At 70.9% G+C, this 57,671-nt stretch carries 19 protein-coding genes (1 of these 19 running past the window's edge); 6 read left to right on the forward strand and 13 right to left on the reverse strand.

All coding sequences use genetic code 11. The features are described from left to right. Together G4D85_RS43005 and G4D85_RS43010 are read right to left on the reverse strand one after the other, a co-directional pair. Positions 1-35,854, reverse strand: a 35,854-nt coding sequence (locus tag G4D85_RS43005; RefSeq protein WP_164020098.1) for a non-ribosomal peptide synthase/polyketide synthase, incomplete at its 3' end; no start/stop codon positions are given. Between the two features lie 152 nt (positions 35,855-36,006). Then, positions 36,007-38,325 carry a TIGR02266 family protein gene (locus tag G4D85_RS43010; protein WP_164020099.1) on the reverse strand — a complete coding sequence of 773 codons (2,319 nt, stop codon included), beginning with the start codon at positions 38,323-38,325 and terminating at the stop codon, positions 36,007-36,009. Positions 38,326-38,501: 176 nt separating this feature from the next. Between G4D85_RS43010 and guaB the strand changes: the two genes are divergently transcribed. Continuing rightward, entirely contained in the window at positions 38,502-39,959 is a 1,458-nt protein-coding gene (gene guaB / locus G4D85_RS43015) for an IMP dehydrogenase (protein ID WP_164020100.1), read from the forward strand. 66 nt (positions 39,960-40,025) lie between these two features. On the opposite strand, the gene G4D85_RS43020 is transcribed toward guaB, so the two are convergent. Further along, the gene (locus G4D85_RS43020) at positions 40,026-40,664 is read right to left on the reverse strand and encodes a hypothetical protein (protein WP_164020101.1); all 639 of its coding nucleotides are present in this window, start codon (positions 40,662-40,664) and stop codon (positions 40,026-40,028) included. 83 nt (positions 40,665-40,747) lie between these two features. Between G4D85_RS43020 and guaA the strand changes: the two genes are divergently transcribed. Beyond that, on the forward strand, positions 40,748-42,301 hold the full coding sequence (gene guaA / locus G4D85_RS43025; RefSeq protein ID WP_164020102.1) for a glutamine-hydrolyzing GMP synthase: 1,554 nt from the start codon (positions 40,748-40,750) through the stop codon (positions 42,299-42,301). A gap of 189 nt (positions 42,302-42,490) precedes the next feature. On the opposite strand, the gene G4D85_RS43030 is transcribed toward guaA, so the two are convergent. Next, positions 42,491-44,587, reverse strand: a complete 2,097-nt coding sequence (locus G4D85_RS43030; RefSeq protein ID WP_164020103.1) for a S46 family peptidase — start codon at positions 44,585-44,587, stop codon at positions 42,491-42,493. Positions 44,588-44,906: 319 nt separating this feature from the next. Further along, a complete protein-coding gene (locus tag G4D85_RS43035; RefSeq protein ID WP_164020104.1) occupies positions 44,907-45,569 on the reverse strand; it encodes a glutathione S-transferase family protein in 663 nt (220 codons plus the stop codon). A gap of 92 nt (positions 45,570-45,661) precedes the next feature. Here G4D85_RS43035 and G4D85_RS43040 point away from each other — a divergent pair, with 92 nt between their 5' ends. Continuing rightward, entirely contained in the window at positions 45,662-46,162 is a 501-nt protein-coding gene (locus tag G4D85_RS43040; protein ID WP_164020105.1) for a winged helix-turn-helix transcriptional regulator, read from the forward strand. 65 nt (positions 46,163-46,227) lie between these two features. Here the strand turns inward: G4D85_RS43040 and G4D85_RS43045 are convergent, their stop codons facing one another. After that, positions 46,228-48,645 (reverse strand): ABC transporter permease, encoded by a 2,418-nt coding sequence (locus tag G4D85_RS43045; protein WP_164020106.1) that lies wholly within the window; start codon positions 48,643-48,645, stop codon positions 46,228-46,230. A gap of 361 nt (positions 48,646-49,006) precedes the next feature. Here G4D85_RS43045 and G4D85_RS43050 point away from each other — a divergent pair, with 361 nt between their 5' ends. After that, the gene (locus G4D85_RS43050) at positions 49,007-49,549 is read left to right on the forward strand and encodes a hypothetical protein (RefSeq protein ID WP_164020107.1); all 543 of its coding nucleotides are present in this window, start codon (positions 49,007-49,009) and stop codon (positions 49,547-49,549) included. A 195-nt stretch (positions 49,550-49,744) separates the two neighbouring features. Here G4D85_RS43050 and G4D85_RS43055 read toward each other — a convergent pair whose 3' ends face one another. Further along, positions 49,745-50,563, reverse strand: coding sequence for a DUF3014 domain-containing protein (locus G4D85_RS43055; RefSeq protein ID WP_164020108.1), 819 nt, complete (start codon positions 50,561-50,563; stop codon positions 49,745-49,747). Positions 50,564-50,809: 246 nt separating this feature from the next. Between G4D85_RS43055 and G4D85_RS43060 the strand changes: the two genes are divergently transcribed. Both G4D85_RS43060 and G4D85_RS43065 read left to right on the forward strand, forming a co-directional pair. Beyond that, positions 50,810-51,217 carry a hypothetical protein gene (locus G4D85_RS43060; protein WP_164020109.1) on the forward strand — a complete coding sequence of 136 codons (408 nt, stop codon included), beginning with the start codon at positions 50,810-50,812 and terminating at the stop codon, positions 51,215-51,217. 138 nt (positions 51,218-51,355) lie between these two features. After that, a complete protein-coding gene (locus tag G4D85_RS43065) occupies positions 51,356-52,726 on the forward strand; it encodes an amidase (RefSeq protein ID WP_240359842.1) in 1,371 nt (456 codons plus the stop codon). Positions 52,727-52,757: 31 nt separating this feature from the next. On the opposite strand, the gene G4D85_RS43070 is transcribed toward G4D85_RS43065, so the two are convergent. The 6 genes from G4D85_RS43070 to era all read right to left on the reverse strand — a co-directional run. Continuing rightward, positions 52,758-53,639, reverse strand: a complete 882-nt coding sequence (locus G4D85_RS43070; RefSeq protein ID WP_164020110.1) for a ribonuclease H-like domain-containing protein — start codon at positions 53,637-53,639, stop codon at positions 52,758-52,760. After that, the gene (locus G4D85_RS43075) at positions 53,639-54,067 is read right to left on the reverse strand and encodes a (deoxy)nucleoside triphosphate pyrophosphohydrolase (RefSeq protein WP_164020111.1); all 429 of its coding nucleotides are present in this window, start codon (positions 54,065-54,067) and stop codon (positions 53,639-53,641) included. Before G4D85_RS43075 ends, G4D85_RS43070 begins: the two co-directional genes overlap by 1 nt. Continuing rightward, a complete protein-coding gene (locus G4D85_RS43080; RefSeq protein ID WP_476705376.1) occupies positions 54,064-55,212 on the reverse strand; it encodes an outer membrane protein assembly factor BamB family protein in 1,149 nt (382 codons plus the stop codon). Before G4D85_RS43080 ends, G4D85_RS43075 begins: the two co-directional genes overlap by 4 nt. A 25-nt stretch (positions 55,213-55,237) precedes the next feature. Then, positions 55,238-56,041 carry a tetratricopeptide repeat protein gene (locus G4D85_RS43085; protein ID WP_164020113.1) on the reverse strand — a complete coding sequence of 268 codons (804 nt, stop codon included), beginning with the start codon at positions 56,039-56,041 and terminating at the stop codon, positions 55,238-55,240. A 105-nt stretch (positions 56,042-56,146) separates the two neighbouring features. After that, complete coding sequence (der, locus tag G4D85_RS43090) at positions 56,147-57,526, reverse strand: ribosome biogenesis GTPase Der (protein ID WP_164020114.1); 1,380 nt, start codon at positions 57,524-57,526, stop codon at positions 56,147-56,149. Position 57,527: 1 nt separating this feature from the next. Then, on the reverse strand, positions 57,528-57,671 hold the end of the coding sequence (era, locus tag G4D85_RS43095) for a GTPase Era (protein WP_164020115.1). It continues 801 nt past the right edge of the window; the window shows 144 of its 945 coding nt (coding positions 802-945); the start codon falls outside the window, past its right edge — the gene reads right to left on this strand; its stop codon occupies positions 57,528-57,530.

Consider the following 57,671-nt stretch of genomic DNA (forward strand, 5'->3'; position numbering starts at 1 on the left):
AGAAGTTGTCGCGGCGGCCCACCCGGGGCACGCGCAGCAAGTCCCGCCACAGCTCCGCCAGTTGCTCCTCCATCGGCGTCGCGGGCGGCTCGTGCGCCTGCTCCGAGTCGAGTGCGGCCTCCGGCGCTGGGAAGGCCTTGCGGTCCACCTTGCCGTTCGGCGTCAGGGGCAGGGTGGACAGGGCCACGAAGGCCGCGGGCAGCATGTACGGAGGCAGGTGCCGCCGCACGTGGGCGCGAAGCTCCGCGACGTCCAGGGCAGGGGAGTCGACGCCCTCGCCATGGGCCGGCACCACGTACGCGACCAGGCGCTTGTCGCCGGGCACGTCCTCGCGCACCAGCACCACCGCATCCCGGACCGAATCATGCGTCCGGAGCGCGGCCTCGATTTCACCCGGCTCGATGCGGATGCCGCGCACCTTGACCTGGGTGTCCGCGCGGCCCAGGTACTCCAGCGTGCCGTCGAGCCTCCAGCGCGCCCGGTCTCCGGTGCGGTACAGCCGCGCGCCCTCACCAAACGGGTCGGGCACGAAGCGCTCCGCCGTCAGGTCCGGACGCCCGTGGTAGCCGCGCGCCACGCCCTCGCCGCCCACGTACAGCTCTCCGATGATGCCCGTTGGCACCGGCTGGAGGTCCGCGTCCAGCACGTACAGCCGCACGTTCGGCAGCGGCCGGCCGATGGAGACCTCGCGTCCGTCCGGCATGGGCTCGGACGCGCACGCCAGGTCCATCGAGGTGGCCACCGCCGTCACCTCCGTGAGCCCGTACGTGTTCAGCAGCGGCACCGTGGCCCCCAGGTGCTGGCGCCACTGCGCCACGCGCTCGGGGACCGCGCGCTCACCGCCGATGACCACCCACTTCAGGCCCGCGGGGAGCCGCGACTTGCCCGCGTCCAGGCTCGCCGTGACTTCGTGCCAGAAGGCCGTGGGCAGGTTGAGCTGCGTGACGCCCGCTGCCTCGACCCTGGCGAGGAACGCGTCTGGCACGTCCAGCAACTCCGGCGTGCGCAGCACCAGCGTGCCGCCGCGCGTGAGGCACGGGTAGATCTCCTCCGCGCTGGTGTCCCAGCTGATGGAGGCGAACTGGAGCACCCGGTCTCCCGGCTCCACCGGGAAGGTGCGCCACGCCGCGCGGGTGAAGTTCACCAGCGAGCCGTGCTGCACCACCACGCCCTTGGGACGCCCTGTCGAGCCCGACGTGTAGAGCACGTACGCCGCCGCCTCGGGCGGAACGTGGACTCTCGTGAAGGGGACGTGCCCCGCCTCCGGCACCGCGTCCACGTCCACCCAGACGCGCCCCGGCGCTTCGCCCAGCTTCTGGCGGAACGCGCCGCGCGCCACCACCACGCTCGCGCCGCTGTCCTCCAGCATGAAGGCCAGCCGCTCCTCGGGGTACTCCGCGTCCAGTGGCACGTACGCGCCGCCCGCCTTCAGCACGCCGAGCAGCGCGGTCATCAGCTCCACCGAGCGCTCCACGCACACGGCCACCCGCGTCTCCAGCCCCACACCGAGCTCCCGCAGCCGCCGCGCCAGCGCCTCGGCCCGCGCGTCCAGCTCCCGGTACGTGACGGACTGACTGCCCGCCGTGACGGCCAGGGCGTCCGGCGTCCTGGCCACCTGGGCCTCGAACAGCGCGTGGATGCTCGTGTCGCGGGGCACGTCCTCGTGCGCTCCGTTCCACTCGACCAGCAGCCGGTGCCGCTCCTCGGGGGCGAGGAGGGACAGGTCGTTGAGCCGGGCCTCCGGCCGTTCGACGATGCCCTGGAGGAGCTTCTGGAAGTGCTCGAAGAGGCGCTCCGCCGTCGAAGGCTCGAACAGGACGGTGCTGTAGTTGAGCGTTCCCGCGAAGCCCTCTCCGGTGCGGAAGAGGTCCAGGCTCAGCTCGAACAGGGCGAGCCCGCTGTCCTCGACCTCCGCCGGGCGCACGGCCAGCTCGGGCAGTCGCAGCTCGGGCATGGGCGCGTTCTGCAGGGCGAACATCACCTGGAACAGGGGCGTACGGCTCGCATCTCTCGCGGGCTGCAGCTCCTCCACCAGTCGCTCGAAGGGCACGTCCTGGTGGTCGAAAGCCCCCAGCGTGGAGGCTCGCACTTGAGCCAGCAGCTCACGGAACGTCATGCCCGGTGAGAAACGGGCGCGGAGCACCAGCGTGTTGACGAAGAAGCCGATGAGGCGCTCCGTCTCCGGCTGCCGCCGGTTCGCGATGGGCGAGCCGACGGAGAGGTCGTCCTGCCCCGAGTACCGGTGCAGCAGCGTCTGGAAGGCGGCCAGCAGCAGGATGAAGGGCGTGACGCTCTCGCGGCGTGCCAGCTCCTCCACGGCCTGCGTGAGCGCGAGCGGCAGGTGCACCTGTCGCGTCGCGCCCTGGTGCGAGAAGACGGCCGGGCGAGGCCTGTCGGTGGGCAGCTCCAGCGCGTGGGAGGCGCCCGCGAGCTGCTGCTTCCACCAGTCCAGCTTTGCCTGCAGGGTGTCGCCCTGGAGCCACTGGCGCTGCCACACGGCGTAGTCCGCGTACTGCACGGGCAGCTCCGGCAGCGGCGAAGGATGTCCGCTTCGGAAGGCCTCGTAGAGCAGCGTCAAGTCCCGCACCAGCACGCCCATGGACCAGCCGTCCGTGACGATGTGGTGCAGGTGGAGGACCAGCACGTGCTCCCGCGCGCCCAGCTTCAGCAGCAGGACGCGGAGCAGCGGTCCCCGCTGCAGGTCGAACGGGCGGCGGGACTCCTCCGTCGCCAGGTGCACGGCCTCTGCCTTGCGCGCCGCCGCGTCCTGGAGGGTCGACAGGTCCACGCGCCGGATGGGCACGGAGCCTGGCGCGTGGAGCTGCTGAACGGCCTGGCCTTCCTCCTGGCCGAAGCTGGTGCGCAGTGACTCGTGCCGGCGCACCAGCGCGTCGAAGCTCCGCTGGAGCGCGGCCTCGTCCAGCGCGCCCTCCAGGGTCAGCGCGAGCGGGACGTTGTAGACGGCGCTGCCCGGCTCCAGCTGGTCGATGAACCACAGCCGCTGCTGCGCGAAGGAGAGCGGAAGGGCTTCCGTGCGCGGCACGCGCGCCAGTGTCGGTGCCTGCGTGTGGGCGGCCGAGCCCAGGTGCTCCGCGAGCCCCGCCACGGTGGGCGAGGAGAACAGCCGCGTCAGCGGAAGCTCCACGTTCAGCGCCGCGCGGATGCGCGCCACCACCTGGGTGGCCAGGAGCGAGTGGCCGCCCAGCTCGAAGAAGTTGTCGTGGATGCCCACCGTGTCCCGGCGCAGCACCTCCGCCCAGATGGAGACGAGCCGCGCCTCCAGCGCATTGCGTGGCGGCACGTTCTGCGTGGAGGCGGAAGGAGCCTCGGGTGCGGGCAGGGCCGCGCGGTCCACCTTGCCGTGCGACGTCAGCGGCAGGGCCGCGAGCGCCACGAAGGCCGAGGGCACCATGTACTCGGGCAGGTGTCTGCCCAGGTGCTCTCTCAGGCTGGCGGTGTCCACGTCCACGGGGGCGACGTAGGCGACCAGGCGCTTGTCGCCGGGCACATCCTCGCGAACCAGCACCGTGGCCTCGGTGACGCTGGCGTGCTCGCGCAGCGTGACTTCAATCTCGCCGGTCTCGATGCGGAAGCCCCGCACCTTCACCTGGAAGTCGATGCGGCCGAGGAAGCGCAGCGTGCCATCCGCGTTCCAGCTCACCCGGTCTCCGGAGCGGTACAGCCGCGCTCCCGGAGTGGAGGAGAACGGATGGGGCACGAAGCGCTCGGCGGTGAGCGCGGGCCGGCCGAGGTAGCCCCGGGCCAGGCCGTCGCCGCCGATGTACAGCTCTCCGGGCAGGCCCACCGGCACGGGACGCAGGGCCTCGTCCAGCACGTAGACCTGGGTGTTGGAGATGGGCGTGCCGATGGAGACGGACGTGCCCACCGCGTCACCGGGCGACAGCCGGTGCGTGGTGGTCAGGGTGGTGACCTCCGTGGGGCCGTAGCCGTTGACGAGGGTGGCTCCGGAGGCCAGCCGCTCACGCGCCCGCGAGGCGGGCATCACATCGCCACCCACCACGAGCTGTGTCACTCGGGCCAGCGCCTCTGGCTGGTGCTGCTGCATCAGGTCGAAGAGGGCGGTGGCGAGGACCATCCACGTCACCCGATGCTCGGTGATGAGCCGCGCCAGCTCCGCCACGTCGGGCGCGTGCGGCGGGTAGACGACCAGTCGCGCGCCGTGCAGCAGCGCGCCCCAGATGTCCAGGGTGGACGGGTCGAAGGTCAGGGGGATGACCTGGAGGACGACCACCTCGGGCCCGAAGTGCCAGTGGTGCTGACCGAACAGCAGGCGCAGCACGCCCCGGTGCGGCACGGCCACGCCCTTGGGCGTTCCCGTGGAGCCCGACGTATACGTGACGTAGGCGAGCTGGTCCGTCGCCACCGGCACGGTGACGGGCTGGAATGACTGCCGTGAGATCGCCTCCCATCCGGAGTCGACGCACACCACGGGCCGCGAGCCCGCCGGCAGCGCGGAGGCGACGGAGTCCACCGCCAGGACCGCCGAGACTCCGGCGTCCTCGAGCACGAAGCCCAGTCGCCGCGAGGGCCAGGTGGAGTCGAGCGGGACGTAGCAGCCACCCGCCTTGAGGATGCCCAGCAGCGCCACGAAGAGGTCCAGACCGCGCGGAATGCACACGCCGATGCGCGGCTCGCTGCCCAGCCCCAGTGAGACCAGATACCGGGCGAGCTGGTTGGAGCGTGCCTCCAGCTCGGCGTAGGTGAGGGTGCGGCCGTCGAACTCGACGGCCACGGCCGCTGGCGTCCGCCGGGCCTGGACGGTGAAGCACTGGTGCACGGTAGCGTCGGCCGGGTAGTCGGCCCGGGTGTCGTTCCAGGCCTCCAGCAGTTGCTGGCGCTCCGTCTCGGTGGACAGCGGCAGGCTGGCCAGGGGCAGGTCCGGCGAGGCGACGGCGGCTTCGAGGAGCACGCGCAGGTGCTCCGCCATGCGGGCCAGCGTGGACGCTTCGAACAGCGAGGTGGCGTAGTTGAAGCCACCCCGATAGCCGTCCCCGGCGCGGTGCAGCGTCAGCTCCAGGTCGAACCGATTCACTCCGGTATCGGCCTCCAGCGGACGGAGTGACAGCCCCGGCAAGGATAGCTCGGGCAGCGGCGCGTTCTGGAGCGCGAAGACGACCTGGAAGAGCGGCGTACGGCTCGGGTCTCTCGCCGGCTGCAGGGCCTCCACCAGTCTTTCAAAGGGCAGGTCCTGGTGCTCGAAGGCGCCGAGCGTGGTGCCTCGCACCCGGGCCAGCAGGTCTCGGAAGGTGTCCCGTCCGCCCACGCGCGTGCGCAGGACGAGCGTGTTCGCGAAGAAGCCGATCAGCCCCTCACTGTCCGAGTGACGTCGCCCGGCGATGGGCGAGCCCACCGAGACATCGTCCTGGCCCGAGTAGCGGTGGAGCAGCTCCTGGAAGGCCGCGAGCAGCACCATGAAGGGCGTGGCACCCTCGCGCCGCGCCAGCGCATCCACCGCGTCACTCAGCTCACGCGGCAGGTGCAGCGGCAGGGGCGCGCCCTGGAAGGACTGCTGCGGCGGGCGCGGCTTGTCCGTGGGCAGGTCCAGGTACGGCTGAGCGCCCGAGAGCTGCTCGCGCCAGTAGCCGAGCTGAGCGTCCAGCACCGCTCCCTGGAGCCAGCTCCGCTGCCAGACGGAGTAGTCGGCGTACTGCACGGGCAGCTCGGCCAGCGGAGACGGCTGCCCCTCGCGGAAAGCCGCGTAGAGGGCGGACATCTCCCGCACCAGCACGCCCGTGGACCAGCCGTCGGAGATGATGTGGTGCAGGTTCAGCACCAGGACGTGCTCGGCCGCCCCCAGCTTCAGCAGGAGCGCTCGCACCAGCGGCCCGTGCTCCAGGTCGAACAGGTGCCGGGCCTCTTCCGTGGCCAGCCGCCGGGCCTCGGCCTCGCGCAGCACCGTGTCGGACAGGTGCGTGAGGTCCAGGACCTGAAGCGGCATGGGGAACGGGGGATGGATGACCTGGAATGGCTCACCCGCCTCCGAGCGGAAGGTGGTGCGCAGCGCCTCGTGGCGTCGAACCAGCTCGTCGAAGCCGCGCTGGAGCGCGCCCAGGTCCAGGGCCCCCTCCAACGTCAGGAGGATGGGGATGTTGTACGCACTGCCCGCCGTGCCGAGCTGGCCGATGAACCACAGCCGCTGCTGCGCGAAGGACAAGGGCAGCGCCGCGGCACGGTCCGCGCGAGTCAGCGGCGGCACCACGCTCGCGGAGCCAGGGGCCTGCTGGCGCGAGTCGAGCCGCGCTGCGAGGGCCGCCACGGTGGGCGCCTCGAAGAGGGCACGCAGGGGCAATTCCAGCCCGAAGGTGGTCCGCAGGCGGGCCACCAGCTGCGTGGCCAGCAGGGAGTGGCCGCCCAGCTCGAAGAAGCTGTCGTTGACGCCCACGCGCCCGCCGCCGAGGAGCTGGGCGAAGAGGTCCGCCACCGCCTGCTCCATGGGCGTGCTCGGCGCGACGTACCGGCCGCGCTGCGCCACCGCGACATCGGGCGCGGGAAGGGCCTTGCGGTCCAGCTTGTCGTTCGCCGTCAGGGGCAGCACGCCCAGGTGGACGACGGCGGAGGGGACCATGTACTCGGGCAGCCGCTGCTGCACCCAGGCGCGCAGCTCCGTCGAGTCGAGCGGGCCCGCGTCGCCGGTGACGTAGGCCACCAGGCGCTTGTCGCCCGGAGTGTCCTGCCGCACCACCGCCACCGCCTCGCGCACGCCCGGGTGGGCGAGCAGCGCGGCTTCGACTTCCGCCAGCTCAATCCGGTAGCCGCGCACCTTCACCTGGTTGTCGATGCGGCCCAGGAACTCCAGCACCCCGTCCGGCCGCCAGCGCGACTTGTCGCCGGTGCGGTAGAGCCGCTCGCCCGGGGTGGAGCTGAAGGGGTTGGGGATGAAGCGCTCGGCGGTGAGGTCCGGGCGCGCGAGGTAGCCGCGCGCGAGGCCGTCGCCGCCGATGAACAGCTCTCCCGGAATGCCCACGGGCACCGGTTGGAGGTGCCCGTCCAGCACGTACACCTGGGTGTTGGCGATGGGCGTGCCGATGGGGATGGCGGAGCCCACCTGGGCGGCGTCCGTCATCCGGTACGTGGAGGTGAAGAGGGTGGACTCGGTGGGGCCGTAGCAGGCCGTCACCGGAATGAGCATTCCTTCCACCACCCGGCGCACGTGGGGGGCGCTCACCACGTCACCACCCGTGAGGAGCTGACGCACGCCGCGCAGGCTCTCGGGCTTGAGGTCCACCACCTGCGAGAAGAGGCCCGCCGTGAGGTGGAGCGTGGTGACGCCATGGCGCGTCAGCACCGTGCTCAACAGCTCCAAATCACTGGGCGACTGGGGCGGGAAGACCACGAGCCTGCCGCCGAAGAGCAGCGGGCCCCAGAGCTCCAGCGTGGAGGCGTCGAAGGAGACGGGGGCGATGAGGAGGAAGGTCTCCTCCGGTCCCAGATGGGCGTAGCGGGCGCCGTGCAGCAGGCGCATGACGCCGCGGTGCTCAATCGCGACTCCCTTGGGCCGGCCCGTACTACCGGACGTGAAGTCCACGTAGGCCAGGTGGCGCGAGGTGACACCGGACACGGGCCGCGAGCGCGGCAGCGCGGCCAGGGGCAGCTCCTCCACGAAGAGGCACGGCACGGACTCCGCGACGGGAAGCCTGGCGCGCAAGGCCTGCGAGGTGAGGAGCAACCGGGGAGGGGCGTCCTCCAGCATGTGCTCCAGCCGCTGCGCCGGGTACGAGGAGTCCAGCGGCAGGTACGCGCCACCGGCCTTGAGGATGGCGAGGAGGGAGACGATGAGCTCGACGGAACGCTCCAGGCACACGGCCACCAGCGCATCCGGGCCCACGCCGTGCAGGCGCAGCAGGTGCGCGAGCTGGTTGGCGCGCGTGTCGAGCTGCGCGTAGGTGAGGCGCTGCTCCCCGAACTCCAGGGCCACCGCGTCCGGGCGCAGGGTGGCCTGCTGCTCGAAGAGGTGGTGGATGCACGCCTCGCGCGGGTAGTCCGACGCGGTGGCGTTCCACTCCACCAGCACCTGCTCACGCTCGGCGTCCGTGAGCAGCGGCAGGTGCGGAAGCGGCAAGTCGGGCGAGGCCACCACGGCACGGGCCAGCACGGTGAGGTGCTCGGCCAGTCGCTCCACGGTGGCCCGGTCGAACAGGCTGGTGGAGTACTCGAAGCGGACGGTCATCCCCGCGCGGTGCTCCCACACCTCCAGGCCCAGGTCGAACTTGGCGGAGTTGGCCGGCACCACCACCTGACTCAACTGGAGCGACTGCGGCGAAGTCGTGGGCTCCGGCGTGTTGAGGACGTTGAGGATGACCTGGAACACCGGCGTGCGGCTCAGGTCGCGCGGCACCTGGATGAGCTCCATCAGCCGCTCGAAGGGCGCGTCCTGGCGGGTATAGGCACCCAGCGCCTGCTGCTTCACGCGGCCCAGCAGCTCCCGGAACGACGGGGTGCCGGAGATCCGCGTGCGGAAGGCGAGGGTGTTGAGGAAGCAGCCGATGAGCCCCTCCACCTCCGGACGCGTGCGGCCGGCGATGGGCGTTCCAATCGCGAAGTCGTCCTGGCCCGAGTAGCGCCCGAGCAACAGCTGGTAGAGCGCCATCATCACCATGAAGGACGTGGCGCCCTCACGGCGGCCGAGCGCGAGCAGCGGGTCGGACAGCTCGCGGGGCCACTCGAAGCCGTAGAGGTCACCCGCGTACGACTGCACCGCCGGACGGGGCCGGTCCGTGGGCAGGTCCAGCGCCGGCACGCCGGTGAGCTGGTCCTTCCACCAGTGGAGCTGCTCCTCCAGCACCGCGCCCTCCAGGTACTGGCGCTGCCAGACGGCATAGTCCGCGTACTGCACGGGCAGCGGCGGCAGGGGCGACGGCAGGCCCGCGCCGTAGCAGGCGTAGAGGACCGTCAGCTCGTGCGCGAGCACCATGTTGCACCACGCATCGGAGACGGCGTGGTGGAGGATGAGGCTGAGCACGTGCTCCTCGGCGCCCAGGCGCAACAACCGCGCGCGCACCACGGGGCCCTTCTCCAGGTCGAAGGGGAGGGCGGCGTGCTCCTGGCACCGGCGCACCATCTCCGCCTCGCGCTCCTCGGGCGTGGCGCCGGGCACATCTTCCATCGGCATCGGCAGGCTGCCGCCGGGGTGGATGAGCTGCACCGCGGTGCCGCTGTCCGCGAGCGTGTACGTCGTGCGCAGCACTTCATGCCGGCGAACCAGCTCGTCCAGTGCAGCCTGGAGGGCCGCCACGTTCAGCGCCCCGCCGAGGCGGAAGTTGGACGCGTTGTTGTAGGCCACGCTGGCCGGTTCGAGCTGCTGGAGGTACCAGAGTCGCTGCTGCGCGAAGGACAGCGGCAGCGGGCGGTCCCTCGGCGCGCGGGGGATGGGCGGCGGGGTGCCCTGCACGGTGGCCGGCGCGGGCGACTTCGGAGCGGGCTGCTTCGGCGCGGGGGCCTTCGACGGCGCCGGTGCGGGCGACTTCGCGGCGGGCAGGCTCACGGACTCCACGCGGCCGTCGGCACGGAGGCGCACATGACGACCCGTCCGGTAGAGATGCCGGGACGCGCCCGTGGGGTGGGGCACCAGCCGGCGCCGCTCCTCCTCGGCTGCGCGCCAGAAGCCCCGGGGCAGGCCCGCGCCTTCCAGCGCCAGCTCACCGACGACACCCGTGGGGACGGGCAGGCCCGCCTCGTCCAGCACCCAGCTCTGAAGCCCCGAGGGCACCCGCTCTCCCGGAGCCTTGGGCAGCAGCGCTCCCTCCACCACGCCACCCGCGAGCAGCACCTCCACGCCCGCGGCACCGTGCAGGGCCGTGGCCAGCTCCGCCGAGGCCCCTTCCAGCACCAGGGCTCCCACGGGGGCCAGCGACTCGCGGGCCTGGGGCAGCTCCGACAGCGTGCGGGCCAGTCGCGCCGACGTATGCAGGAGGACGGCTCCGGACTGGCGCGCCAGGTCCAGCAGCTCGCCCACGCCCTGGCTGCCCTCGACCCGCACCTGCTCCTGGCGGACGACCGCCTCGGCCTCCATTCGCTCACGCAGCGTGGCGAGCTGGCGCAGGCCGTCCAGCACCACCTGCGTCTCCACGCCGAAGTCGATGAGGCAGGCCACCTCGTCCACGTCCGCGTCGCGCATGGCGCGCATCCGCTCCAGCCCGCTCTCCACCGTGCCAATGAGCCCAGTGACCTTCGCGTAGTTCTCGAAGGAGTGCTCCAGGATGGTGTTGATGTCCTCCTCGGAGACCTTGTCGATTTCCCCCTGGTACCCCTGCGCCGCGAGCAGGCTGGCGACGATGTCCGCCGAGCCCCGGAAGTAGCTCAGCAGCGGCTTGCGCACCGTGCGCAGCACCTCCTCCTGGTCGTCGCCGATGAAGGTGTGGACCATGCAGGTGATGTGGCCTCGGCCGGGGTGGCCATTGCGGCGCCACGCCTCGCGGTACAGCGCCACCTTCGGCTTCAGCTCCTCCAGCGAGTGGGCCAGCAGGCCCGTGAGCACGCCCGCGCCCAGCTCGCCCGCCATCCGGAAGGTCTCCGGGTTGGACGTGGCCGTGAGCCACACCGGCAGCTCCTTCTGCACCGGCTTCGGGCGCAGGGCGACCTCCACGGTGACGCCTCCGCCACCCGGACGCCGCTGCTTCTCGCCGCGCCAGATGGCGCGCAGCGACTCCAGGTTTCGCAGCAGGACGTTGCGCCGGTCCTCGTAGTTGCCCGGGTTGAAGGTGAAGTCCTGCACGTGCCAGCCCGTGGCCACCGACAGGCCCACGCGGCCGTTGGAGAGGTTGTCCACCACGGACCACTGCTCGGCGATGAGCAGCGGGTCATGCAGCGGCAGCACCACACTGCCCGAGCGCAGGCGCAGGTTGCGGGTGACGGTGGACAGGGCCGCAGCCACGACGGCGGGCTGTGGGTAGAGGCCACCGAAGGAGTGGAAGTGCCGCTCCGGCGTCCACACGGCGGAGAAGCCGTGGGCGTCCGCGAACTTCGCGCCCTCCACCAGCAGCTCGTACTTGGGGCCGGACAGCGTGTCCTCATCGTTGGCGAAGTAGATGAGGCTCAGGTCCATGGCCTGGGTGCGCGGGCCACCGCCGCTCAGCCGCACCAACTGCGCCGTGAGCTGCTCGGAGGGGAACGTCACGCGCAGGCCGCGCGAGAGCGCCCACAGCGACTCCAGCTCGGCACGATCCGCCGTGGCCTCCGCGGCCGCCAGCCAGGTGCTGCCCTCGGCGGGACGTAGCCGCGCGTCCAGTGCCTCGACCAGCTCCGTCAGCGCCGCGTGGTCGAGCGCCCAGGCGGGCTTCCCGGCTCCGGTGGGCAGCAGCCAGGCCAGCGTCCCGGCGCCCACCGTGGCCTGAAGAGGCACGGGCGGCAGGGCGCCCTCCAGCAGGTCCTCCACGTACAGCGTGCGCGCGGCGTCCAGGCGGGAGGAGGTGACGACTCCGCGCCCGGTGACGAGCACCGGCGAGACAGCGCCCTCCGGTGCATAGACGGCGAGTCCGCCCAGGTCCGAGGGACCGAGCGTCACCGCGGCGCCACCCGCCTCCAGCACGCCCCAGAGGACGGCCAGCTTCGCGGGCGAGGGCACGAGACACACCGCGACCGGGTCTCCCGGACGCACGCCCACGGCTCGCAGTCGCGCGGCCACCTGACCCGCGCGGGCGGACAGCTCCGCCCACGTCCAGGTCTGTCCACCCTGCACGGTGGCAATGGACTCCGGGCCACGACGCGCGCGCTCGGCGAGCAGCGCGGGGACGGCAGCGGACACGGAGGCGGGGAGGGGAAGGGGCCAGGCACGCCGCTCGGCCTCGGTGACCAGGGGCAGGCGCGACACGCGCTCATCCGGCCGGGCCAGCGCGGCGGCCAGCATGGCCTGGAGGTGCTCCACCAGGCGTCGCGCGGTCGGCTCGTCGTAGAGCTCGGTGGCGTACTCCAGCGCACCGTGGATGCGGCCGCTCTCCTCGGAGAGCACCAGCGTCAGCTCGGAGAGGGTGGCGCCCCACTGCACGGGGGCGTTGGGGACCTCCACCAGCGAGCCGCGCACGCCGGTCAGCTCCAGCGCCGCCGCGCCCCCTCCGACGCTGGAGTGGTACACGAAGACGGTGTCCGTCATCCGGCCCCGGCCGATGTCCTTGCCGGGGATGAGCTCCTCCACCAGGTGCTCGAACGGCATGTCCGGACGGGACTGCGCGTCGGCGACTTCGTGCTTCACGCGGGCGAGCAGCTCGCGGAACGTCGGGTCCCCGGCGAAGCTGGTGCGGAACGCCGCCGAGTGCGCCACGTAGCCGATGAGCGGCAGCAGCTCCGGACGGGTGCGGTTGGCGATGGGCGTGCCGACGACGACTTCCGTCTGCCCGCTGTAGCGGTGCAGCAGCGTCTGCCACGCGGCCAGCACCGTCATGTACGAGGTGAAGCCCTCGCGCTTGCCGAACGCCCCCACCTCCCGGGCGAGCGCGGACGGGAAGTCCACAATCATGCGCACCGAGGTGAGCGGGCAGCTCGCGGGCCGGGGCCGGTCCGTGGGCATGTCCAGCCTGCGCGGCATGCCGGCGAGGCGGTTGCGCCACCACTGCTCCTGGTCCGGCATCAGGTGCTCGGCGATGGTGCGCCGCTGCCAGGCGCCGAAGTCCGCGTACTGCACGGGCAGAGCAGGCAACGGAGACGACCGCCCCTGGCGGAAGGCGCCGTAGAGCTGGCCCAGCTCGTGGACGAAGATGGCCACGGACAGCGTGTCGCAGACCACGTGGTGGATGCTGCCCACGAGAATGTGCAGCTGGGCGTCCAGCTTCAGCAACAGGGTCCGGATGACGGGGCCCTTCACCAGGTCGAATGGGCGAGCGGACTCCTCTCGCGCGATGCGCATGGCCTCCGCCTCGCGCTGATCGGCGGAGCCGGTCAGCTCCAGGACCTCCAACGGAATGGCCACGTGCGCGTGGAAGCGCTGCACGGGACGGCCCTCCACCACGTCGTAGGTGGTGCGCAGCGCTTCGTGGCGGTTGACGATCTCCTGGACGCTCCGCTGGAGCGTGTCCACGTCCACGAAGCCTTCGAGCTTGAGGACGAAGGGAATGGTGTACGCGGAGAGCCCGGGCAGGTGCTGCTCCAGACGCCAGACGCGCTCCTGGACGAAGGACAGGGGAAGCTCCTGGGTGCGCGGCAGCGGCACCAGGGGCAGCTCGCGGCTCTGCTCCACGGACGGGGCCTGACGCAGCAGCGGCTCGATGCGCTCGGCGATGCCAGCCACCGTGGGAGCCTCGAAGAGGGCAGCCAGCGGGAGCTGCACGCCGAAGGCCTCACGCATCTGGTTGAGGAGCTGAGCGGCCATCAGCGAGTTGCCGCCGATCTCCAGGAAGTTGTCGTCGCGTCCGACGAACTCCAGGCCGAGGCGCTCCCGCCAGAGGGCCGCCAGGCGCTCCTCGGTGTCACCGCGTGGGGCATCCTCGCGGACAGGGACGGCGGGGGCCGAGTCGGGCACGGCGTGCGCGGGCGCCTGGATTGAAGCCACCAGGGGCTGCGCCGTGGCCGGTGCACGAACGGGCGCGTGTACGGGTGTGCTCACGGCCGGCGCCGTGAACGGGGCAGGGGCCGGTATCACCGCGGGTGGAACGAGCCCAGGCGCCGCGACCTGACCGGAGGGCGTGGCGGCCACACGCGACGTCGCGACCAGGGGTGACGTGAACATGGAGGCCTGAGCCGGTGTGTCCGTGGTGCCCTGAACCGCTGCCGGCTGCGCGAACACCGGAGCAGAAGCCTGGCCGGATGGAGAGACCACCATGCTCCCCTGAGCCACGACCCGGGCGGGACCCTGAGTCACCGGATCCAGTGCTTCCGGCACCGCGACGTGCGTTCCGTTCCCATTCGCCTGAGCCTGCGCGGGCTTTGCTTCCACCCAGCAGCGCTTCTCCTGGAACGGGTACGTGGGCAGGTGCAGCCGTCGGCGCTGCTCATGCGCGTAGAAGGCGGACCAGTCCACCTCCACGCCCAGCGTCCACAGCTCCCCCACGGCCTGCAGCAGGCCCGCCTGCTCCGTCGTGGAGCCGCCGCGCCGCAGCGAAGCCAGCGCCTTCACCCGCTCACGGTCCTGCCCCAGGCACGAGCGCACCAGCGGGGTGAGGTCCTGTCCGGGTCCGACTTCCAGCACCACGGCGCAGCCCTCTTCCAGCAGGGCCCCCACGGCTTCGCTGAAGCGCACGGGCTGGCGCATCTGGTCCGCCCAGTAGCGCGGCTCGGCCAGCGCGCCCGGCTTCGCCCACGTGCCGGTGACACTGGACGCGTAGCGCAGCGTGGGCTCCGAGCGATTCAGCGACGCCACCACGCGCTCCAGCTCGGGCATCAGCGGCGCCACGTCCGCGGAGTGGAACGCGTGCGGCGCGGGCATGCGCACCGCGCCCACGTCCCGGCGCTTCAGGTCCTCCTGGAGCCGCTCCACCTCGTCCACGGGACCGGCGACGACGCACCGGTCCGGCGCGTTGAGCGCGGCCAGCTCCAGCCGCCCGGACAGCAGCGGCAGCACCTGCGCCTCGGACATCGCCACCGCAAGCATGGCCCCCGGCGGCATGCGGTGCATCAACTCGCCGCGAGCCACCGCCAGCTTCAGCGCGTCCTCCAGCGGCAGCACTCCGGCCACGCACGCGGCGGCGTACTCACCGAAGCTGTGGCCCATCACCGCGTGCGGCTCGAGGCCCCAGTCCATCCACATCCGCGCCAGCGAGCACTCCACCGTGAACAGCGCCGGCAGGGCCACGCGAGTGTCCGCCAGCAGCGCGGCCGTCTCCGCGTCCCGCTGGCCGGGCTCGGCTTTCAGCAAGGTGCCCACCCGGGCACGCAGCGACTCCTCCAGCAGCGCGAGGCACGCGTCCACGTGCGCGCGGAAGGCGGGCTCGGCCGCATACAGCTCGCGCCCCATGCCCACCTGCTGGGCGCCCTGGCCCGGGAAGACGAGGGCCACGCGACGTCCTCGTGCCGCCTCGCCCTTCACCTTCACCGCCGTGTACGGCTTGCGAAGCTGCTTCGCGAGGTCCGCCGCGTCCGTCGCGACGACAGCCCGCCGGTGCTCGAAGACCTTGCGGCCCACGGCATGCGTGAAGGCCACGTCCGCGAGTGACAGGTCCTCGGCGCTGGCCTCCGCGTGCGTGGCGAGCTGCCGGGACGCTGCCTCCAGCGCCTCGGGCGAGCGCGCCGACAACGTGACGAGCTGGTGGGTCCGCGTGGTGGAGCCACTGTGAGACATGGGGGACTCCTCGAGCACGGCGTGGGCGTTGGTACCGCCAATCCCGAAGGAGCTGACCGCCGCGCGACGCGGCGCCTCGCCCCTCGGCCACGGCCGCAGGGATGTGTTGACGAAGAAGGGACCGGAAGCGAAGTCGATCTGCGGATTGGGGCGCTCGAAGTGCAGGCTCGGAGCAATCTCTCCGTGGTGCAGCGACAGCGCGACCTTGATGAGTCCCGCGAGGCCCGCCACCGTATCCAGGTGGCCCACGTTGGTCTTCAGCGAGGCCAGCGCAATGGTGCCCCGGTGCTCCGCCCCCAGTCCGTAGGCGCGCTGGAGCGCGGCGACCTCGATGGGGTCTCCAATCGGAGTCGCGGTGCCATGCGTCTCCACGTAGCCGATGTCCTTCGGCTCCACGCCGGCCCGCGCCAGCGCCTGCGTGACGACGGCGGACTGGCCTTGCACGCTCGGCGCGGTGAAGCCGGACTTGTGCCGGCCGTCGTTGTTGGTCGCCGTGGCCCGGATGACGGCGTAGATGGAGTCGCCGTCGCGCTCCGCGTCCTCCAGCCGCTTGAGCACCACGGACGCCACGCCGTTGCCGGCGATGGTGCCCTTGGCCTTCTCATCGAACGCGCGGCAGTGCCCGTCCGGGGAGAAGATCAGCCCCTCCTGGTACACGTAGCCCGTGCGCTGCGGCACGGTGATGCGCGTCGCGCCCGCCAGCGCCACGTCGGACAGCCCCGCCAGCAGGTTCTGGCAGGCGAGGTGGACGGCCACCAGGCCCGTGGAGCACGCCGTGTACACGAGCGTGCTCTCCCCGGTGAGTCCCAGCTTGTAGGACGTCTTCGTGGCGAGGCTCTCGTGCGTGGCGGTGCCGTAGACCTCGAAGATGGCCGCGCCATCCAGCGGCACCGTCGCTCGCACCGCGTCCATGTAGCCGGAGTCCGTGGCGCCCGCGTACAGCGAGATGGCCCCGGGGAAGCGGTCCGGGTCGAGGCCGGCGTCCTCCAGCGCCGACCAGGCGCACTGGAGGAACAGCCGCTGTTGCGGGTCCATCCACTGCGCCTCGCGCAGGGACATGTCGAAGAAGGCGTGGTCGAACCGGTCGACGCCTTCGAGCAGGCCGCCCGCGGCGACGAAGTTCGGGTGCTGCCACAGCTCCAGGCCCTCCGGCAGGCCGGGCATGTGCTCCAGCTCCTCGGCGGAGAATCGGGAGATGGACTCGATGCCCTCGCGCAGGTTGCGCCAGAACTCGCTCACGGAGTCCGCGCCGGGGAAGCGGCCCGCCATGCCGATGATGGCAACCGCCCCCGAGCCCGCCGGGGACGGAGCGGTGGCGCGCGGACGGTGGCCGGGCGCGGGCTCCTGGGCCTGGGGGGCCTGGCCCGCCTCGCGCTCCAGGCGGCGGGCGAGCTCATGGATGGTGGGGTGCTCGAACAGCCACACCACGGGCAGCTCGCGCTTCAGCTCGTCGCGCAGGCGCGCGGCGATGCGGACGACGGACAGCGACGTGCCGCCAAGCTCCTCGAACAGATGGTCGAACACGCCGACACGGTCGGTGCCCAGCTCGCGGGCATAGAGGGCCGCGAGCTGTTGCTCCAGCGGATTGGCGGGCTCCACGAAGCGCCCCTGCCGGCCGGTGGACGCGGCGTCCGGCGCGGGCAGCGCCTTGCGGTCCACCTTGCCGCTGGGATTCAGCGGCAGCGCGGGCAGCGCCACGAAGATGGACGGCACCATGTACTCGGGCAGCCGCTGGCGCAGCTCGGCGCGCAGGATGGCGGTGTCCAGCGACTGGCCCTCGCGGGGCATGGCGTAGGCCACCAGCCGCTTGTCGCCGGGCACGTCCTCACGGACCACCACGACAGCCTGGTGGACGGCCGGGAGGGCACCCAGGGCGGCTTCCACCTCGGGCAGCTCGATGCGGAAGCCCCGCACCTTCACCTGGTGGTCGCCGCGGCCGAGGAACTCCAGCGCTCCGTCGGGACGCCAGCGCACGAGGTCCCCCGTGCGGTAGAGGCGCTCGCCGGGCGTGCCGGAGAACGGGTCCGGGATGAAGCGCTCGGCGGTGAGGTCCGGACGCGAGACGTAGCCCCGGGCCAGTCTGTCCCCGCCGAGGAACAGCTCGCCCGGGACCCCCACGGGCACCAGTCGCAGGTGCGCGTCCAGCACGTACACGCGGGTGTTGGCGAGCGGCGCGCCGATGGCAACGGAGGTGCCCACCTGCTCGGGCCGCTCCATCGTGAAGGAAGTGGCGATGACCGAGGCCTCGGTGGGGCCGTAGCCATTGGTGACGGGGACGCGCACCGACTCCAGCACGCCGCGCGCGTGTGGCACGGAGAGGACGTCTCCGCCCGAGTGGATGACCCTCAGCCGGCCGAGGATGTCCGGACGGTGCTCCGCGAGCTGGGAGAACAGGCCGGGCGACATGTGCATGAAGGTGACGCCATGGCGCTCCACCACCTGGCCCAGGGTGTCCAGGTCGCTGGGGACCGCCTTCGCAGGGAGGATGACGAGCCGGCTGCCATGCAGCAGCGGAATCCACATCTCCATGACCGAGCCGTCGAAGGAGATGGGCGCCAGGAGGAGGCCCGTCTCCCGCATGCCGAACCCGGCATAGGGCTCACCGTGCACCAGGCTCAGGATGCCCTGGTGCTTGACGGCAACGCCCTTGGGCCGGCCGGTGCTGCCGGACGTGAAGATGACGTAGGCCACGTCACGAGGCCCGATGTCCGACACGGGAGGTGTCGCGGGCTGGGACTCCAACGACAGCTCCTCCGCGAAGAGGCAGGGGAGCGAAGCGTCCGGCAGGTGGAGCTGCTCGCGCAGGGCGCGCGAGGTGAGCAGCAGTCGGGGCGCGGCATCCTCCTGCATGCAGGCCAGGCGCTGCGCGGGGTACGCCGCATCCAGCGGAACGTAGGCGCCCCCGGCCTTGAGGATGCCCAGCAGCGAGACGATGAGGTCGCAGCCTCGCTCCAGGCTCACGGCCACGAGTGAGTCCCGGCCCACGCCGTGCGAGCGCAGCAGGTGCGCCAGCCGGTTGGCCCGGGCTTCGAGCTGCCCGTAGGTGACGCGTTGCTCGCCGCACTCCAGGGCGATGGCGTCCGGGCGCAGCGCGGCGTGCCTGGAGAACGCCTCGGGGATGGTGATGGCGGGGTACGGGCGGGTGGTGTCGTTCCACCCGACGACGAGCTGCTGGTGCTCCCCGGCGGTGAGGAGGGGCAGGGTGGCCAGGGGCCGGTCCGGCGTGGCGACGGCGGCCTCCAGCAGGGTACGCAGGTGGCCGGCGAGGCGGGCGACGGTGGAGTGCTCGAACAGGTCGGTGCTGTACTCGATGACGCCGCGCAGCCCGTCGGGCGCCTCGGCGAGCATGAGGCCCAGGTCGAACCGTGCGGTGGCGTTGTCCACCTCCAGCGGGCGCAGCGTGAGGCCCGGCACCCGCAGCTCCCCGGCGGGCGCGTTCTGCAGCGCGAAGATGACCTGCACCAGCGGGTTGCGGCTCAAGTCGCGCGGGACGTTCAGCTCCTCGACGAGCTTCTCGAAGGGCAGGTCCTGGTGCTCGAACGCGGCCAGGGTGGTGTCACGCACCTGTCCCAGCAACGCGCGGAACGAGTCCCCCGGACGCACGCGGGCGCGCAGCACCAGCGTGTTCACGAAGAAGCCGACCAGCCCCTCCAGCTCGCCATGGCGGCGGCCGGCGATGGGCGAGCCGACGAGCAGCTCCTCCTGCCGGCTGTAGCGCGACAGCAGCACTTGCCATGCGGCCAGCAGCGCCATGAAGGGCGTGGTGCCCTCCTGGCGCGCGAGCGACAGCAGGCTCACGACCAGCTCGCGGGGCAGGTGCACGGGCAGGAGCGCCCCGCGAGGAGTGCGGATGGCGGGCCGGGCCTTGTCGGTGGGCAGCTCCAGTACCTGCGGTGCCCCCGCGAGCTGCGCCTTCCACCAGTCCACCTCGCGCGCCAGCACGTCGCCCTGGAGCCACTGGCGTTGCCACGCGGCGAAGTCCGCGTACTGCACCGGCAGCGACGGCAGCATGGGTGCCTTGCCGGAGGCGAAGGCCTCGTAGCCCGCGACGACCTCGCGGACCATGACGCCGATGGACCACCCGTCCGAGACGATGTGGTGCATGACGAGCAGCAGCACATGGTGCTCCGCGTCCAGCCGCAGGAGCCTCGTGCGCAGCAGCGGACCGGCGCCCAGCGCGAAGGGCCGGCTGGCCTCCTCGGTGGCGAGCCGGAGCGCCTCGGCCTCGCGAGTCTCCGCGGGCGTGGCCTCCAGGTCGGTGACAGGCAGCGCCCAGGCGGTGTGCGGGTGGAGGACCTGGACGGGCTGGCCCTCCTTCATCGCGAACGTCGCCCGCAGGGACTCGTGGCGGGCGACCAGGTGCTCCAGGGCGCGGCGGAGCGCCTCGGTGTCCAGCGTGCCCTCCAACCGGAGCGCGCCCACCATGTTGTAGTTGCTGCTCCCGGGCTGGAGCTGGTCGAGCACCCACAGCCGTTGCTGCGCGAAGGACAGCGGCAGCTCGCCGTCGCGAGGGACGGGCCGCAGCGGCGGAGTCTTCGGCTCGGTGGTGCGGACGAGGAACTGCTCCTCCACGAACTCCGTGACGCGAGCCACGGTGGGAGCGCCGAAGAGGGCACGCAGCGGCAGCTCCACCTGGAAGGTGGACCGCAGGCGGGAGATGAGCTGCGTCGCCAGCAGCGAGTGGCCGCCCAGGGCGAAGAAGTCGTCGTGCAGGCCCACGCGCTCCACGTGCAGCACTTCGCGGAAGAGGGCCGCGACGCGCTGCTGGAACGGAGTGAGGCGCTCGGGGACGGCGGGGGCCGCCGTCGTGGCCGAGGAGGCGTCCGGCGCGGGCAGGGCCTTGCGGTCCAGCTTGCCGCCCGGCGTCAGCGGGAAGGAGGCCAGCGCGACGAAGGCGGAGGGCACCAGGTGCGCGGGCAGCCGCTCCGACAGGAAGGACTTCAGGGTGGCGGCGTCCGGGGCGGACGTGCCGGTGACGTAGGCCACCAGTCGCTTGTCGCCGGGCACGTCCTCGCGCACCAGCACCAACGCCTCGCGCACGGCGGGGTGGGCCCGCAGGGCGGACTCCACCTCGCCGGGCTCGATGCGGAAGCCACGGACCTTCACCTGCGCGTCCACGCGGCCGGCGAAGTCGAGCGTCCCATCCGACAGCCAGCGCGCGCGGTCGCCCGTGCGGTACAGCCGCGCTCCGGGCACGCCACTGAACGGGTCCGGAGTGAAGCGCTCGGCGGTGAGCGTGGGGTGGCCAGGGTAGCCACGGCCCAGGCCTTCGCCGCCGATGAACAGCTCACCGGGCACGCCCGTGGGAACGGGCTCGCCGCGCACGTCGAGCACGTACACGCGCACCCGCGCGAGCGGCCGACCGATGGGCAGCGACACGGCCTCTGCCGCCAGTCCAGCGGTCGGGTGGAAGGTGGCGGCGACCGTGGCCTCGGTGGGGCCGTAGAGGTTCACCACCTGCCCGCGAGGTCCAGCGGCGAGCACGGCCCGCACGGCGCGCGGGTCTGCCTTGTCGCCTCCGAAGAAGACGTTGCGCAGCGAGGCCAGGGCCTCGGGCTGCTCGCGGGCGACCTCGTTGAAGAGGGCCGTGGTGAGGAGCACCGTGGTGGCGCCCACCTCGCGCAGCTTCCTCGCGAGCTGGGGTGGGGACAGCGTGACGTCACGCGGGATGATGACCAGGCGCGCGCCGTTGAGCAGCGCGCCCCAGACCTCGAACGTCGCCGCATCGAACGACGGGGTGGACACCTGGGCGAGGCAGTCGTCCGGCGTCAGGCGCACGTAGTTCGTGTCCCGGACGAGGTGGACGATGGAGCCGTGCTCCACGCCGGCACCCTTGGGAGTGCCGGTGGAACCCGACGTGTAGAGGAGATACGCGAGCTGCCCCGGCGAGACGGACACGCCCGTCAGCGCCTCGGCGGACTGGCGGGCAATCTCCACCCACCCGGAGTCCAGACACACCGTGGGCCGCCCGTGCTCAGGCAGGGACGGAAGGACGGGCTGCTGCGTCACCACCGCGGCCACACCCGCGTCCTGGAGCATGAAGGCCAGCCGCTGACGGGGATAGCCCGGGTCGATCGGCACGTAGCAGCCGCCCGCCTTGAGGATGCCGAGCAGCCCCACGAGCAGGTCCGGCCCACGCTCCACGCACAGGCCCACGCGCGCCTCGGGCTTCAACCCGAGCGACAGCAGGTGCCTCGCGAGCTGGTTCGAGCGCGCGTCCAGCTCCCCGTAGGTGAGGGTGCGGCCCTCATGCTCCACGGCCACCGCGCCCGGCGCACGCCGGACATGGGAAGCGAAGAGGGACGGAATGGACTCCGCCACGAGGCTTCCCGTGTGGGTCTCGTTCCAGGCCACCAACACCTGTTGCCGCTCGGCCGCGTCCATCAGCGGCAGGCGGCTGACGCGGACCTGGGCGTCGCGGACCACGGCCTCCAGCAGGACGCGGAAGTGCCGGGCCAGTCGCTCGGCGGTGGCCGGGGAGAAGAGGTCCAGGCTGTATTCGAGCGCCCCCTCCAGCGCGCCTCCACGCTCCATCAGCGAGAGGCTCAGGTCGAACCGGGCGGTGTCGGTGACGCTCCGCAGGATGTCGACCTGGATGCCCGGCAGCGACGGCGGCTGCATGGGCGCGTTCTGCAGGGCGAACATCACCTGGAAGAGCGGCGCGCGGCCCTCGGTGCGCTCACCGCCGAGCGCCTCCACCAGCCTGTCAAAGGGAACGTCCTGGTGGACGTAGGCGGCGAGCGCGGACTCGCGGACGCGGTCCACCAGCTCCGCGAAGGTCGGGTCTCCCTCCAGGCGCGTGCGCAGCACCAGGGTGTTGACGAAGAAGCCGATGAGCGGCTCCAGCTCTGCCCGGGTGCGGTGGGCAATGGGACTGCCGATGGCGAAGTCGTCCTGGCCGGAGTAGCGCGACAGGAGCGTCTCGTACGCGGCCAGCATCACCATGAAGAGGGTGGCGCCCTGCTCACGGCCCACCTTCTCGAGCGCGTGGACCAGCTCCTCCGTCAGGGTGAAGAAGTGGCTGGCACCGCGCAGCGTCCGTATGGCCGGGCGGCCCGACTCGGTGGGCAGCTCCAGCGCGGGGACTCCCTGGAGGCGCGACTTGAGGGACTCGACCTGGGCCTGGAGTCCCTCGGACTGGACCCACCGGCGCTGCCACGTGGCGAAGTCCGCGTACTGCACCGGCAGCTCCGGCAGCGACGCGGGCTGGCCCTCCTGCCGCGCGGCGTAGAGGGCCGCGACCTCTTGCACCAGCACGCCCATGGACCAGCCGTCCGAGACGATGTGATGCATGCAGAGCAACAGCACGTGCTCCGCTTCACCCGTGCGCACCAGCACCGTGCGCAGAAGCGGACCGGTGGTGAGGTCGAACGGGTGATGCGCCTCCTCGGCCATGCGCCTGGCAAGGGCGGCGTCACGGGCGGGCGTGTCCAGGGCGCTCAGGTCTTCCACCGGCAGGGCCCACCGCGCGGGGGCCGGGTGGACGCGCTGCACGGGCTGGTCGTCCCGAGTGGCGAAGGTGGTGCGCAGCATCTCGTGGCGGCGGACCACCTCGGCGAAGGTGCTCCGCAGGGCCTCCACGTCCAGCGGGCCGGAGAGCTTCAGGGCGACGGGCACGTTGTAGACGGCCTGACCCGGCTGGAGCTGCTCCAGGAACCACAGGCGCTGCTGCGAGAAGGACAGCGGCAGGGCTTCCTCGCGAGCCACGGGCAGCAGCGGCGGCATGTCCGTGCGCGACGAGCGCAGCAACAGCTCCTCGCAGTGCTTCGCGAGCTGGGCGACGGTGGGCGCCTCGAACAACGTACGCAGGGGCAGCTCCACACCGAGCTGCGCTCGGACTCGCGTCACCAGCTGCGTGGCCAGCAGCGAGTGTCCACCCAGCTCGAAGAAGTCGTCATGCGGGCCCACGCGCTCCATGCGCAGGACCTCGCCAAACAGGCTCACGAGCTGCTGCTGGAGGAGCGGCAGGGAGCCCGTCTCCGGGACTTCCTCACGCGTGGCTTCCGGCGCCGGGAGCGCGCGGCGGTCCACCTTGCCGTTGGGCGACAGGGGCAGGAACTCCAGCGCGACGAACGCGGAGGGCACCATGTACTCCGGCAGGTTCCGGCGCAGGTGCTCGCGCAGCGCGCCCGTGTCCACGTCTCCGGGCGTCACATAGGCCACCAGCCGCTTGTCGCCGGGTACGTCTTCGCGCACCACGACGGTGGCCTCGGCCACGGCGGAGTGCTGGCGCAGCGCGGACTCGACTTCTCCCAGCTCGATGCGGAAGCCGCGCACCTTCACCTGGAAGTCCACGCGGCCCAGGAACTGGAGCGTCCCATCCGCGAGCCACCGCACCCGGTCTCCGGAGCGGTACAGCCGCTCGCCCGAAGTGGAGGCGAAGGGGTGGGGGACGAAGCGCTCGGCGGTGAGCGCGGGCTGGCCCAGGTAGCCGCGGGCCAGGCCGTCGCCGCCGATGAACAGCTCACCGGGAACGCCCACGGGCACGGGCCGCAGCGCCTCGTCCAGCACGTACACCTGGGTGTTCGCGATGGGCCGACCGATGGACACGGAAGCGCCTGGCTCGTCACCGGGAGACAGGCGGTGCGTCGCGGTGAAGGTGGTGCCCTCGGTGGGGCCGTAGCCGTTGATGAGGGAGCGGCCCTGCGCCAGCCGCTCGCGCACGCGGGGCACGGGCAGCACGTCACCGCCCGCGAGGAGCCTGGGCACGCCGGCCAGGGCCTCGGGCTGGTGCTGCTGCAGCTGCTCGAACAGGGCGGCGGTCAGCCAGAGCACCGATACCCGGTGGCGGGTGAGCGCCTGCCCCAGCTCGGCCAGGTCCGGAGTCCCCCGTGGGAAGAGCACGAGCCGCGCGCCGTGCAGCAGCGCGCCCCAGATTTCGAAGGTGGAGGCATCGAAGGCCAGCGGCGCGAGCTGGAGGACGACCTCGTCGGGCCCCAGGTTCACGAAGCGCGAGCCGATGAGCAGACGCACCACGCCCTTGTGAGGAATGGCCACGCCCTTGGGCGTCCCCGTGGAGCCGGACGTGTAGGTGACGTACGCGAGGTGGTCCGAGCCCAAGGCCACGTCCACCGGGTGCTTCGGCTGGCGGGCAATCGCGTCCCACCCGGAGTCCAGGCACACCAGGGGTTGAGAGCCCGCGGGCAGCTCGTCCTCCAGGGACGCCTGCGTGAGCACCGTGGCCACGCCCGAGTCCTCGAACATGAACGCGAGGCGCTGGGACGGGTACGACGGGTCGAGCGGGACGTAGCAGCCGCCCGCCTTGAGGATGCCCAGCAGGGCCACCGGCAGCTCCAGGCTCCGGTGCAGGCACACGCCCACGCGAGACTCCACGCCCAGGCCCAGCGAGCGCAGGTGGTGCGCGAGCTGGTTGGAGCGCTCGTCGAGCTGCGCGTAGGTAAGGGTGCGGCCCTCGTGTTCCACGGCCACGGCCTGCGGCGTGCGGCGGGCCTGGGTGGCGAAGAGGGAGTGAATCGTCGCGCCGGCCGGGTACTCCGCCCGGGTGTCGTTCCAGGCGACCAGGACCTGGTGCCGCTCGTGCGCGTCCATGAGCGGGAGCTGGCCGAGGCGCTGCTCGGAGGCGCCCTGCGCCACCGCGTTCAGCAGCACGACCAGGTGTTCCACCAGGCGCCGGGCCGTGTCTGGCGCGAAGAGGTCCAGGTTGTATTCGAGCTGACCCTCCAGCACTCCGCCGCGCTCCATCATCGCGAGCGTCAGGTCGTACCGGGACGTCTCCGTGGCGAGCGGCAGCACCTCCACCTGGAGCCCCGGCAGCGAGGGCGCTTGCAGCTCCGTGTTGAGGAGGACGAACAGGGCCTGGAACACCGGCGTGCGGGACAGGTCCCGCTCCCCGCCGAGCGCCTCCACGAGCCGGTCGAAGGGCACGTCCTGGTGCGCGAAGGCGCCCAGCACCTCCTCACGGACGCGCCGCACGAGCTCCGAGAACGTCGGCTCCCCGTCGAGCCGGCAGCGCAGCGCCACGGGGTTGACGAAGAAGCCGATGAGGTCTTCCAGCTCCGGCCGGTCACGGTGGCCCACCGACGTACCGACGCAGAAGTCCCGCTGTCCGGAGTAGCGGGCCAGCAGTGCCTGCCAGCCGGCCATCAGCACCATGAACAGCGTCGCGTTCTGGGACTGGCCCACCTTCACAAGCGAGGCGGCCAGCGCGGCCGGAAGGCTGAAGGAGTGCGTGGCCCCTCGCAGACTTCGCGTCGCGGGACGCGCGTGGTCCGCGGGCAGCTCCAGCACTGGAGCGCCCTGGAGCCGTGAGCGCCACCACTCCAGGTGCGAGGCCAGCGCCGCACCATCCAGCGCGTGGCGCTCCCAGGCCGCGTAGTCGGCGTACTGCACCGACAGCGCGGGCAGCTTCGCCTCACGGTGCTCGGCCAGGGCCGCGTACAGCTCGGCGACCTCGCGCACCAGCACGCCCATGGACCAGCCGTCCGACACGAGGTGGTGCATGCACAGCACCAGCACGTGCTCGTCCGTACCCGAGCGCAGCAGCACCGAGCGCAGCAGCGGGCCCTGCTCCAGGTCGAAGGCGCGGTGGGCCTCTTCACCCATGCGCCGCTGCACGGCGGCCTCGCGCGCCGCGGGCTCCAGCGGGCTCAGGTCCTCCACGGGCAGGAGCCACCCGCCGTGGCCTTCCCGCGTGCTCACTCCGTCGGCGGGCAGAGTCCCAGCGGTCGGTGTCGGATGGATGACCTGCATGGGCCGGCCATCGCGCGAGGAGAAGGTGGTGCGCAGTGCCTCGTGGCGGCGGACGACCTCGGCGAAGGCGCGGCGCAGCACCTCCACGTCCAGGTCTCCGTGCAGGCGCAGCGCCGCCGGCATGTGGAAGGCGGCCTGTCCCGGCTGGAGCTGCTCCAGGAACCACAGGCGCTGCTGCGCTGAGGAGACCTCCAGCGCGTCCTCACCCTCGGGCGAGCGGGGCAGGCGCACCAGGGCCGGCAGCGAGTGCGAGGCCCCGGCCGCGTCGAGGCGCTCCGCGAGGCGGGCCACGGTGGGGGCCTCGAAGAACGCGCGCAGGGGCAATTCCACGCCGAGCCGCGCGCGCAGCCGCGTCACCACCTGCGTGGCCAGCAGCGAGTGCCCGCCCAGGAGGAAGAAGTCGTCGTGCCGCCCCACGCGCTCCACCCGGAGCACCTCGCGGAACAGCGCGGCGACCTGTTGCTCACGGGGAGACCGGGGCTCTTCGAAGCCCGTCGACACGTGGGCGGCGGCCGGTATCGGGAGCGCCTTGCGGTCCACCTTCCCGTGGGATGACAGGGGCAGCGCCGCGAGGACCACGAAGGCGGACGGCACCATGTACTCGGGCAGGTGCTCACGCAGCGACTCACGCAGGCTCGCGGTGTCCACGTCCCCTGGCGTCACGTAGGCCACCAGTCGCTTGTCGCCGGGCACGTCCTCTCGGACCACGACGGCGGCATCGCTCACGGTGGAGTGCGCGCGCAGGGCGGCCTCGACTTCGCCCAGCTCGATGCGGAAGCCGCGGACCTTCACCTGGAAGTCCACGCGACCGAGGAACTCCAGCGTGCTGTCCTGGCACCAGCGCACCCTGTCTCCGGAGCGGTACAGCCGCGCGCCCGGAGTCGCGGAGAACGGGTGGGGCAGGAACCGCTCGGCGGTGAGTGCAGGACGGCCCAGGTAGCCACGGGCCAGACCGTCGCCGCTGATGAACAGCTCGCCCGGTACGCCGACGGGCACGGGGCGCAGGGCCGCGTCCAGCACGTACACCTGGGTGTTCGCGATGGGCCTGCCGATGGACACGGAGTTGCCCACCGCGTCACCGGGCGACAGCCGGAGGGCGGTGGTGATGGTGGTGCTCTCCGTCGGGCCGTAGGCGTTGACGACGGAGCCTCCGGCGGCCAGCCGCTCGCGGACTCGCGAGGCGGGCATCACGTCTCCGCCGGCCACCACCTGGGCCACCCGCGCCAGCGCCTCGGGCTGGTGCTGCTGCATCAGGTCGAAGAGGGCTGTGGACGTGAAGAGGGCCGTCACCCCGTGCTCGGTAATGAGTCGCGCCAGCTCCGCGACGTCGGGCGTGTGCGGCGGGTAGAGGACCAGCCGCGAACCGTGCAGCAGTCCGCCCCAGACCTCCAGGATGTGAGGGTCGAAGGTCAGCGGGGTGACCTGGAGGATGACCTCATCCGGGCCAAAGCGCGCGAAGCGGGTCCCGAACAGCAGGCGCAGGACGCCCCGGTGTGGCACGGCCACGCCCTTGGGCGTTCCCGTGGAGCCCGAGGTGTACGTCACGTATGCAAGGCTGTCCGCGACGGCCGGCGTATGCACCGCGCTCATGGGCTGGAGGGCGATCCGCTTCCAGTCCGAGTCCAGGCACACAATGGCCCACGAGCCCGTGGGCAGCCCGGCGACCAGTGCCTGCCAGGTGAGCACCGCCGCGACACCCGAGTCCTCGGCGATGAACGCGAGCCGCTGGGACGGATACGACGGGTCGAGCGGCACGTAGCAGCCACCCGCCTTGAGGATGCCGAGCAGGCCCACCACCAGCTCCAGGCTCCGAGGCGCGCACATGCCCACGCGCGGCTCCGCGCCCAGCCCCAGCGACAACAGATACCGGGCGAGCTGGTTGGAGAGCGCATCCAGCTCCGCATAGGTGAGGATGCGCCCGTCGAACTCCACGGCCACCGCGTCCGGCGTCCGCCGGGCCTGCTCGGTGAAGCGCTGGTGCACCGTGGTGTCAGACGGGAAGTCGGCCCGGGTGTCATTCCAGGCCACGAGCACCTGCTGCCGCTCGGCCTCACTCATCAGCGGCAGCTCGCTGAGCCGGCTGCGTGCGTCCTCCGCGACGCCCCGGAGCAGGCGCTGGAAGTGCTCCGCCAGGCGCCGCGCGGTGTCCGAGGAGAACAGGTCCAGGCTGTACTCGAGCTGTCCTTCCAGCACCCCGTCACGCTCCAGCAGTGACAGGGCCACATCGAACTTCGCCGTCCCGGTGGGGGTGCGGAGCAGGTCCACGCGCAGGCCCGGCAGCGAGGGCGGCTGCATCGGCGTGTTCTGGAGGACGAAGAGGGCCTGGAACAGCGGCGTGCGGGACAGGTCCCGTTCACCGCCCAGCGCCTCCACCAGCCGGTCGAAGGGCACGTCCTGGTGCGCGAAGGCGCCGAGGGACTCCTCGCGCACGCGAGCGACGAGCGCGTCGAAGCGCGGATCCCCGTCCAGGTTCGCGCGCAGCGCCAGCGTGTTGACGAAGAAGCCGATGAGCCCTTCCAGCTCGGGACGCGTGCGGTGAGCCACGGGGGTGCCCACGCAGAAGTCCGTCTGCCCCGAGTAGCGGGCCAGCAGCGCCTGCCAGCCCGCCATCAGCACCATGAACAGCGTGGCGCCCTGTGCCTGCCCCAGCTTCTCCAGTGCGGCGACCCGAGCGGCCGGGACGGTGAAGTAGTGCGTGGCCCCGCGAAGGGTGCGCACCGCGGGACGCGCGTGGTCCGTGGGCAGCTCCAGCGCTGGAGCCCCTTGCAGTCGTGAGCGCCACCACTCCAGCCGCGACGTCAGCGCCTCGCCTTCCAGCGTGCGTCGCTCCCAGGCCGCGTAGTCCGCGTACTGCACCGGCAGCTCGGGCAGCGTGGCATCACGGCCCTGGGACAGGGTCTCATACAGCTCGGCAACTTCACGCACCAGCACGCCCATGGACCAGCCGTCCGAGACGAGGTGGTGCATGCACAGCATCAGCACGTGCTCGTCCGGGCTCGAGCGCAGCAGCACCGTGCGCAGCAGCGGGCCCTGCTCCAGGTCGAAGGCGCGGTGGGCTTCCTCACTCATGCGCCTTTGCACAGCAGCCTCGAGCGCCGTGGCCTCCACCGCGCTCAGGCCCTCGACGGACAAGGGCCACGAGGTCGGAGCCGGATGGATGACCTGCACGGGCCGGCCGTCGCGCGTGGCGAACGTCGTGCGCAGCGCCTCATGCCGGCGAACCACCTCCGCGAAGGTGCGCCGCAGCACGTCCACGTCCAGTGGACCGGACAGCCGCAGGCCCACGGGGATGTTGTAAGCGGTCTGCCCCGGCTGGAGCTGCTCCAGGAACCACAAGCGCTGCTGCGCGAAGGACGGCTCCAGCGTGTCCTCGGAACCGGACGAGCGAGGCAGCCGCTCCAGCGGCGGAGACTCCGCGGCTCCCCGCTGGAGTCCCTGGATGCGCTCGGCCAGGAGGGCCACGGTGGGCGCCTCGAAGAGGGTCCGCAGCGTCAATTCCACGCCGAGCTGCGCGCGCACCCGCGTCACCACCTGCGTGGCCAGCAGCGAGTGGCCACCGAGGGCGAAGAAGTCATCCGCCACACCCACGCGCGTCTGGCCGAGCAGCTCGCCGAAGATGCGAGCCACCATGTCCTCGATGGGCGTGCGCGGCGCGATGAACGCGTCCTCGGACGCGAGGCGGTCGGCCTCGGGGGCCGGCAGCGCGCCCCGGTTCACCTTGCCACTGGGTGTCAGCGGCAGGGAGGGCATCACCACGAAGGACGAGGGCACCATGTGCGGAGGCAGCTTCTCCGCCAGCTCCCTCCGGATGCGGACCAGCTCGCGGACGCTCCGGGCCCCCCTGAGCGGATCGCTCGCCAGCCCGTCCAGGGACTCCAGCGTGTCCGCCGACTCCGGCGACAGGTCCAGCGCCGCGGTCGCACCGGGGCGCGCGAACACCACGTCCAGCGCGCCGTCGCGGTGGGCGCCGGCCCAGCTCACCCGCGCCTCGTAGCCGAGGAGCGAGCCCAGCGCGTACAGGTCCTCGGGCTCCATGCCCCGGGGACCCGGCCAGTCACGCAGGAACTCGCGCAGGCCGGCCACGGTCGTCGGGCGGCCCGTGCTCGCGAGCAGGTCGACAAGCCTCGTGTGCTCCAGCACTCGCGCGTTCGGAAGGCCCCTCACCGACAGCCGCTCCGGCCGGGCCTCCAGCCGCTCGCGCAGGGCGTCCAGCGTGAAGCTGGCGCCGTCCACCCAGTCGGGCCGGGTGCCTCGGATGGGGGCGTCGGCCGCGCCCCCCACGTGGAGGATGACCTCGTAGCGGAAGCGGCTCAACTCGTTGTCGTAGCGCCCGTGCTTGGGCAGCACCTCGACCCGGCTGATGCCCGGAATGAGCCGGGGCAACGTGGTGAAGAACGAGGGCGAGAGCACCAGCTCCTTGTCCGCGAGGATGTCCCGCTGGACGCGGTACTGGAACTGCGACGTGGCGACGTGCGCGGGAGTCCGGTGCAGGCGCACCGACGCACGGAAGGCCTCCAGCAGCTCCAGGCTTCGCACGTCCCCCAGGAACACGCGGCCCCCGGGCTTCAGGACACTCACGGCCCCGCGCAGCACGTCGAGCAGGAACTCCGTGCTGGAGAACGTCTGGATGACCGAGTTGAGGACGACTGTATCGAACGAGCCCGGCTCGATTCCGGAGAAGTCCTCCACGCTCCGGTGGAGCAGGTGGACGGAGTCGAGCGCTCCGCCCATCCGCGCCCGCTGGCGTTCAATGCGGTCCAGCGCGGGCCGGGCGAAGTCGACGCCCCAGTACGCCTCGCAGCGCGGGGCCAGCCGGTACAGCAGCAGGCCGGTGCCGCACCCCAGCTCCAGCACCCGCCGGGGCTTCAGGCCGAGAATCTGCCGCACGGTGGTGTCCACCCACTCGCGCATCTGCTCGGGTGGCAGCGGCTCGCCGGTGTAGCTGTCATCCCAGCCGATGATGTCGAACGTCGGGTCGACGTCCGCGTCGTCCCGCGCATAGGCCTCGTCGTAGATGGCCTTCCATTGCGAGGACGGGTCGACATCTCCCTGGTTCGCGGCGCCACCCAGGACGAGGTACGCCACCAGGCGCGGGGCTCCGGGCGAGTCCTCCCGCGCGACCACCACCGACTCGCGCACCGCCGGGTCCGCGCCGAGCACCGACTCGATTTCACCCAGCTCGATGCGGAAGCCGCGGAGCTTCACCTGGAAGTCGGAGCGGCCCAGGTACTCCAGCGTGCCGTCCTGCAGCCAGCGTGCGAGGTCTCCGGTGCGGTAGAGGCGGGCCCCGGGCGTGGCGCCGAAGGCATCGGGGATGTAGCGCTCGGCGGTGAGCCCGGGACGGTTCCAGTAGCCGCGTCCCACCTGCACACCGCCGATGAACAGCTCTCCCAGCACGCCGGGCGGCACGGGCTGGCCATGCGCATCGAGGATGTAGAGGGCCGTGTTGGCCACGGGGCGGCCGATGGGCACCCGGACAAGTTTCGCGTCACGCGGGCACGGCCAGAAGGTGACGTCCACGGCCGCCTCGGTGGGGCCGTAGAGGTTGTGCAGACCGACGGTGGTGGGCAGCCGCGCATGCGCCCGCTGCACGAGGTCCGGGGGCAGGGCCTCACCGCTGCACACCACGCGGCGCAGGTGGGCCAGGGACTCCAGGCCCGGCTCCTCCACGAAGGCGCGGAGCATGGATGGGACGAAGTGCGCCGTGGTGACGCGCTCCGAGGCCATCAGCTTCACGAGGTACGCCGGCTCCTGGTGTCCACCGGGACGCGCCAGCACCAGCCTCGCACCCGTCATCAGCGGCCAGAAGAACTCCCACACGGAGACGTCGAAGCTGAATGGCGTCTTCTGCAGCACCGTGTCCGCGGACGTGAGGCCGTACTCGCGCTGCATCCAGACGAGCCGGTTGACGATGCCCGCGTGCGCGTTCATCGCGCCCTTGGGACGGCCCGTGCTTCCGGAGGTGAAGATGACGTAGGCCAGCGACTCTGGGACTGCGAGCCCGGGTGGACGCGTCGTGGGCTGCTCCGACACGGCGGGCAGGTCCGCGTCCAGGCGGACCGCCCGGGCGGAGTGGGGCGGCAGCACGTCCAGCAGACGCTGATGCGTCAGGAGCACCGGAGCCCCGGTGTCCTCCAGCATCCATGCCAGTCGCTCGCGCGGATAGGCCGGGTCCAACGGGACGTAGGCGGCACCGGACTTGAGGACGGCCAGCAGGGCCACCACCATGTCCAGCGAGCGCTCCAGGCACACGCCCACCAGCTGCTCGGGACCCACGCCCAGCGAGCGCAGGTGCCACGCCAGTTGATTCGCGCGCGTGTCCAGCTCCCCGTACGTCAGGTGCTGGGACTCGAACGTCAGGGCGATGGCGTCCGGCGAGCGGTCCACCTGCGCTTCGAGGTGCTCCACCAGCGTTCCGCCCGGAGACGCCTGCACGAGGGGATTCCACCTGTGGAGCGCCTGGTGCCGCTCTGCCTCACCCATCAGCGGCAGCTCGGACAGCCGCGCGGACGGTGCTTCCACCATGGCGCGAACCACGGCTTCCAGGTGGCCCAGCAGCCGGTCCGCGGTCTCCGCGTCGAAGAGGTCCGCGGAGTACTTGCAGCCAATCAGCAGGCCCTCGGGGCGGTGGGTCGCCTCGAAGGTCAGGTCCAGCTCGGCGGTGAGGTTGTCCACCAGCGACACGTCGAGCGTCAGCGCGCCGCGCACGGGCAGCACACGCGGCAGCTCGTAGTCGTCGAGGATGAAGCCGACGTTGTACAGCTCGCGGCGCTCGGTGCCTGGCTGCTGCACGGCCGCGAGGACCTGGTCGAAGGGCACGTAGCCGTGGGCCAGGGCACCCAGCGTGCGCTGCTTCACCTCCGTGAGCAGGTCCGTCACGGTGGCCCCTTCCGGCAGGCGCACACGCAGCGGGATGAAGTTGGTGCAGTCACCCATCAGCGCCCGGGTGCCGGGCACATCGCGGCCCGCGATGACCGAGCCGAGCACGAAGTCCGACTGGCCGCTCACGCGGTGCAGCACGGTAGACAGCGCGGACACCAGGCACATGAAGGGCGTGGCGCCCTGCCGCCGGCCGAGCGCGTGCAGCTTCGCCACGAGCGACGCGGGTAGCAGACGCAGGCGGCGCGCGCCGTGGACGGACAGCCGCTGAGGCCGGGGCCTGTCCGTGGGCAGGGCCAGCAGCAGGGGCGCGTCGGCTAGCGTCGTTCGCCACCATGCCAGCTCCCGGCCCAGGGCCCCGGGCGTGAAGTGGGCGCGCTGCCAGGTGGCGAAGTCGCCGTACTGGAGCTCCGGCTCGGGCAGCGGCGAGGGCCGGCCTTCCACGAAGGCGCCGTAGAGCGCGGCCAGCTCACGGATCTGCAGGGCGATGGACCAGCCGTCGGCTACGAGATGGTGGATGACGAGCAGGAGGACGTGGTCCTCCGGCGCGAAGCGAAGCAGGGAGTAGCGAAGGAGGGGGCCCGCGACCAGATCCATGGGCCGCTGCGCGTCCAGCACGGCCTGCTCTTCCAGCAGGGACTGACGCGACTCGGAGGGGTGGGAGCCGAAGTCCAGGAGCGGCAGGGTGACAGGGGAGGGCGGGTGGACCCGCTGCACCAGCCCGCCATCGTGCGTGGCGAAGGTGGACCGGAGCACCTCGTGGCGCCGCGCCAACTCCGTCAGCGCGCGCTCCAGGACCGCCACGTCCAGCGCGCCTCGCAGCGACAAGGCCACGGGAAGCTGGTTGGACGTCCAGGCCGGGTCGAGCTGGAGGAGGAACCACAGCCGCTGCTGCGCGAACGAGGCGGGAGGCGCGCCGGCCCCGGTGGGACGCGGCTTCAGGGGCGGCAACCTGCTTCCCGTACCGGCTGCGGTCACCGACTCCGCGAGCGTCTTCAGGCTCAGGTCCTGAAGCAGCGCGGCGGCGGGAATGCGCACCCCGAGCCGCTTCTCGATGCGGCCCTGGAGGTCCGCCGCGCCGAGCGAGTCGAGCCCCAGGAGCGTGAGCGGTGTGCTCGCGTCCTGACGCTCGGCCTCGGCACCGAGCACCGCGACCAGCTCCTCGCGCAGGGCCCGCTCGAGGTCCTCCGGAGAAGGCACGGTCAGCAGGGGGCGTGGAGAATGCGTCGCTGCCGCCGCACCGCCCGCCAGGGCCTGTCCAGGCGCGGACACCGCTGGCTGTGACAGGGCCCCGCCGTGGCGCCACAGCACGGACAGCTCCCCCGAGACGAGCGCGGCGCGGCAGGCGAAGCGCTGAATCTTCCCGCTCGACGTCTTGGGCACGGCGCCCGGCGGCAGCAGGGCGAGCGTGTGCGGCTGCACCTCCAGCTCACGCGCAATCGCCTGTCGCAGCAGGTCCGCCACGGCCTCCAGCGCCGCCGGGTCCGCGGCCTCGGCCAGCTCGCGGCCCACCTCCGCCACCACCGCCAGCGCCTCGCCGCCCGCCGTCTCCACGGAGAAGGCGGCCACACAGCCAGGCCGCACGCGCGGGTGGGCGCGCTCCACCACGGACTCCACGTCCTGCGGGTACAGGTTGCGCCCGCGAAGGATGATGAGGTCCTTGCGCCGACCCGTGACGATGAGCTGGCCGTCCTCCAGCAGCAACCCCAGGTCCCCGGTCCGCAGGTACCTCGGCCCGTCCTCCGCTCCAACGGGAACGGCCTGGAACGTCTCCTCGCTCTGCTCCGGCTTGCGCCAGTAGCCCCGCGCGACGCTCCCTCCGGACACCCAGATCTCCCCCACGCGTCCCGGCGCGCACGGCACGCGCGACTCCGGGTCCACCACCCGCAGGCGCTGCTCGGCCAGCGTCGTGCCGCAGCCGACATGCGCGCGAGCGCCCACCGCACCCGACTCCGCGCGCACGGCCTGGCCTCGCGTGAGCGCGGCGTCCTCCAGCAGGTGCACGCGCGGCACGCGGCCCTTCTCCTCGCCGGAGACGATGAGCGTGCCTTCGGCCAGCCCGTAGCACGGATAGAAGGCCTCGCGACGGAACCCCGCGGGAGCGAACACCTCCGCGAAGCGGTCCAGCGTGGCGGCGCGGATGGGCTCGGCGCCGGTGAAGGCCACCTCCCACGCGCTCAAATCCAGCGCCTTCACCTCATCGGCCGTGGCCCGGCGCGCGCACAGCTCGAACGCGAAGTTGGGGCCTCCGCTGATGGTGCCCCGGAAGCGGGACACCGCCTCCAGCCAGCGCAGGGGGCGCTGGAGGAAGGCCATGGGCGACATGAGCGCCACGGGGAAGCCCGCGTACAGCGGCTGGAGGATGCCGCCGATGAGCCCCATGTCGTGGTACGGCGGCAGCCAGATGACGCCCACGCTGTCGTCGCGCACCTGGAACGCGTTGGCGATCAACCCCAGGTTGTGCAGCAGGTTGGCGTGCGACAGCATCACGCCCTTCGGCGTGCCCGTGGAGCCGGACGTGTACTGGAGGAACGCCAGCGAGTCCGGGCCCACGTCCGGCGCGCGCCACGCGTGCTCTCCGCCGGCGGGCAGCTCGTCCGTGGCCAGCCACTGCAGCGCGCGGAAGTCCGGCGCCTGCTCGAAGACGAAGTCCGCGAGCGAGAGGATGCCGGACGTGGTGAGCACCACCGTGGCCTCGGCGTCCTGGATGATGGCGCGCAGCCGGGGCAGGGTGCGCTCCAGACGCACCGGGTCCGGCGGATACGCGGGCACCGCAATCGCGCCCGCATAGAGACAGCCGAAGAAGCCCGCCACGTAGTCCAGCCCCGGCGGGTACAGCAGCAACACGCGCTGCCCCTCCGCGCCCCGTTGTTGCAACACGGCTGCGATGCGACACGCACGCGCGTGCAGCTCGAAGGCGCTCAGCGAGACTTCCGCGCCGTCGGACTCATCGAGAAACGTGTATTGCCGCTCGTGGGCCTTCGTCCCGGAGGCACGATGAACGAGGACGTCGGTGAGGGTTCGGGGGGTGTGGGGGGGCATGTGGCGCGTCGCTCTTCCGTCCGGTTGTCGACGGAGCGCCTCATATCAGGCCATACCCTTGATTAAAGATTGGACAGGGAGAGCGCACTGTTCCTCCTGCTCTGGATTTACACAGAGCACGGAGAGTGAAACAAGTGAGCCGCCGAGCAGGCTCAGGCTCGTCCGAACAGTCCCTTGAGCCAGCCCATGAAACCCTTTTGTTTCGGCGCTGTAGCAACCGCGGGCACGGCAGGTGCGGGCAGCGGTGCCTGGGTGGTTCCCCGTACGGGCGTGTGTTTCGGCGCGGCGACGGGCGCCGTGGGTGCGGGCCCATTGTTCGCGGGCGCCTTCATGGGTGAAGCGGGACCCGTGGCCGTCGCGCCGGCATGCGTCCCCGGTGCCTGCGCGCCCTCCACTTCGAGCTGCGACAGCTTCGCCTTCACGGCCTCCGGCGTGTCGCGCGTGCTGAAGGTGCTCGTCACCTCGCGGCCGGAGGAGGACTCGCGCGCCGTCACCTTCAGCAGCGACTCGTTGTTCACCTCGAAGGTGACGGCCACCTGCACGCCGCCGCGCGGCCGCTTCGGCAGCCCCGCGAGCTTCAGCGTCCCCAGGTACTCGTTCTCCGCCGCCTTGTCCGAGTCCCCCTGGAACACCGTCAGCTCCAGCTCCGTCTGCCCGTCGCGGTGCGTGGCCAGGGTGTAGCTCTTCGTCGAAGGCAGCGAGGTGTTGCGGTCCAGCACCGGCTTGAAGCGCCCACCCGGCAGCCCCACGCCAATGGCCATGGGCAGCACGTCGATGAGCACCACGCCCTCGAGCTGTCCCAGGCTGTGCGCCAGCAGCGCCGCGCCCAGGGCCACCGCCTCGTCCGGGTGCACGCCCTTGCTGGGCGGCTTGCCGAAGAACTTCGTAATCTTCTCGTGCACCAGCGGGAAGCGGCTCTGCCCACCGACGAGGATGACCTCGTCCACGTCCTTCGGCCCCAGCCCCTTCGCCTTGAGCACCTCCTCGCAGACCTGCACCGTGCGGTCCACGAGCCCCTCGGTCAGCTCGATGAGCTTCTGCCGCGTCAGCGTGACGTCGAGGTCATACGGCTTGTCGTCGATCATCGTCACGAAGGCCACGTGCACCCGCATCTCCGTGCGCTCGGACAGCGCGCACTTGGCGCGCTCCGCCGCGTCGTTGATGCGCTGCATGGCCACGCGGTCGCCCTGGAAGGGCCGGCCCGTCTTCTTCTGGAACTCCTCCAGGAGGTACGCGACGATGGCGTTGTCGAAGTCGAGCCCGCCGAGGAACGTGTCACCGCCGGTGGAGATGACCTCGTAGACGTTGTCGTTCAGCTCCAGCACGGACGCGTCGAAGGTGCCGCCGCCCAGGTCGTACACCAGCACGCGCTGGTTCAGCTTGCGGCCGTAGCCGTACGCCAGCGCCGCCGCGGTGGGCTCGTTGAGGATGCGCTCCACGTACAGACCGGCCAGCTTCCCGGCCTCGCGCACCGCGTGACGCTGGTTGTCGTTGTAGTAGGCCGGGACGGTAATCACCGCGCGCGACACCTGCTGCCCGAGCTGGTTCTGCGCCACCTCGCGCACCTCGCGGAGGATGAGCGCGGAGATCTGCTGGAGCGTGTAGACGCGCTCTCCCAGCTTCACCCCGGCGTCGCCGTTCGCCCCGGGGCTGATCTCGTAGTGGAACCGGTCCTTGATGTTTTCCACCACCTGCGACACGTAGGCCCGGCCCACCAGCCGCTTGGCGCCGTACACCGTCTGCCGGGGGTTGGTGAGCATCTGCCCCTTGGCGGGGTGGCCCACCACCAGCTTGCCGCGCGTGTTGACGGCGATGATGGAGGGCACCGTGTTGTGGCCCTCGCGGCTGGGCAGCACGCCGGGCCGCCCGTTGCGCACATACGCCGCGCACGAGTTCGTCGTCCCCAGGTCGATGCCGATGATGAGCCCCGCGCGCTTGGGCTCCTCCGTGCTCAGGTCCAGCGCGGCGTCCGTCATCATCACCGGCGCCGCCGGGGCGGACGCCGCGGACTCACCAGGCTGAGCTGCGCCTGCCGGCACGGCGGCCGGGGTAGGGGCCGCGAGCGTCTGGAGCGGGATTCCACCCTGAGGTGGGACGGTGTAGTCCGCAGCCCCGACGCCATTGGGGACGGGCGGGACGTCCGACTGGGCGTGGGGCAGGGTGACGACCGCGGAGTCCAGGAACCGGCGCGTCTGCGGATCCACGTTCAGGAAGCGCAGGCCCATGCCCATGACGCCCTGGCCGCCCTGCCCGGTGACGAAATGGACGACCGCGGAGGCGTAGATGAGCCGCTCCCCGCTCGCCAACCGGAGGTCCAGATTGACGGCGGTACCGGGCGGCTTCACCGCGCGGGCGCGCAGGTAGATGCCACCACGGGTGACGTTGGCGCCGTACTTCGCCAGGAACTCCTCGGGTGTCGCGAAGGGCAGCTTCACGACCAGCCCGACCGCACCCTGATTCGATTCCGCCAAAGCCCGGATCCTGAGACGTGAGAGGGAAAGCGCTCGGGATTATCGCCCGAACTCCGAGGGAACGGGCGTCAAAAAGACGGCCCTTCTCCGTTGCGCCCCGACAGCGTACCTCGTATGGAACCGCACCCGCAGGCGCTGGTGCCCGGCGGGTACCTCATGCCCCGGGAGCGCCGCTCATGCTGAACCCCGATATCCGGCTCGCCCTCACCTTCGACGACGTCTTGCTGGTGCCCGCCGAGAGCTCGGTCGTCCCCAAGGATGTCGACCTGACGACCCGGTTGACCCGCAACATCCGGCTCAACATCCCCCTGCTGTCCGCCGCCATGGACACAGTCACGGAGTCCCGGACCGCCATCGCCATGGCCCAGGAGGGGGGGATTGGCGTCATCCACAAGAACATGACGCCCGAGCAGCAGGCGCTCGAGGTCCTCAAGGTCAAGAAGTTCGAGAGCGGCATGGTGGTGGACCCCGTCACCATCGACCCCGAGGCCCCGCTGGGCCGCGCGGTGGAGCTGATGCGCCAGCACGGCGTGTCCGGCATCCCCGTGGTGAAGGGCAGCCGCCTCGTCGGCATCGTCACCAGCCGCGACGTGCGCTTCGAGACCAACTTCACCCAGAAGGTGGAGTCGATGATGACGCGCAAGCTCGTCACCGGCCGCGAGGGCATCACCCAGGAAGACGCCCAGAAGCTGCTGCACGAGCACCGCATCGAGAAGCTCCTCATCGTCAACGAGGCGTTCGAGCTCAAGGGCCTCATCACCATCAAGGACATCGAGAAGCGCCGGACGAACCCGAACGCGGCCAAGGACGGCAAGGGGCGCCTGCTGTGCGCCGCCGCCGTGGGCGTGTCCGCGGACCGCGAGGCCCGGCTCGACGCGCTCATCAAGGCCGGCGTGGACGTCATCGTCGTGGACACGGCGCACGGCCACTCGCGCGGCGTCGTGGACGGGGTGCGTGACACGCGGAAGAACTTCCACGGCTTCGACCTCATCGCCGGCAACGTGGCGACGGCCGAGGGCACCCACGCGCTCATCTCGGCCGGCGTGGACGCGGTGAAGGTGGGCATCGGCCCCGGCTCCATCTGCACCACCCGCGTGGTGGCCGGCGTGGGCGTGCCCCAGATTACCGCGGTGGATGACTGCGTCCGCGAGGCGGAGAAGCACGGCATCCCCATCATCTCCGACGGCGGCATCAAGTACTCGGGCGACATCGTCAAGGCGCTCGCCGCGGGTGCCAGCACGGTGATGATCGGCTCGCTCTTCGCGGGCACCGAGGAGGCTCCCGGCGACGTCATCCTGTACCAGGGCCGCAGCTACAAGAGCTACCGCGGCATGGGCAGCATGGGCGCCATGAAGCAGGGCGCGAAGGACCGCTACTTCCAGTCCGACGTGGAGGCGGTGAAGCTGGTGCCCGAGGGCATCGAAGGCCGCGTCCCGTACAAGGGCACGCTGGGCATGAACGTGCACCAGATGCTGGGCGGCATCCGCAGCGGCATGGGGTACGTGGGCTGCGGCTCCATCGACGCGCTGCGCACCCAGGCCACCTTCGTGCGGATCACCTCGGCCGGGCTCAAGGAGAGCCACGTGCACGACGTGATCATCACCGAAGAGGCCCCGAACTACCGCGTCGAGTAACTCCGCATGGAAAGGGGCCCACGCCTCGCGGCGGGGCCCCTGGGCGCTACGGCGGCAGGGCGGGGACTACTTCCCCCGCTTCTTGCCCCCGGCCGGCGGCTCCTCGGACGGAGGCGCGGACGCGGGGGCGACCTTCTTCTCCGCGTTGGCCACGCGGTTGAGCAGCGAGTCCTTGTCGTCCGGCTCCAGCGTCTCAATCGCCTGGCGCAGGGTGTTGAAGTCGAGCCGGGCGATGGTGACGGTGTTGCCGCCCTTGATTTCCTGGACGGTGGGCACTTCCACCAGCTCGCGGATGTAGGTCTCGAACTCCACGCGGATGTCGGCGGTCTGCTGCACGCACGTGTCCTTGGCGTTGACGATCTGCTGGCTGCCCTCGCGGTAGCTCAGGTCCGGGTTGCGGTTCATCGCCTCCTCGAAGGTGGCGGTGCGCTTGCGGAGCGAGGAGTACAGCTCGATGTAGTCCACCAGCCGGTCCGTCTCCGGCCGGTTCACGTTGCGCGCCTTTCCGAGCGCATCGGTGGTGTCGTCACAGGTCAGCTTCTGGAGCTCGGCGGCACCGGGCGTGTCCTTCACCGCCAGGTTCTGGGTCTCGCGGTCCAGCCGCTCGTCCGAGGTGATCTCCTTCACGCATCCAGTGGCGGACAGTAGGAGAAGGGTTGCAGCAGTAGGGGCGGACAGGCGGCGGAGCATCCAGACCTCGAACAATTGAAGGTACTTGGGCGTTGATTTCCCGAAGTTTGTAGCGATAAGGGCCCCCAGCCGTCAACGCCGCCCCTTGGAGACCCCCGGTGGACCTGCACGCCGAGAAGATCCTGATCCTCGATTTCGGGAGTCAGTACACCCAGCTCATCGCCCGGCGCGTCCGGGAGTTGGGGGTGTATTGCGAGATCCACCGCCCGGACCTCCCGGCGGCGGACATCCGACGCTTCGCCCCGCGCGGCATCATCCTTTCCGGAGGGCCGGCGTCCGTGGAAGCGCCTGACTCCCCGCGCTGTGATCCCTTCGTCTTCGAGGCGGACGTGCCCGTGCTGGGCATCTGCTACGGCCTCCAGCTCATCGCCAAGCTGCTGGGCGGACGCATCGACCGGGGCGCGCACCGGGAGTTCGGCAACGCGGAGGTCGAGGTGCTCGCCCGCCGAGGCCCCTTCGCCGAGTTCAACCCGGGCGACCGCGTCCAGGTGTGGATGAGCCATGGAGACCGGGTGGACGAGCTGCCCCCGGGCTTCGAGTCCATCGGCCGCAGCGGAAACTCGCCCTTCGCGGCCACCGCCCATGCGACCAAGCCCTGGTACGGCCTCCAGTTCCACCCGGAGGTGGTCCACTCGCCGCGGGGCAAGGAGATGCTGCGCGCCTTCCTCTTCAACGAGTGCAAGGTGACGGGCTCATGGACGATGAAGGGCTTCGTCGACGAGGCGGTGGAGACCATCCGCCGGCAGGTGGGTGAGCACGGCCGGGTCATCTGCGCGCTGTCCGGCGGCGTGGACAGCTCCGTGGCGGCGCTGCTGCTGCACCGGGCCATCGGCCCGCGCCTGCAGTGCATCTTCGTGGACAACGGCGTGCTGCGGCAGGGCGAGCGCGCCCAGGTGGAGGCGCTCTTCGTGGACCGCTTCCACGTGCCGCTGAAGACGGTGGACGCGCGGGCCCGCTTCCTGGAGAAGCTCGCCGGCGTCACGGACCCGGAGAAGAAGCGGAAGATCATCGGCCGCGAGTTCATCGCCGTGTTCGAGGAGGCCTCGCGCGACATCCAGGACGCCGGGTTCCTGGCGCAGGGCACGCTCTACCCGGACGTCATCGAGTCCGTCTCGTACAAGGGCCCGTCCGTCACCATCAAGAGCCACCACAACGTGGGCGGCCTGCCGGAGACGATGAAGCTCAAGCTGGTGGAGCCGCTGCGCGAGCTGTTCAAGGACGAGGTCCGCGCCCTGGGCCGCGAGCTAGGGCTGCCGGACGAGATGGTGTCCCGCCAGCCGTTCCCCGGCCCGGGCCTGGCCATTCGAGTGCTCGGCGAAGTCACGGAGGCCCGCCTGGACCTGGTGCGCCGCGCGGACGCCATCGTCCAGGAGGAGATCCGCAACGCGGGCCTCTACAAGGAGATCTGGCAGGCCTTCGCCGTGCTGCTCCCCGTGCAGAGCGTGGGCGTCATGGGCGACGAGCGCACCTACGAGTCCACCTGCGTGCTCCGCGCCGTCACCAGCGTGGACGGCATGACGGCGGACTGGGCCCGGCTGCCGTTCCCCCTCCTGGAGCGCATCTCCACGCGCATCACCAACGAGGTGCGCGGCATCAACCGCGTCGTCTACGACATCTCCTCCAAGCCGCCCGCCACGATTGAGTGGGAGTGAGCGGGGAGGGCGCCGCTCCCGGTTGACTGGGGGCAGGGCGCTCGCCTGAGGCTTCGCCCCCGGCCACCGGGGGCAGGCCCGCGCCAGAAGGGCGCACGAAAGCAAAGAGGCTGCCCGGAGCGAACCGGGCAGCCTCTTCGTGCTTCAGGGGCCGGGCGCGAAGCCCTGGCCCCTATCCGCGGGGAGTCCTCACCCCGCCGGCTTGGTCTTCACGGGCGGCACCTTGGTGCTACCCGGGCGCAGCTCCTCGAGGACGCGGGTGGCGCCGTAGATCTTCTGCAGCGACTCGATGATGGCGTCGCTGTGCACGGCCACCGTGCGGTTCACGCTCTCGTCGAAGCCGTACTCGCCACCGAGCGACTGGATGTTGCCGTCGAACACCAAGCCGACGACCTCACCCTGCTGGTTGATCATCGGCGAGCCGGAGTTGCCGCCGATGATGTCGTTGGTGGTGACGAAGTTCATGCCCGTCTTGCCGTCGAGAATGTTCTGGGCCTTCAGCCAGGACTTGGGCAGGGCGAACGGGTCCTCACCGGTGTGACGCTCGAAGGTGCCGGCCAGCTGGGTGATGGGCTCCACCTTCTTGCCGTCCTCCATGTAGCCCTTCACCGAGCCGTAGGACACGCGGGGGCTGAAGGTGGCGTCCGGGTACTGGTTGGTGCCGTAGACCTCGAACTTGGCCTTGGCGATGAGCTCGCTGTTCTTGCGGACGACGGCCTCGATGTTCTCCTCGTAGTTCTTGCGGACCGCGCGGGCGTCCGGGTCCACCACGCGGGCCAGCTCGATCATCGGGTCCTTGGAGGCGTCCACGGCGGCCTTGCCACCGTCGAAGAGGGCCTGGCGCACCTTCACGTCACGCAGCTTGGAGCCCTTGACCACGCGGGCGGCCAGCTTCTCCGGGGAGTCCTTGCCGAGCACCTTCTTCACGAACGGGTGATCCGCGCCCAGCTCCTCGCGCATCTTGGTGAGGCTGAAGGTGAGGCGGGCAATCTCCAGCTCCGGGTAGATGGGGGCCGGGCTGAACAGCTGGGCCTTGAGGGCAGGCAGGCCGGCCTGGCTGAACTCGCGCAGGCGCTGGCCGTTCTCCTTGGGCAGCTCCTCCGAGGCGCGCACCAGCGTGCGGGCAAGGTTGAACGTCGAGGAGGACAGGCCCTGGTTGTTCTCCATGAAGGCCAGCTCCTTGCGGATGTTGACGAACTGCTCCTGGGCCTTGGCGATCTCGTCCCAGGCCGCGCCGTACTTCTTCTTCATCTCCGGGTTGGCCTCGACCTTCTTGCGAAGGTCCTGCTCCGCGGCGACCTTCTGCGCGAAGAACTTCTTGTCCAGCAGCGCCTCGTGGCGGCCCTTGCTGGCCTTGAGGCCGTTCTCCACGCCGAACAGCATGTTGTTGGAGGTGCGCTTCTGCTCGGGGCCGCGCTTCTGGAACTCCGTCACCATGCCGCGCAGCTCGGACAGGAACATGAGCGTCTTCGGCAGCGCGACGTCGCGCTGCAGCTCCAGCTCGGCGATGGTCAGCCCGCGCGAGGTGCGGCCGGGGTTGCCGGACACGAAGGTGAGCTCACCCTCCTTGGCGCCGTGCTCGGACCACTTGAAGTAGTTGTCCTTGGTGCTGGCCGGCTTGCCGTCCTGGTAGATGCGCAGGAACGTCACGTCCAGGTCGTAGCGGGGGAACTCGAAGTTGTCCGGGTCGCCGCCGAAGAAGGCGATGGCGTGCTCGGGAGCCATCACCAGGCGCACGTCCTGGAAGCGGCGGTACTTGTACAGGTTGTACTTGCCGCCCTGGTACAGGGTGACAAGGTCACAGCGCACCTTGGCGTCGCCCGCGGAACAGGCCTGCTCCAGCTCGGACATCTTCGCCTTGAGGGTATCGGCGTACTGCTTGCCGGACATGCCCTGGGTGGCCTTGTTCAGCGTCTCGGTGACGTCGGTGATGCTCTCCAGCTGGTTGATCTCCATGGCCGGGCACTGCGTCTCCTCGGCCTGCGTCTTCGCGTAGAAGCCGTTGGCGATGTAGTCCTTCTTCGCCGTGGAGAGCTGCTCGATGCAGCCGCGCGCGCAGTGGTGGTTGGTCATCACCAGGCCGTCCGGCGACACGAAGCTCGCCGAGCAGCCACCCGCGAGCCGCGCCGAGGACAGGCGCACCTTGTCCAGCCACTGCTGCGTGGGCTCGAAGCCGTACTTCTCCTTCACCTTGGCGGAGGGGAAGTTGTTGTAGGTCCACATGCCCTCGTCGGCCAGGGCAGGCGCCGCGCCGAGGAGGGTGGCAATCACGAACAATCGCTTCATGAACAGGTCCTTTCCAGGGCCATGGGATGCCGCGTTCTGCGGGATGCCACTGCCTGGGTCAAGCAGGCAAAAAGCCGGGAATTATTCCCCGGCGGTCGGAACAGGCGACCGGGCTTTCGATTCCTGCCACCGCGTGATGCGGTACGTCGGGTTGCCCTCGGTAATTGCCCGGATCCAGCGCGAATTCCGGGCCCGAAAAGAGACAACGAACCCCGACCTGAAAAGTCGCATTTCGCCGTTCCGGAGCGGGTCGGCGAGCGTCCGGAAGAGGACCTGGCGGGGCTGGCTGGTGCGGCGCGTCGTGTGCCCGGGAGCGGACTCAATCCCGGTCCGGCGCGCCCAGGGGAAAGTTCGGCCGGAAGTACCGCGCTTCCTCCACCGCGCGGGCGAAGGACGGGCGCGCAAGCAACCGCGCGCGGTAGGCGCGCAGCACGGGAAAAGCCTCGGAAATCCGGTGCGTCCAGTCCGCGTAGAACAGCGAGGGCGCGGCCGCGCAGTCCGCCAGCGTGAAGTCCGCGCCAGCGGCGGCCCAGGTCCTGCCGGCGAGCTGCCCTTCGAGCCAGGCGTAGGCGAGCTCCAGCTTCTTCGCAGCCAGGGCCAGTCCTTCCTGGCGCTTCACCGGATCACCCGTCAGCGCCTCGGCTACCGCATGCTGCACCGGGCTCATGACGTGCAGGTCGAAGAAGCGGTCGAGAAAGCGCACGTCCAAAGCGGCCATCGGGTCCGCGGGCAGCAGGTCCACGGGCCCGGGATGCACGAGCTGGAGGTACTCGATGATGATGCTGGTCTCGACGATGTTGCGCTCGCCGTCCACCAGCAGCGGGAACTTGCTCAGCGGCCAGCGCCGCAGCCACTCGGCCAGGTGCTGCGGCGTATCCGGCCCAAGGCAGCGAAACTCGAAGGGTGTGCCATTCTCGTACAGCGCGATGAGGACTTTCTGCGTGTACGAGGAGAAGGGGTGACCGTAGAGCACGAGCGGCATGATGTGGACTCCTGGTTCTGACCACTTGCAGTTTGCAATCAGTCTGGACCTGGAGCTACCACTTTCGTATTGCAAGTAGCAGTCTCGGGAGAATGGCCATGCCGCAGACAGGGCGATCCGGCTGCCCGATCAATCTGACGCTCGAACAGCTCGGCGACCGCTGGAGCCTCATCGTCATCCGCGACGTCATGTTCGGGAACAGGCGCAGCTACGGCGAGCTGCTCGCGCAGAGCGAGGAAGGCGTCGCCTCGAACATCCTCGCAAACCGGCTGAAGCGCCTGACCGCGTCCGGCCTGCTGACGCGACGCCCCGATTCGAAACACCGGCAGAAAGGGATCTACAGCCTCACGGAAGCGGCCATCCAGCTCGTGCCGCTACTCGCGCACATGGGCGCCTGGGGCTGCCGGCATACGCGCCCGAGCAAGGAACTGTCCGTGCGCGCAGAGCTGCTGGAAAAGGGCGGCGCTCCGCTTTGGAACGCCTTCATGGACGAACTGCGCCACCTGCATCTCGGAGCGCCGCGTCCAGCGCACTCGGTGTTCGGCGAGCTGCAGGCTGCCTACGAGAAGGCACTGGCGCACCGCGCCCGCTAGGTCCACCAGCCCTTCGGGCCGACCTCGACCGCACCTGAGGGAGCAGGTGTGGGGCCAGGCGCTGGCTAGTCGCCGCGGAGGGCCTGCATCGGAGTCACTCGCGTGGCCCGACGCGCGGGGAGCCAGCAGGCCAGGAGCGCGACCCCCGCGAGCAGCAGCGCCACGCCCGCGAAGGTCAGCGGGTCCCGGGCGGTGACGCCGTACAGCTGGCTTTCCAGCACCCGGGTCAACACGAGCGCGCCCACGAGGCCCACGGTGATTCCCACGGCGGTGAGCGCCGCGCCCTGACCCAGGACGAGCCGGAGCACGTCTCCGGCCCGCGCGCCGAGCGCCATGCGGATGCCGAGCTCCCGCGTGCGCTGGGTCACCAGGAGCGAGATGACGCCGTACAGGCCGCTTGCGGAGAGGAAGAGGGCCAGGACGGCGAAGCCTCCGAGGAGGCCCAGCACCAGGCGTCGCAGGCCGAGTGACTTCGCGATGACCTGCTCCAACGTCTGCGCCCGGAAGACAGGCAGGGTGCCGTCCACCCAGCGCACGGCCTCGCGGATGCCGGGGACAAGGGACTCGGGGTCCACCGCCGTGCGGACGACGAGGACGAGGCTGTCGTCGCCCCAGGGCCGGCCGTAAGGGACGTGGAACTCGGCGAGGGGCTCCCGGTCCAGGCCCGCCTGCCGGACGTCGCCCACGATGCCGATGATGGTGGCCGCGCCGCCGCCCAGCTCCAGCCGGCGGCCCAGGGGGCTGGCGTCCTGGAAGTGCCGGCGGGCCAGGGACTCGTTGATGATGACGGTGCCGGGCTGGCCCGGGTCGGCGTCCCGGGGGGTGAAGTCGCGCCCCTGGAGCAGTGGAATCCCGAGGGTGGCGAAGTAGCCGGGGCTGGTGGCCCGGCGCTCCGCCCGGGGCTCGTCACCGGGCGCGGGGGGCGGCTCGCCATCCACGGTGTAGCGGGCGTTGTTCCAGGCACGCTGGATGGGGAGGACCGACGTCATTCCCGCGGCGCTGACTCCGGGGAGCGCGCGGACTTCGTCCAGGATGGGCGCGAGCAGCCGGCGCGGCAGGTCCGGGTCCAAGCCACCGTCCGTGAAGAAGCGCTCCTTGGGGATGCCCAGGTGCAGCGTGAGGACGTGCTCGGCTCGGAACCCGGGGGACGTTCCCAGCAGGTGCAGGAAGCCGCGCCCGAGCAGACCCGCGCCCACGAGGAGGATGAGGGACAGGGCGATTTCCGCGATGACCAGGGCGCTCCGGAGCCGGCGCCCTGGCCCCATGGCACCACCGTGGGTTCCGGCCGCGGCAAGGCCGCCACGGACATCGAGCCGCGAGAGCTGAAGCGCTGGGAGCAGCCCGAAGCCGAGACCGCTGGTGACCGTCAGCAGCGTGAGGAACAGGAAGGACGTGCCGTCGAGCGCGATGGACTCGCGGCGCGGCAGGGTGTCCGGCGAGAGGGCCAGCAGGGCATCCAGGCCCCAGCGCGCAATCAGCATTCCGAGGGCGCCTCCGAGGAGCGCCAGGAGGAGGCTCTCGACGAGGAGTTGCTGGATGACGCGGCCCCGGCCGGCACCGAGCGCCACCCGGATCGCCAGCTCCTGGCGACGTGCGCCGGCCCGGGCCAGGAGGAGGTTCGCGACGTTGGTGCAGGCGATGAGGAGCACCAGCGCGACGGCCCCGAGGAGGACCTGGAGCGGCGCGCGCCAGGCCTGGGTCGGACCTTCCGTGAGCGGGATGAGCCGGGCGCTCCGAGGCTCCTGGGATTGGGTCGCGCCGACCTGGGCGGCCACGGCCTTGAGCTGGGCGTCCGCGGCTTCGAGGGATACGCCAGGGGCGAGTCGCGCCCGGAGCAAAAGGACGAAGCCGCGAGCCCGGGTGCTGGCGTCAGGCGGTGGCACCAGGGGGAGCCAGAGGTCCGTGTCCGCGTCAAAGGACGCCGGCATGACTCCGACCACCGTGTGCGGAGTGCTGTCGAGCGTTACCGTGCGGCCGAGGACCGCCCGATCCGCGCCGAAGCGGCGCCGCCAGAGGGACTCACTCAGGACCGTGACGGGCTGCTGGCCGGGCTGGTCGTCGGTGGAGACAAAGGTCCGGCCGAGCAACGGGGGGACGCCGTACACGGCGAAGAATTCGGCGGTGCCACGGGTGACTTCGAGGTGCTCGGCGGTGGCGTCAGGGGCCTGGAGCGTGGCGCCGCCTTCGATGAACGCGGCGAGGTGCTGGAAGGCCGGGATGAGTTCCTTCCAGGCGTGAAACGTGGGCCAGGAAACGGGGCCTCCGGAACCCTGGGAGCGGACCTCGAACGGGGTGACCAGGCGCTCGGGGGCTGCGTACGGAAGGGGCCGCAGGAGCACGCCGTAGACCACGCTGAAGATGATGGCGTTGGCTCCGATGCCGAGCGCCAGACACAGCACGGCGACGGAGACGAAGCCCGGGGCTCGGCGAAGGGTCCGGAGCGCGAAGCGGACGTCCGCGGCGAGGTTGTCGAGGAGGCTCATGGCGGGAGCTCGTGACTCGGTGCTGGGTGGGGGCCCGAGTGTCGCCGGAATCGAGTCCGTGGCGGGGACAGGTCCGCAATCTGGCCCAAGAGGTTCGGATCCGCTTAGCCGCTTAGTTTACATAACGCATGTTATCGGACGTTCTGGCAGAAGGAGGCCGGGGGACGATTGGGCCTGCTGCGCCCCGTTTCCGGGCCGCTCCCAAGCTGGCCAGGACCGGCCAACCGGGCTCGCGGCGTTCGGTCCATGTCGCCCGCGAGTCTCGCCGTGTTCCACATCCGGCACTTCGCCTGAGGCTCGCCTGCCTGCACGGCACTCCGTGCTTCCGGGAGCCCCGTCAGGCGCATACCGTGGCCGCCCCATGCGTCTCCTTCGAGTTGGACTCGCCGCAGTCACCTGCTGTGGCGCCCTGGTGCTGAGCGGCTGCCCCGACAAGCAGTCGGCGACCGCTGATGCCGGCACCCCCGAGGCCGTCCAGGCCCCCGCGGCGCCTCCGCCCGCGCGGTTCTCGTTGGGCTACCAGGCCCCCGATGCCGGCCTGGCCGAGATCTCACTGGCGCCGGATGAAAAGCCGATGATCGAGGCAACCTCGACGCTCGAGCTTCGCAACTCCCTGGGCCTCCGGAACTACCGCGTCCGCCTCTTCGACGAAGCCGAGCGCGCCATGGTCTCCGACGATGACGTCGAGGAATCCGACGCCGGGCTCGTGTACCGCATCAACCTGCCTCAGCCCCTCAGGACCGGCTTCGAATACACCCTGGTCGTCGACGCCCAGACCGGCTCGGCCTTCACCGATACCCTGGGCCGCGACGTCGAAGAGCTCCGGGCCACGTTCCAGGTTGCTGGCGAGAAGGAAAAGCCGGCTCCGCCGCCTGCGCCGGCCAAGAAGAAGAAACGCAAGTAGCCTACGAGAATGTTCTTTTGCGCCCTTTCGGACCAAAAAGAATGTTCTTTCCCGGGATTGAATGTTCTTTCCCGGGATTGAATGTTCTTTCGCCTCCGGGGCCGCGAATGTTCTTTGGCCCCGTGCTGGGGGAAATGTCCTGAGCGCCCTTCTGGCCATCCCAGGCCTTCATCCCGTCGGGCCCCGTGGAGACGATCAGCGCTCCGCCACGGGAGGCAGCCCCAGTGAGCTCTGCAGTTCACGGAGCTTGGCCTGGATGGTCCGCATGTTCTGCGGCCCCATCCGCAGCAGGTGCTTCTGAGCCCGGCTCAGCCCCTCCAGCTCCGGCGAGACGTACGCGTACAGCGCGCCCTGCGGCTGGACCTCCACGGCTCCTTCCGGCACGGAAACCTCCAGCAGATGCCCGATGGCCTGGCTGAAGGTCCTGTCGAAGGGCTGCCCCGGCGGCGCAATCTCCCGGTGGGCCTGGTCGATGAGCGACTTCAGTTCGCGGTACACGCTGCCGGCGGCCTGCGCATCCAGCGACCCGAACACCCGTGCCACCACGTCGTAGCGTGCGTAGCTCCGAGGGTCGATCTGCGTCTTCCCACCGGACCCCGTCACCTCGAAGCCCCCGGCCGGCGCCAGGAACCCCAGGACCATTCGCGGGCTTGCCCCCTCGGCGACGTTGTTCACCGCCGCCGTGAAGCGGCGGACCAGGTCCTTCTCCTGCAGCCACTTCGCGAACTCCGGCTCGCTCGAGAGCCTGCTCGTCAGGTCTCGCACCCGACCGTCGCTCTCCGGCAGCGAGACCTCCGGCGCGGGAGGCGGCACGGCGGGCCCCGCGTCTACCGTGGGTGTGCTGGCCACCTCCGGAGGACGGTTCTGCCGCATGACGCCGAAGTACGTCGCCACCAGGGCCAGGCCTCCCAATCCCAGGACGACGGCCAGCGTCTTCGCCCGGGAGCCACGCGGAGGCTCTGAGGGAGGCGTCGGCGAGGCACCTGCGGGCGTCGGGTTCATCGGGTCGCTCATGCGTTCCTCCGTTGTGGACCCCAGAACCTACAAACGGCACCCTGGCGCATTCCACCGGCATGGACTCGGGATGGCGGGCACTTCACACCATCAACCCGGGTCAGCTGACAGCTCATCCACCGCGGCCGGACGTCCTCGGCCGCCGACGGGGTTCCGGACTACAACGAGGGCCACTGGCACCGGGGCTCGGGATGGGCTCGCGGCGGGAGTCTGGGCCCCTCCGGCCCCCGTGAAGGAGGCACACCCATGACGAACGGAATGAGCCTCGAGGTCCAGGTCGCAAACTCCGCACGGTCCTGGAGGGAGGCTTCGCGTGGCGCGGACCTGGCGGCACGGGATGCCGCGGAGAGAACGCTCGCGGACTCCCTGGAACAGTGGATCGCCGAGCTGCTGTCGACTGACGCCCAGTGGCCCCAACAGGGGCGCTGGTTCGACGGCCTCATCTTCCAGGAATGCCTCGCGGAGGACCCCGAGCGGTTCCACCTGCGCGGCTACATCTGGGGCATCGACCAGAAACAGTACGCCTTCCGGGCCGAGCTCCAGCCATCCACGGATGGCCTCGCGGCCTTCGAGGTCCGCATTGCGCACGGCAAGGCCAGCGCCAGTCGGAGCGCCGAACCGGAGTGGGACTTCCAGTTCGTCAGGGGCAAGTGATGCCCTCGTCCCCTACCCCGTCATGACGCCCTGCATGCAGCGAAGCCTTGAGCGCGACGGCAATCACGCCCCCCGCGGCGCCATTTCAGACAGGGGCTGCGAATGAAGGACCTGGCGTCACTCGCCCGCCTCGACGGCATGGCGCAGGCGGAGCTGTGTTCCCGGGGCGAGATCTCTGCGGACGAACTGCTCGACGCGTGCCATGCGCGCATCGATGCGTTGAACCCACTGTTGCGTGCGGTGGTCACAGTCGATCGCGAGCGCTCCCATCCGGCAAACCCGGGGCCGTTCTCCGGGGTGCCGTTCCTGGTCAAGGACGCCACCGCGTGGCCCGGGCTGCGTTGGTCGATGGGCTCGCGGCTGTTCTCGGCCAACGTCGCCCGGCAGCAGACGCCATACGGCAGGCGGCTCGAAGAGGCGGGGCTCGTGTGCGTTGGAAAGAGCGCGACGTCCGAGTTCGGTCTGCTCGGTAGCACCGAGACGCTGCTCGAAGGCGTCACACACAACCCGTGGAACCTCTCGGTCTCGGCCACGGGCTCGTCCGGAGGCAGCGCGGCGGCTGTCGCCGCAGGGCTCGTCCCGCTCGCGCATGCCAACGACGGCGGCGGTTCCATCCGCATCCCCGCCTCGGCGTGCGGTCTCTTCGGCTTCAAGCCGAGCCGGGGGCTCACCGTGCCGGCGAGCTTCGGCGGCTCGGACTTCGGGGACATGACGAGCGACCACTGCATCAGCCGCTCGGTGCGTGACAGCGCGCTGTTCCTTTCCCTGACCGAGGACCGCTCGGGAGGCCGTCCCATCGGCTTCGTGCGCGATCCCATCAACCGCAAGCTGCGCATCGCGACCTGGACGCGAACGATGATGGGCATGGAGCCGGAGCCCCCGGTGCGCCGTGCCTACGATGAGGCGGTGGCGCTGCTCCTGGCTCTCGGCCACAGCGTCGAGCCCATCGCACCGCCTGCCTTCGACGGTCCCTCGCTTGCCCACGCGTTCTTCCTCGTCGCGGGCGCGGCCATCGCTGGCATCGTCGAGACGGTGGACCGGTCTCGCGACCTGCCCGTGCAGGGCGACGAGCTCGAGCCCTTCACCTGGGCCCTGGTGGAGGACTTCCTCGCGCAGGGGCCCGACGCGCTGCCCCGGTCTCGCGCGGCCTTCGCTCAAGCGGTGCACGTCTATCTCGAGGCGACCCGAGGCTACGACGTGGTGCTCACCCCGACCATGGCCACCGAGCAGTGGCGCCTCGGGCACCTCTCGCCGATTCTCGGACGTGAGGAGCTGATCCGTCGCACCGCGCGCACCGTCGGCTACACGCCGATCCACAACATCGCCGGCTGCCCCGGGATGTCCGTGCCCCTTCACTTCCCGGAGGACGGGCTCCCCATCGGCATGCACTTCGCCGCGGCCCCCGGCGCCGACACGCTGCTGTTCGGCCTGGCGTACCAGCTCGAACAGGCGCGCCCCTGGAAGGACCTCTGGGCGCCCTACTCGATTCCCGCGCTCTGGCCCGGCTGACGCCAGCCCGGGGGCCGCGTCCCAGGCCTCTTCAGGAGTCCTGCTCCATGGCCCGCACCCTCGCGAGCGTCTGCAAGTCACGCTCGGTGGGCCCCAGGTCCAGGAGGATCTTGCTCACGTCGTACAGCACGTCGCCGCGGTCGAACACGGGCAGCCGGGGGACGTCCTGGTTCAGGTCGTCCGCGCCGCGGTTGTACGACACGTCCATCAGCGTCCGGAGCTGGAAGGAGTCGTAGAGGTTGTACTCGACGAGGAACCGCAGCGCCTCCACGTCGCCACGGCGCAGGTACGCCCGCCACAGCAGCACGGCGTCGTACCCGTGGACGCCCTTCAGGTGCTGCGGCCGCTCGGCGCCAATCTTCCCTTCGATTTCCTTCAGCCCGCCGCCAATGCCCAGCCGCCGCGTCACGAAGCGCAGGTCGATGTGCGCGTCCGGCACCGGGAAGCGCCCCGGCCCGAAGTAGTCCCGCAACACCGGCACGTCGAAGCACGAGCCGTTGAACGTCACCCACAGCCGCCGCTCCGCCATCGCCTCCGGCAGTGCGTCCATGTTCCGGCCCTGGATGAACACGTGCAGCCCGGCCGAGTCGAACAGGCTCACCACCGTGGGCGCCTGCGCGTCCTTCCCGTCCGTCTCGATGTCGAAGTACACCGCGTCGTCGTGGAACTCGGGGTACAGCCGCCAGTGCTCCCGAGACGGCAGCAGCTCGGCCAGCTTCCGCAGGTCCTTGCGCGCCAGGGCGTCACGGGCCTCGGCGATGCGCGCGCGGGCGACGTCGTCCGACTTCCTGCTGATGGCCACCCCGGTTCCGGCCGCCGGGAAGTCGTCCCAGGTCCGGATGCCCCGGGACCACAGGTCCTTCTCCCTCCAGGGCCCCACGCCGGGGATGTGCTGGAAAGTGCGCTGCAGCATCAATCGAGCGAGCCCAGCCTTCCCGCCACCAGGTCGTTCAGCAGCGGGATGTCCGCCTCGCAGAACGGCAGGGCCTGCATCTCCGCCGGAGTCTGGAACGCCAGCTGGTGCGCTCCCAGGGCCTTGGGCTCACCCGTCACCAGCCGGGCGGCATAGAGCACCAGTTCCACCGTGAGGTCCGGGTACGTGTGCCGGTTCTCCCACAGCCGCCGGCCGACGGAGAGCTCCACGTCCAGCTCCTCGCGACACTCGCGGGCCAGCGCGGCTTCGTCCGTCTCCCCCGGCTCCACCTTGCCGCCGGGGAACTCCCACAGCAGGGCCCGGCTTCCGCCGGGGAGCCGCTGCTGCACCAGGAACCGCTCGGCGTCCTCGCGGCTCGGAATCAGTGCCGCGACGACGCGGACCGTCCTGGTCGCGGCCACCGTCACCCGCGAAACCCGTTCACGTCCAGGGCGTACAACCAGCCGTTGTTGGACAGCACGAAGACCTGTGAGCCCGCCACGTACGGCGTCGCGGTGATGCCGTCACCCGGGTTCCACGTCACCCGAGACTTGCCCGTCTTCGGGTCCAGGAACAGCAGCGAGCGCTGGATGGGCACGAGCAGCATTCCCTGGGCGAACACGGGAGCAGCCCCCGCCCGTTCCCCCAGGGGGCGCGACCAGAGGAGCCGCCCGCTGTCGGCCAGGTAGGCATCCACCCGGCCGTCACCGGAAGCGAAGAGCAGCTGCCCCCGGGCGAGCAGCGACGTCATGCCGCCCACGGTGGTGTTCCACACCATGTCGCCCGTGTCCGCTTCCAGGGCGAAGATGCCGCTCTTGTACGAGGCCACGAACAGCTGGCCGGCCTCGTTCATCACCGGCTGGGCGTCCACGTCCAGGAACTCGGTGCCGGCCCCGGACAGCGACTTCTCCCAGGTGGCGCTCCCGTCGGAGATGCTCAGCGCCACGACGAAGCCGTCGGAGAACCCGACGTAGGCGGTGCCCTCGTGGACCAGCGGTGTGGAGGCGCCCCGGATGGTGAAGCCCGACGGAGGATCCCTGCGGTACTGCCAGGCCCACACGCCGTCCGCGGCCTTCACCGCGTACAGCGTGTCGCTCTCCGAGGCCACCAGCACCAGGCCGTCCGCCAGCACCGGCACCGTCGCCAGCGACTCGCCCGCCGCGTACTTCCACTTCACGTCGCCGGTGGCCGAGTCCAGCGCGTACAGCACGCCGTCGCCACCGGGGACATAGACGACGCCCTCGCTCACCCGCGCGCCCGCGTTGAAGCGGAGCGGCGTGCGGAAGGACCACTTCACCTTGCCGTCCGGACCCACGGCGCGGGCATAGCCGTCCCGCGTGAGCGCGATGACGTGCTTGTTGTCCGGGTCATAGGCCGGAGTCGCCACCTCACGCGGCGCGAACTCCAGCCGCGTGGGCGGGGCCAACGGCGCCCACCACTCCACCGAGAAGTAGTCCACCGGTGGGTGGGAGGGGGGCCGGGGCAGCTCCGGGTTCGTGTAGTACGGTGCCGCGCTGCAGCCCACCAGAAGCCCCGCGACCGCGGCGCCACCCAGCCAACGCTTCCAGCTCAAAGGCCGCTTCTTCATAGAGTCCGTGCTACCCCGCGTCCTGACCCGTGGCCGCCGCCGGCTGCGCCGGAGCGGGAACCTTCACGCCCTCGGAGGCAAGCACCGCCAGCCGCTCGCTGGACAGCCGCGCCGCCGCGGTGTTCGGGTGGTCGGTGGAGACCTTCGAGAGGACCTGCGCCGCCTCCTCCTTCTTGTCCTGGAGGATGAGCATGCGGCCCTTGTGGTACGCGCCCATGCCGGGCAGGAACTCGCCGCCGCCGGCCTTGTCCATCTGGTCGAAGGACTTGATGGCCTCGTCGTACTTCTGCTGGGCCTCCAGGGCGTAGCCCTCGCCCTCCAGCGCGCCCGCGCGGAGCGGCTCGTTCTCGGGGGCGGTCTTGAGGAAGTCCGCGAAGGCCGCCTGCGCCTCCGGGAACTTGCCGAGCCGGAACTGGGCCTTGCCCAGCGTCAGCGCCGCCGTCGTCGCGGAGCGCGTCCCGCCGTGCTCCTTGCGGAAGTCCGTGAGGGACGTCACCAGCGCCTCGTCCCGCTCCTGGACAGTCTTGAACGGAGTCTGGGTGTCACCCGGCTGCGCGGGCTCCACACCCTCGACGGGCCGCTCCAGGACGGTGAGCGCCTGGCCGAGCGCCTGGGAGGCCTTCTCCTCGCCACTCTTGGACACCTCGTTGGCGATGCCCACGCCCAGGCCGCCGAGGATCAGCACGCCCGCGGCGATGCCGATCAACTTCTGCCGCTGAGCCAGCCAGTCACTGGCCTCGACACCGACCTTCTGGAAGGTGTCCGGCGCGCGAAGCTCCTTCTGGCGAATCTTCTCGGTCTTGGTTCCGGCCACGTCTGGCAACCTCTCTAATGTCGCTACGGTGCTCTACCCTGTCAGAGGGTGAAAGAGCGGCGCACTGTATGGAGCGCGCGCCGCGAGTGTCAACGCGCAGACGCCTCAGTTTTTCCCCTGGAGATGCGGCTTCTTGCGGGCCTCGCGCTTCGCCTGGCCGGGCCGGGCCCGGAAGAAGATGCGGATGGGGACCCTCAGGTCGAACGTCTTGCGGAGCTGATTGGTGATGTACCGCTTGTACATGTCCGGGACGCCTTCGGGATGGTTCGTCGTAATCGCGAAGGTCGGCGGCGCCGTGGTCACCTGGGAGATGTAGTACAGGCGCAGGGGCTTGCCCCGGACGATGGGCGCCGGGTGGTTGTCCACCATGTGCTCCAGCAGCCGGTTGAGCTGGGGGGTGGGCGCCCGGAAGCGGAACTGCTGGGCCAGCTCCACCGCCACGTCCACCACCTTCTCCACCTTCGAGCCCGTCAGGGCCGAGGTGAAGAGGATGGGCGCGTAGCCCACGAACTTGAGCGAGTACTTGAGCGTCTCTCGGAAGGTCTCCTGCCGGCGCTCGTCCGCGCCCACCAGGTCCCACTTGTTGACGACGATGACCAGCGCCCGTCCGCGCTCCTCGGACAGGCCCGCCAGCTTCGCGTCCTGGTCCACGGCGACCTCCGTGGCGTCCATCAGCAGGACCGCCACGTCGCTGCGCTCCATCGCCTTCAGCGCGTTGATGACCGAGAACTGCTCCACCCGGTGCGCAATCGTCTTCTTGCGCCGGATGCCCGCGGTGTCCGTGAGGATGAGCTGGTGGCCTTTGTAGGTCAGCGGCGAGTCCACCGGATCCCGGGTGGTGCCCGGAATCTCGCTGGCCACCACCCGCTTCTGCTTGAGGATGGAGTTGACCAGGGTGCTCTTGCCCACGTTGGGCCGGCCGATGATGGACACGCGGATGACGCCGTCGTCCGGCGGGGCCTCGGCGTCCTCGTCCTCCGACTTCGGGGGCAGCTTCGCCACCACCTCGTCGAAGAGGCCCGGCACGCCCAGGCCGTGCTCGGCGGACATGGGCTGCACCTCGCCCAGGCCCAGCTTGTAGAACTCGGCGGCCAGCGACTGCATCTGCCCGGTGGTGTTGTCCAGCTTGTTGGCGGCCACCACCACCGGCTTGCCGCTCTTGCGCAGGTACTTCGCCACCGCGTCGTCGGCGGGAGTGATGCCCTCTCGCGCATCGACGACGAAGATGATGACGTCGCACTCCTCCACCGCGAGCTGGGCCTGCTCGCGCACCTGCTGGAGCAGCGAGTCCTTGTCGCCGGGGACGAAGCCGCCGGTGTCGATGAAGGTGAAGGTGCGGCCCTCCCACTCAGCGTCGTGGTAGTGGCGATCCCTCGTCACACCGGGCATGTCCTCGACGAGCGCGAGGCGCTTGCCGACGAGGCGGTTGAACAGCGTGCTCTTGCCCACGTTGGGGCGTCCGACAATTGCAACCAGGGGCTTCATCTCAGTCGTATCCCAGCTTCTTGAGGCCTTCGGGGCGCTCGCTCCAGCGCGGCTCCACGCGTACCCGGAGGTCCAGGTACACGTGCGCGCCCAGCAGGCGTTGCACGGACTTGCGGGCGTCCGTGCCAATGGTCTTCAGCATCTG

The organism is Pyxidicoccus trucidator (genome assembly GCF_010894435.1).
Lineage (GTDB): Bacteria > Myxococcota > Myxococcia > Myxococcales > Myxococcaceae > Myxococcus > Myxococcus trucidator.

What these genes read in the sequence shown, in the direction of transcription:
- G4D85_RS43050 (WP_164020107.1), top strand. Translation starts at nt 49,007, where the DNA reads ATGCGTCTCCTTCGAGTTGGACTCGCCGCAGTCACCTGCTGTGGCGCC.
- guaB (WP_164020100.1), top strand. Translation starts at nt 38,502, where the DNA reads ATGCTGAACCCCGATATCCGGCTCGCCCTCACCTTCGACGACGTCTTG.
- G4D85_RS43030 (WP_164020103.1), bottom strand. Translation starts at nt 44,587, where the DNA reads ATGAAGCGATTGTTCGTGATTGCCACCCTCCTCGGCGCGGCGCCTGCC.
- G4D85_RS43045 (WP_164020106.1), bottom strand. Translation starts at nt 48,645, where the DNA reads ATGAGCCTCCTCGACAACCTCGCCGCGGACGTCCGCTTCGCGCTCCGG.
- G4D85_RS43035 (WP_164020104.1), bottom strand. Translation starts at nt 45,569, where the DNA reads ATGCCGCTCGTGCTCTACGGTCACCCCTTCTCCTCGTACACGCAGAAA.
- G4D85_RS43040 (WP_164020105.1), top strand. Translation starts at nt 45,662, where the DNA reads ATGGCCATGCCGCAGACAGGGCGATCCGGCTGCCCGATCAATCTGACG.
- G4D85_RS43060 (WP_164020109.1), top strand. Translation starts at nt 50,810, where the DNA reads ATGACGAACGGAATGAGCCTCGAGGTCCAGGTCGCAAACTCCGCACGG.
- G4D85_RS43055 (WP_164020108.1), bottom strand. Translation starts at nt 50,563, where the DNA reads ATGAGCGACCCGATGAACCCGACGCCCGCAGGTGCCTCGCCGACGCCT.
- der (WP_164020114.1), bottom strand. Translation starts at nt 57,526, where the DNA reads ATGAAGCCCCTGGTTGCAATTGTCGGACGCCCCAACGTGGGCAAGAGC.
- G4D85_RS43065 (WP_240359842.1), top strand. Translation starts at nt 51,356, where the DNA reads ATGGCGCAGGCGGAGCTGTGTTCCCGGGGCGAGATCTCTGCGGACGAA.
- G4D85_RS43070 (WP_164020110.1), bottom strand. Translation starts at nt 53,639, where the DNA reads ATGCTGCAGCGCACTTTCCAGCACATCCCCGGCGTGGGGCCCTGGAGG.